Annotated in this window: 53 protein-coding genes, 2 pseudogenes and 1 riboswitch (2 of these 56 cut by a window edge); of the genes and pseudogenes, 34 read left to right on the top strand and 21 right to left on the bottom strand. The window is 55.0% G+C overall.

Features of this window, described 5'->3' with window-relative positions; translation table 11 throughout:
• The 3 genes and pseudogenes from K1V27_RS18290 to K1V27_RS18280 form a co-directional block, all read right to left on the bottom strand.
• Positions 1-316, bottom strand: a pseudogene (locus tag K1V27_RS18290) (V-type ATP synthase subunit A); its annotated part reaches 126 nt to the left of the window's first position; the annotation flags it as partial.
• Positions 313-1,017 carry a DUF2764 domain-containing protein gene (locus K1V27_RS18285; RefSeq protein ID WP_258931501.1) on the bottom strand — a complete coding sequence of 235 codons (705 nt, stop codon included), beginning with the start codon at positions 1,015-1,017 and terminating at the stop codon, positions 313-315. The gene K1V27_RS18285 and the pseudogene K1V27_RS18290, both read right to left, overlap by 4 nt.
• 3 nt (positions 1,018-1,020) lie before the next feature.
• A complete protein-coding gene (locus K1V27_RS18280; protein WP_258931500.1) occupies positions 1,021-1,632 on the bottom strand; it encodes a hypothetical protein in 612 nt (203 codons plus the stop codon).
• Between the two features lie 375 nt (positions 1,633-2,007).
• Between K1V27_RS18280 and K1V27_RS18275 the strand changes: the two genes are divergently transcribed.
• The 8 genes from K1V27_RS18275 to K1V27_RS18240 all read left to right on the top strand — a co-directional run bounded on the left by K1V27_RS18275 (position 2,008) and on the right by K1V27_RS18240 (position 9,023).
• Complete coding sequence (locus K1V27_RS18275; RefSeq protein ID WP_258931499.1) at positions 2,008-4,179, top strand: PAS domain-containing protein; 2,172 nt, start codon at positions 2,008-2,010, stop codon at positions 4,177-4,179.
• Positions 4,180-4,246: 67 nt separating this feature from the next.
• Positions 4,247-4,879: a response regulator gene (locus tag K1V27_RS18270; protein WP_258931498.1), complete on the top strand. Its 633-nt coding sequence runs from the start codon at positions 4,247-4,249 to the stop codon at positions 4,877-4,879.
• Between the two features lie 368 nt (positions 4,880-5,247).
• Positions 5,248-6,015, top strand: a complete 768-nt coding sequence (tatC, locus tag K1V27_RS18265) for a twin-arginine translocase subunit TatC (protein WP_258931497.1) — start codon at positions 5,248-5,250, stop codon at positions 6,013-6,015.
• 17 nt (positions 6,016-6,032) lie between these two features.
• Positions 6,033-7,109, top strand: a complete 1,077-nt coding sequence (locus K1V27_RS18260) for a calcium/sodium antiporter (protein ID WP_258931496.1) — start codon at positions 6,033-6,035, stop codon at positions 7,107-7,109.
• Between the two features lie 260 nt (positions 7,110-7,369).
• On the top strand, positions 7,370-7,756 hold the full coding sequence (locus tag K1V27_RS18255; protein ID WP_258931495.1) for a response regulator transcription factor: 387 nt from the start codon (positions 7,370-7,372) through the stop codon (positions 7,754-7,756).
• A gap of 35 nt (positions 7,757-7,791) precedes the next feature.
• Positions 7,792-7,956 (top strand): hypothetical protein, encoded by a 165-nt coding sequence (locus K1V27_RS18250; RefSeq protein WP_258931494.1) that lies wholly within the window; start codon positions 7,792-7,794, stop codon positions 7,954-7,956.
• Between the two features lie 172 nt (positions 7,957-8,128).
• Entirely contained in the window at positions 8,129-8,734 is a 606-nt protein-coding gene (locus K1V27_RS18245; protein WP_258931493.1) for a transposase, read from the top strand.
• A 10-nt stretch (positions 8,735-8,744) separates the two neighbouring features.
• Positions 8,745-9,023, top strand: a complete 279-nt coding sequence (locus K1V27_RS18240) for a hypothetical protein (protein WP_258931492.1) — start codon at positions 8,745-8,747, stop codon at positions 9,021-9,023.
• A gap of 630 nt (positions 9,024-9,653) precedes the next feature.
• Here the strand turns inward: K1V27_RS18240 and K1V27_RS18235 are convergent.
• From K1V27_RS18235 to K1V27_RS23190, 5 genes are all read right to left on the bottom strand, one after another.
• Positions 9,654-9,893: a hypothetical protein gene (locus K1V27_RS18235; RefSeq protein ID WP_258931491.1), complete on the bottom strand. Its 240-nt coding sequence runs from the start codon at positions 9,891-9,893 to the stop codon at positions 9,654-9,656.
• Positions 9,890-10,087 (bottom strand): type II toxin-antitoxin system HicA family toxin, encoded by a 198-nt coding sequence (locus K1V27_RS18230; RefSeq protein WP_258931490.1) that lies wholly within the window; start codon positions 10,085-10,087, stop codon positions 9,890-9,892. Before K1V27_RS18230 ends, K1V27_RS18235 begins: the two co-directional genes overlap by 4 nt.
• Positions 10,088-10,117: 30 nt before the next feature.
• Positions 10,118-10,351 carry a hypothetical protein gene (locus K1V27_RS18225; protein WP_258931489.1) on the bottom strand — a complete coding sequence of 78 codons (234 nt, stop codon included), beginning with the start codon at positions 10,349-10,351 and terminating at the stop codon, positions 10,118-10,120.
• Between the two features lie 393 nt (positions 10,352-10,744).
• Positions 10,745-10,882 carry a hypothetical protein gene (locus K1V27_RS23195; protein WP_435051677.1) on the bottom strand — a complete coding sequence of 46 codons (138 nt, stop codon included), beginning with the start codon at positions 10,880-10,882 and terminating at the stop codon, positions 10,745-10,747.
• A 10-nt stretch (positions 10,883-10,892) separates the two neighbouring features.
• Positions 10,893-11,183, bottom strand: a complete 291-nt coding sequence (locus K1V27_RS23190; RefSeq protein WP_435051679.1) for a site-specific integrase — start codon at positions 11,181-11,183, stop codon at positions 10,893-10,895.
• Positions 11,184-11,501: 318 nt separating this feature from the next.
• Positions 11,502-11,767, top strand: a riboswitch (cobalamin riboswitch).
• Positions 11,768-12,083: 316 nt separating this feature from the next.
• On the opposite strand from K1V27_RS23190, the gene K1V27_RS18220 reads away from it, so the two are divergent.
• Positions 12,084-12,971 carry a sirohydrochlorin cobaltochelatase gene (locus K1V27_RS18220; RefSeq protein WP_258931488.1) on the top strand — a complete coding sequence of 296 codons (888 nt, stop codon included), beginning with the start codon at positions 12,084-12,086 and terminating at the stop codon, positions 12,969-12,971.
• 69 nt (positions 12,972-13,040) lie between these two features.
• Here the strand turns inward: K1V27_RS18220 and K1V27_RS18215 are convergent, their stop codons facing one another.
• Complete coding sequence (locus tag K1V27_RS18215; protein ID WP_258931487.1) at positions 13,041-13,457, bottom strand: hypothetical protein; 417 nt, start codon at positions 13,455-13,457, stop codon at positions 13,041-13,043.
• A gap of 385 nt (positions 13,458-13,842) precedes the next feature.
• Between K1V27_RS18215 and K1V27_RS18210 the strand changes: the two genes are divergently transcribed.
• The 7 genes from K1V27_RS18210 (at position 13,843) to K1V27_RS18180 (ending at position 19,322) form a co-directional block, all read left to right on the top strand.
• Positions 13,843-14,601, top strand: coding sequence for a DUF134 domain-containing protein (locus K1V27_RS18210; RefSeq protein WP_258931486.1), 759 nt, complete (start codon positions 13,843-13,845; stop codon positions 14,599-14,601).
• Complete coding sequence (locus K1V27_RS18205) at positions 14,598-15,479, top strand: ATP-binding protein (protein ID WP_258931485.1); 882 nt, start codon at positions 14,598-14,600, stop codon at positions 15,477-15,479. Before K1V27_RS18210 ends, K1V27_RS18205 begins: the two co-directional genes overlap by 4 nt.
• The gene (locus tag K1V27_RS18200; RefSeq protein ID WP_258931484.1) at positions 15,472-16,344 is read left to right on the top strand and encodes an ATP-binding protein; all 873 of its coding nucleotides are present in this window, start codon (positions 15,472-15,474) and stop codon (positions 16,342-16,344) included. The genes K1V27_RS18205 and K1V27_RS18200 overlap by 8 nt, the downstream gene beginning before the upstream one ends.
• Before the next feature lie 242 nt (positions 16,345-16,586).
• Positions 16,587-16,994, top strand: a complete 408-nt coding sequence (locus K1V27_RS18195; RefSeq protein WP_258931483.1) for a NifB/NifX family molybdenum-iron cluster-binding protein — start codon at positions 16,587-16,589, stop codon at positions 16,992-16,994.
• A gap of 20 nt (positions 16,995-17,014) precedes the next feature.
• Positions 17,015-17,434, top strand: a complete 420-nt coding sequence (locus K1V27_RS18190) for an iron-sulfur cluster assembly scaffold protein (RefSeq protein WP_258931482.1) — start codon at positions 17,015-17,017, stop codon at positions 17,432-17,434.
• Positions 17,435-17,611: 177 nt separating this feature from the next.
• Positions 17,612-17,989, top strand: coding sequence for a DNA-binding transcriptional response regulator (locus K1V27_RS18185; protein WP_258931481.1), 378 nt, complete (start codon positions 17,612-17,614; stop codon positions 17,987-17,989).
• A gap of 106 nt (positions 17,990-18,095) precedes the next feature.
• Positions 18,096-19,322 (top strand): cation diffusion facilitator family transporter, encoded by a 1,227-nt coding sequence (locus K1V27_RS18180; RefSeq protein WP_258931480.1) that lies wholly within the window; start codon positions 18,096-18,098, stop codon positions 19,320-19,322.
• A gap of 45 nt (positions 19,323-19,367) precedes the next feature.
• Here the strand turns inward: K1V27_RS18180 and K1V27_RS18175 are convergent, their stop codons facing one another.
• From K1V27_RS18175 to K1V27_RS18130, 10 genes are all read right to left on the bottom strand, one after another.
• Positions 19,368-20,690, bottom strand: coding sequence for a (Fe-S)-binding protein (locus K1V27_RS18175; protein WP_258931479.1), 1,323 nt, complete (start codon positions 20,688-20,690; stop codon positions 19,368-19,370).
• 89 nt (positions 20,691-20,779) lie between these two features.
• Positions 20,780-22,306, bottom strand: coding sequence for a response regulator (locus K1V27_RS18170; protein WP_258931478.1), 1,527 nt, complete (start codon positions 22,304-22,306; stop codon positions 20,780-20,782).
• A 32-nt stretch (positions 22,307-22,338) separates the two neighbouring features.
• Positions 22,339-23,871, bottom strand: a complete 1,533-nt coding sequence (locus K1V27_RS18165) for a PAS domain S-box protein (RefSeq protein ID WP_258931477.1) — start codon at positions 23,869-23,871, stop codon at positions 22,339-22,341.
• Positions 23,872-24,085: 214 nt separating this feature from the next.
• The gene (locus K1V27_RS18160; protein WP_258931476.1) at positions 24,086-24,475 is read right to left on the bottom strand and encodes a response regulator; all 390 of its coding nucleotides are present in this window, start codon (positions 24,473-24,475) and stop codon (positions 24,086-24,088) included.
• A gap of 102 nt (positions 24,476-24,577) precedes the next feature.
• Complete coding sequence (locus tag K1V27_RS18155; RefSeq protein WP_258931475.1) at positions 24,578-25,504, bottom strand: methylenetetrahydrofolate reductase; 927 nt, start codon at positions 25,502-25,504, stop codon at positions 24,578-24,580.
• On the bottom strand, positions 25,501-26,169 hold the full coding sequence (locus K1V27_RS18150) for a methylenetetrahydrofolate reductase C-terminal domain-containing protein (RefSeq protein WP_258931474.1): 669 nt from the start codon (positions 26,167-26,169) through the stop codon (positions 25,501-25,503). Before K1V27_RS18150 ends, K1V27_RS18155 begins: the two co-directional genes overlap by 4 nt.
• A gap of 27 nt (positions 26,170-26,196) precedes the next feature.
• On the bottom strand, positions 26,197-26,640 hold the full coding sequence (locus tag K1V27_RS18145; protein ID WP_258931473.1) for a hydrogenase iron-sulfur subunit: 444 nt from the start codon (positions 26,638-26,640) through the stop codon (positions 26,197-26,199).
• A complete protein-coding gene (locus tag K1V27_RS18140; protein ID WP_258931472.1) occupies positions 26,640-29,672 on the bottom strand; it encodes an FAD-dependent oxidoreductase in 3,033 nt (1,010 codons plus the stop codon). Before K1V27_RS18140 ends, K1V27_RS18145 begins: the two co-directional genes overlap by 1 nt.
• 63 nt (positions 29,673-29,735) lie before the next feature.
• Complete coding sequence (locus K1V27_RS18135; RefSeq protein WP_258931471.1) at positions 29,736-30,608, bottom strand: methylenetetrahydrofolate reductase; 873 nt, start codon at positions 30,606-30,608, stop codon at positions 29,736-29,738.
• Between the two features lie 79 nt (positions 30,609-30,687).
• Entirely contained in the window at positions 30,688-30,957 is a 270-nt protein-coding gene (locus K1V27_RS18130) for a sulfurtransferase TusA family protein (RefSeq protein WP_258931470.1), read from the bottom strand.
• A 222-nt stretch (positions 30,958-31,179) separates the two neighbouring features.
• On the opposite strand from K1V27_RS18130, the gene K1V27_RS18125 reads away from it, so the two are divergent.
• From K1V27_RS18125 to K1V27_RS18055, 15 genes and pseudogenes are all read left to right on the top strand, one after another.
• On the top strand, positions 31,180-32,586 hold the full coding sequence (locus K1V27_RS18125; RefSeq protein ID WP_258931469.1) for a sigma-54 interaction domain-containing protein: 1,407 nt from the start codon (positions 31,180-31,182) through the stop codon (positions 32,584-32,586).
• A 549-nt stretch (positions 32,587-33,135) separates the two neighbouring features.
• On the top strand, positions 33,136-36,213 hold the full coding sequence (locus tag K1V27_RS18120; protein ID WP_258931468.1) for a CoB--CoM heterodisulfide reductase iron-sulfur subunit A family protein: 3,078 nt from the start codon (positions 33,136-33,138) through the stop codon (positions 36,211-36,213).
• Positions 36,214-36,269: 56 nt separating this feature from the next.
• A pseudogene (locus tag K1V27_RS18115) lies at positions 36,270-36,668 on the top strand (hydrogenase iron-sulfur subunit); the annotation flags it as partial.
• Positions 36,669-37,171: 503 nt separating this feature from the next.
• Positions 37,172-40,201 carry an FAD-dependent oxidoreductase gene (locus tag K1V27_RS18110; RefSeq protein ID WP_337833350.1) on the top strand — a complete coding sequence of 1,010 codons (3,030 nt, stop codon included), beginning with the start codon at positions 37,172-37,174 and terminating at the stop codon, positions 40,199-40,201.
• Positions 40,202-40,236: 35 nt separating this feature from the next.
• Positions 40,237-40,503 (top strand): hypothetical protein, encoded by a 267-nt coding sequence (locus K1V27_RS18105; protein ID WP_258931467.1) that lies wholly within the window; start codon positions 40,237-40,239, stop codon positions 40,501-40,503.
• Positions 40,504-40,644: 141 nt separating this feature from the next.
• Positions 40,645-41,700 carry a GAF domain-containing protein gene (locus K1V27_RS18100; protein WP_258931466.1) on the top strand — a complete coding sequence of 352 codons (1,056 nt, stop codon included), beginning with the start codon at positions 40,645-40,647 and terminating at the stop codon, positions 41,698-41,700.
• A gap of 182 nt (positions 41,701-41,882) precedes the next feature.
• On the top strand, positions 41,883-42,524 hold the full coding sequence (locus tag K1V27_RS18095) for a 4Fe-4S dicluster domain-containing protein (RefSeq protein WP_258931465.1): 642 nt from the start codon (positions 41,883-41,885) through the stop codon (positions 42,522-42,524).
• 18 nt (positions 42,525-42,542) lie between these two features.
• Positions 42,543-43,445: a CoB--CoM heterodisulfide reductase iron-sulfur subunit B family protein gene (locus tag K1V27_RS18090; RefSeq protein ID WP_258931464.1), complete on the top strand. Its 903-nt coding sequence runs from the start codon at positions 42,543-42,545 to the stop codon at positions 43,443-43,445.
• Positions 43,446-43,513: 68 nt separating this feature from the next.
• Positions 43,514-45,472 (top strand): CoB--CoM heterodisulfide reductase iron-sulfur subunit A family protein, encoded by a 1,959-nt coding sequence (locus tag K1V27_RS18085; RefSeq protein ID WP_258931463.1) that lies wholly within the window; start codon positions 43,514-43,516, stop codon positions 45,470-45,472.
• 15 nt (positions 45,473-45,487) lie between these two features.
• Positions 45,488-45,949, top strand: coding sequence for a hydrogenase iron-sulfur subunit (locus tag K1V27_RS18080; RefSeq protein ID WP_258931462.1), 462 nt, complete (start codon positions 45,488-45,490; stop codon positions 45,947-45,949).
• A 107-nt stretch (positions 45,950-46,056) separates the two neighbouring features.
• Entirely contained in the window at positions 46,057-47,025 is a 969-nt protein-coding gene (locus K1V27_RS18075) for a 4Fe-4S dicluster domain-containing protein (RefSeq protein ID WP_258931461.1), read from the top strand.
• Positions 47,026-47,076: 51 nt separating this feature from the next.
• Positions 47,077-48,144, top strand: coding sequence for a 4Fe-4S dicluster domain-containing protein (locus K1V27_RS18070; protein WP_258931460.1), 1,068 nt, complete (start codon positions 47,077-47,079; stop codon positions 48,142-48,144).
• Positions 48,128-48,961: an FAD/NAD(P)-binding protein gene (locus K1V27_RS18065; protein ID WP_435051678.1), complete on the top strand. Its 834-nt coding sequence runs from the start codon at positions 48,128-48,130 to the stop codon at positions 48,959-48,961. The genes K1V27_RS18070 and K1V27_RS18065 overlap by 17 nt, the downstream gene beginning before the upstream one ends.
• A 329-nt stretch (positions 48,962-49,290) precedes the next feature.
• Positions 49,291-50,010 (top strand): thioredoxin-dependent peroxiredoxin, encoded by a 720-nt coding sequence (gene prxU, locus K1V27_RS18060; RefSeq protein ID WP_258931458.1) that lies wholly within the window; start codon positions 49,291-49,293, stop codon positions 50,008-50,010.
• A gap of 179 nt (positions 50,011-50,189) precedes the next feature.
• Entirely contained in the window at positions 50,190-51,284 is a 1,095-nt protein-coding gene (locus tag K1V27_RS18055) for a PAS domain-containing sensor histidine kinase (protein WP_258931457.1), read from the top strand.
• A 274-nt stretch (positions 51,285-51,558) separates the two neighbouring features.
• Here K1V27_RS18055 and scpB read toward each other — a convergent pair whose 3' ends face one another.
• A complete protein-coding gene (gene scpB, locus K1V27_RS18050; protein WP_353740618.1) occupies positions 51,559-52,338 on the bottom strand; it encodes a methylmalonyl-CoA decarboxylase in 780 nt (259 codons plus the stop codon).
• Positions 52,339-52,905: 567 nt separating this feature from the next.
• Here scpB and K1V27_RS18045 point away from each other — a divergent pair.
• The gene (locus tag K1V27_RS18045) at positions 52,906-55,806 is read left to right on the top strand and encodes a hybrid sensor histidine kinase/response regulator (protein WP_258931455.1); all 2,901 of its coding nucleotides are present in this window, start codon (positions 52,906-52,908) and stop codon (positions 55,804-55,806) included.
• Positions 55,807-55,826: 20 nt separating this feature from the next.
• Here the strand turns inward: K1V27_RS18045 and K1V27_RS18040 are convergent, their stop codons facing one another.
• Entirely contained in the window at positions 55,827-56,483 is a 657-nt protein-coding gene (locus K1V27_RS18040; protein ID WP_258931454.1) for a NifB/NifX family molybdenum-iron cluster-binding protein, read from the bottom strand.
• A gap of 603 nt (positions 56,484-57,086) precedes the next feature.
• On the opposite strand from K1V27_RS18040, the gene nuoE reads away from it, so the two are divergent.
• Entirely contained in the window at positions 57,087-57,638 is a 552-nt protein-coding gene (gene nuoE, locus K1V27_RS18035; protein WP_258931453.1) for an NADH-quinone oxidoreductase subunit NuoE, read from the top strand.
• Positions 57,622-57,671, top strand: partial view of an NADH-ubiquinone oxidoreductase-F iron-sulfur binding region domain-containing protein gene (locus K1V27_RS18030; protein ID WP_258931452.1) — the start only. Its footprint extends 1,876 nt past the window's final position; only the first 50 of its 1,926 coding nucleotides appear in the window; its start codon is at positions 57,622-57,624; its stop codon lies beyond the right edge, outside the window. The genes nuoE and K1V27_RS18030 overlap by 17 nt, the downstream gene beginning before the upstream one ends.

The raw sequence follows: 57,671 nt of genomic DNA, 5'->3' as shown, positions 1-57,671 counted from the left end.
GAAAGTTGCCGACCGATTGCGCGAGCTCGGGAAGTGGGTTTTGCAGCCCGTCATATATTTTCCCGAGCAACCCGGGACCGAGTTCGAGGGACAACAACTCGTCGGTCACTTCCACCAAGTCACCTATCTTGAGTCCCCTGGTAATTTCGTAGACCTGCATGTCGACGCGGTTTCCTCGAATGCGAATGATCTCGCACATCAGTTTTACCCCGTCGAAGCGGTGACAGTAAGCCACAGCGTTCTGTCGAACAGAACCGTCGACTTCTGCCGTTACCATGTTGCCGTATATTGATGCAATTCGACCAGTTAGGCTCACAGCGCGATAACCTCCTCCAGAATGTCAAGGCCCTGTTGCCGGTCCAGTCGCGCATGCCGGGTCAGAAGGCCCAATTTCAAAAAATATGCGGCCAGTTCATCGATGTTGAATGTATATCTGCGCGATTCTGCCTCGATGAAATCCATCCGCGCCTGATCCAGGATCCTCTCACCCATCATGGGATTGGAGGCGGCTCGCCAGTCAGCGATCAATGGGCGATGGTCATGGGCGTCTATAAATAGATCTTTGCGGCCGGAATCAGCAATGCTGTTGATTCGGACTGACTGCAGTCGGCTGCGCAGCGATTTTTCCCAGGCGGCCCAGCGGCACAGGAGCGAGGACTTCAAAGTTTTGCCCACAGCATCAAAAAAACTGAGAAGTTCCATCCAGAATTCGGTAAGCCACGCGTCTTCTCCGGCTTCCTGCGGGTCTCGCAGAAACAGCTCGAAGAGAGGCGGTGACAAGTTGTGCCCAAAATAGCAAATTGCTGGAATGTCACCGGCATCATGTCCTTCAAGCTTGAGGGTTGCCGCCTGCATGAGTTGCGTTCGAGAATTGAACGCTTCCGCCAGCAACCGGGCATCCGAAACCTTTTCCTGGTCAATGATGCACAGCACTTCAGACTCAGTAATGGGGGGCGTATCCCCAAGGGGAGGCAATGGCGGTAAGAGCGCCAGCAGGTAGTATAGACGGGTGCTCATAAATTATTCGGCTGCCTCGATCTTTGAATTAAGGATCCTTTGCAGTTCAGGCGAAAGCAGGCGTCGAAAAGCTTCTGCCATGGAATCGTCGGAAACTTCGATCACTTCAGATCCAACTTTGGACTTCAGCTGAAATCCAGCTTTGTTGAAGCCGTCAACGAGCTTCATTTGGCTGTGTTCGGATTGGCAGAATTCGTCCACCACCGCTTTGGCAAGAGGCTCGCCGACCGATGGACCCAGCGCCAGTTCCCAATCACTGCCGGTCTTCTGACTCTTGATCACCTCCATGACGGCGGACTTTATCACCTGTTCACAGGAGAGTACCTTGCCGGTCTTCTCTTTGAGCAGGTCTTGGACGATTTGTTCGATTTGCCGCTTTAGCTTCAACATGATGTCGCGCGCCGCAAGTTTCAATTCGGCCTCGGACCGCTGGAACTTCCGGGCGATTTCCTGCTCGGCCTCAGCAAGCATTTTTTGGGCGGAGAGCTTGGCTTCCGTTGTGGTTTGTTCTGCTGTGGCGCGGGCCTCGGCAATGATTTTCTGCGCCTCACTTTGGGCCGCATCAATGCCGTCCTGGCGTAACTGTCGAGCAAATTCCGCTACATCTGTGGCCATCCTTTTGTCTCCTTTCATATCGGTCCTTATGAGACTGCGGTCGGGTGGAACAGCCCCTGCCGCGGCGCCTCATGGTCTTAGCAGCCAAACGACTGAACTTGGATTTAAAATGCCATCCAGGGGTTTCCAAAAATATCGGCAGCGGTCTGATTATTTTGTAGGAATTTAATTTGGGGACCTGACCGTGTTTGTCCTACAGTGGCTGACTCTTGTTGTGTCCGTTTGGTCCGCACAGGTCCAGGACCGGAATGAATGGAATTTTTATTGTTATTTTGAATTGTTGTGGATATTTTCTAGATTGCGGCCAAATACGATTGAGCTTGGTTATGCCGGGACCGGTCTCACTCCTTGCCCTAGAATTGAGGTAATGAAACCATGCGCCTCTTCACCTTTGCGAGTCTGCGCATCAGGCTTTTGGCTCTGATAATGTCGGCAATTTTGCCGGCACTCGGCTGGGCGCTCTACACCGGCTTTGAAGAGCGGCTCATCCAGCGATCCCTGGTGGAAGAAAATGTTTTGCGTCTCACTCGTCTGGCGGCAGGTGATTTGGTGCAGGCCATTGAAGGGGCCCGTCAACTCTTGATTGGCCTGTCGCAGCTCCCGGAAGTGTTTCCCAACAATTCGGCTGTCTGCAGTGCGGTTTTTGCAAATCTGTTGAAGCAGTACCCTTACTACACCAATCTCGGGGTGCTCGACGCGAAAGGAAACCTGTTCTGCAGTGCTCGACCGACGGTGGAGATGGTCAATTTGGCCGACAAGCCTTTCATTGCTGCTGCGCTGCGAACCAACGGGTTCTTGATGAGTGGGTATCAACTGGATGCAATTACGGGGCAAGCCGTCATCAGTTTTGGCTATCCGGTGTATGGTCAAACCCAAAAACTTCAGGCATTGGTATTTACCAATCTCGATTTGGCCTGGTTCAAGCAGTTGGAAGTGGAAGCTCAACTGCCGTTGGAGGCGGCCCTGATCGTCATCGACGCGGAGGGAACCATCCTCGCTCGTTATCCGGACCCCGAGAAGTGGGTGGGACGAAAGCTGCCGGAGAATCGAATCAGTCAGATGGTCCACTCTGAGAGGGAAGAGAGCATGGTCGAGGCCCGGGGCCTGGACAATATCCCGCGCCTGTACGGCATCACGACGGTCCAAGGTGCACCGGGAAACAACTTGTACGTGAGCATCGGGGTTTCCAAGAAGACTGCATTTGCACCGGTGGACCGTGTTTTCATGCGGAACCTCATAGGCATCGCCCTGGTTGGAGCAACGGCGCTGCTTGCGACCTGGTTCGGCGGTGAGATTTTCATCCTGAGGCGGCTTGACGAATTGGTCAGAGCGACCAAACGTCTCGCCAACGGCGATTTAACGGCGCGCATCGGTCCACCTTACGATGGCGACGAAATTGGCATGCTGGCCGATTCCTTTGATGACATGGCCGAATCTCTCGAACAACGAACTGCGGAGCTCAATCGAGCCGAGACGAAGTACCGGACTTTAGTGGAGCAAATACCAATGGTTACTTATGTCACGCCGGTGGATAAGACCGCCGGCACTTTATACATCAGCCCGCAGGTGGAAGCCATCCTCGGCTTTTCTCCAAAAGAATGGTTGGCCGATGCTGAGTTGTGGAGGAGGCAGCTGCATCCCGAGGATCGGGACCGTGTTTTGACAGAAATGCATGGTGATCCGCACACCGCCTGCGTCATCGGGTTTCGGTCTGAATACCGGATGCTTTCCAAAGACAACCGCACCGTTTGGCTTCACGATGAGGCGGTGTTGATGAAAACCGAACAGGAGAATCGTCAGTTTCTTCAGGGTATTTTGATTGACATCAGCGATCAAAAACGCGTTGAACAGCAGTTGAAGATATCCAGTGAGCAAATGCGCGAATTGGCGGCGCACATCGAAGCCATCAGAGAAGAAGAGAGAACGCGCATTGCCCGGGAAATTCATGATGAGCTCGGACAGGCCCTTACGGGGCTCAAAATGGACCTGTCCTGGTTGGACAAGAAAATTGCAGACGGGGGCGGAGGAATACCCTTTGAACGCTTACTGGATAAGACTGCTGCCATGAAAAAGCTGATTGATGAGACCATCCAGGCAGTGCGCAAGATTTCAACCGAGTTGCGGCCCGGAATCCTGGATGACCTCGGGCTGATAGCGGCCATCGAATGGCAAGCCTCGGATTTTCAGGCGCGGACGGGAATTCCGTGCGTGGTCCTGACACAGGTGAATGAGGATCTACCCGTGGACGAAAAGAATTCTTCGGCTGTTTTTCGCATCTTTCAAGAGATTCTGACCAATGTGGCTCGCCATGCCAATGCAAGCCGCATTGACATCAGCCTCAAGGAGGAAGCGCAGCAGCTGGTCTTGAAGGTCCAAGACAACGGCAGAGGGGTGACAGAAAAGGAGAGTTGCAGTGTTAAGTCGCTGGGCATTCTCGGCATGCGGGAGCGGACTCTGCTGCTGGGGGGCGAGTTCTCCATTGTGGGGATTCCATCCCGGGGAACGACGGTGACGGTGAGAATCCCTTTGGGTGTGGCGCCCATGTAGTTGCGGTTCATTGTCCTGCAGAGCTATCGAACCGGATGCGGCTCTTTGCTTTTTACAGGAGATAGACATGCTAAGGCTGCTGGTTGCTGATGACCATGCCATTGTTCGGCAGGGGTTGAAAATGATCCTCAGCGAGGAGTTTTCTCCCTTAGTGTTTGGTGAAGCCCGAAACGGTCAGGAACTCCTTGCTCAACTGGGAAAAGGGCAATGGGACATTGTGGTGCTGGATATCACTATGCCCGGAAGATCGGGGCTGGATGTGTTGAAAGAGGTGAAACAACAGTACCCGAAACTTCCGATCCTGGTCTTGAGCATGCACCCTGAAGACCAGTTCGCAGTTCGCGTGCTCAAAGCCGGCGCGTCCGGATATCTCACCAAAGAGAATGTGCCGGAAGAAGTGGTCAAAGCGATTCGCAAGGTCATTGGCGGCGGCAGATACGTGAGCGCTTCTCTGGCTGAGAAGTTGGCCTTCGACCTGCGAAGTGATGCGGAGAGACCGCTCCACGAAGCACTCTCAGACAGAGAATACCAAGTGATGTGCATGATTGCATCCGGTAAGACGGTGAAGGAAATTGCCGAACAGCTGGTCCTCAGCATAAAGACCATCAGTACCTATCGGGTGCGAATTCTGGAAAAGCTGAACATGAGAACCAACGCGGAACTGACTCACTATGCGGTAAAAAACCGATTGGTTGACTGAGGTTGTTATCGGTCTGCTCAGCATGTTTCTGGCGTTGAGCGTATTCCAAACAGCTGCTGTAGGACAAAATCCGACAGGCTACCGGACAGAATTCCTACGCCAGTATCAGATGGCTCCTGATAGTCTTGACTGCGGCCCCGTGCGATGCTGACTCCGGCAGCTGCTCCGAGAACCCTGGAAGAGATGGATGTGTATAGCTTGCTTGCATTCCAGCGGGGTGTTCGGTGCCGGAAGTGGAGAGCCGGCTGCCATAACCATTCATTTATAGCATGCTTCATTGTGACCGACTTCCCGGTCAGGGGGTTGGTAAAAAGAAGGCTTCAGACCCATCCTGGTTTGAAACGTTCCATGTGAGGACTTCCCATCTGATGAAAAATCATGTGTTGCCGCTTAAGCTGGACCTTGGGGAACTGCGACGAAAGCTGATCATTTGTGTCTGTGCCATCGCTGCAGGTGTGCTGATAGCCTACTGTTTCAAAGAACGTCTATTTGCGGTGCTCATGAAGCCGATGATTGCGGCGTTGCCGCACGGGGGATTCGAAAAACTGCTCTACACCGCCCCTCACGAAGCATTCATGACCTATTTGAAGGTCTCCCTGATCGCCGGCACAGCTTTGGCCATGCCTCTGATTCTGTTTGAACTATGGACGCTTGTGGCGCCGAGTTTATGTCGTCACGAAAGGATATGCGGTTTTCCGCTGCTGCTGTTTTCAACCCTTTTTTATGTGGCCGGGTCGTTGTTTGCCTACTTTTTGGTCTTTCCGCAGGCTTTCAAATTTTTCACTTCTTTTTCCAGCGATCATCTGGCGCCCATGATCAGCATCAGAGAATACCTTTCTTTCTCGGCCCGATTCCTTCTGGCCTTCGGGATCATCTTTGAACTGCCTATTTTCATCTTCTTCCTCACCAAACTGGGCCTCATTGACGCTAAATTCATGAGGAAGCAGCGTCGCTATGCGATCCTCCTCATATTCATAGTGGCGGCGGTGTTGACCCCGACTCCGGACGCTTTCACGCAAACCTTAATGGCTGGTCCCTTGCTTTTGCTCTATGAGATCAGTATATGGATTGCCCATTTTACCACGCGCAAGCACGGCAAGGTTGAGGGGGCAGGTCTGCAGATTTCTTCCGGCTGATAAACAGGATGCCAGTTTTGAGCGGTTCCATTTACCTTCTGTTTGTGAGCGGCCTCCTGCTGCTGATCATTGGCGCCGAAGCGCTGGTGAGAGGTGCGTCAAAGCTGGCGGCAGCCCTGGGGGTTGCCCCTCTCATTGTTGGACTGACGGTGGTCGCCTATGGCACCAGTTCCCCTGAAATGGCGGTGAGTGTTCACTCGAGCCTCATGGACCAGCCCAACCTGGCACTGGGAAATGTGGTTGGGAGCAACATCTTCAACGTCCTTTTCATCCTGGGTGTCTCTGCGGCAATCGCTCCCCTGACGGTTTCGAGCCAACTGGTAAGACTGGACGTCCCCATCATGATCGGCGCATCCGTCCTCACGTGGGTCCTGGCGTTGGATGGGCGAATCGGCAGGCTGGATGGAGTTTTTCTGTTTCTGTGTATTCTGGCCTACACGTATGCTCTGATCCACATTGAACTCACAACAAGACAACAGAGCAATGATCGACCTGAGAGCACTGAGGTCAGGGAATCGAGTTCGCCTTGGCGCATAGGCTGCAATCTGGCGCTGATCGCTTTGGGACTGGTGCTGCTGGTTATCGGCTCGCGCTGGCTGGTGCAAGGCGCCGTCTCCATGGCCCAGGCCTTTAATAACAGTGAACTGGTGATCGGATTGACTGTGGTTGCCGCCGGCACTTCCCTGCCTGAGCTCGCTACTTCGGTGGTTGCCAGTTTGCGAGGCGAGCGCGACATTGCGGTGGGCAACGTCGTGGGCAGCAACATTTTTAACATCCTGGCGGTGCTGGGGCTTTCCAGCGCCGTCGCGGTCAGCGGGATAGAGGTCTCCGCGGCGGCGGAACGCTTCGACATCCCAGTTATGACCGCGGTCTCTGTTGCCTGTCTGCCCATTTTTTTCACCGGCAGCAGGATATCTCAATGGGAAGGGCTCTGCTTTTTTGTCTATTACATAATTTACAGCTGCTACCTGATACTCAATTCAATGCACCATCAGATGCTTCCCCTATTCAGCAGGACAATGCTCGGCTTTGTTATTCCCATTACCGTTCTGACGCTGCTCATCGTTTCCTGGAGAACTTTCAAAGCCCGCTGACAGGTCCTTAATGAACAATATCATCGTTTGCGCTGCTACATGCGATCCGCCAGGCTGATTGCCGCCACCGCAAAGGTGTTGCGATGGGCTTTTCTGTTTGAACAATTCATCATGGACTCTCTCCCTAGTAGGACAAAGGCCGACACCCGCAGGCCGTCTTTTCCGACAGAATAATCAGACGCCCGCCGATTTTTTCGCCCCTCCACGCATGTCATTAATCAGTCGAAAACACGGTTGTTTCTCCTGCAGCAAGTGAGATCATGAAAGTTTTTATAGCAGACGATTCTGCCATTGTACGCGAGCGATTGGGTAGCATGCTTTTCGATTTGCAAGGGGTTGAGATTATCGGATTCGCCGAAAATGCTCAGCTTGCCACCCAAGCCATCCGGGAATTGAGGCCGGATGCGGTGATTCTGGATATCCGCATGCCGGGCGGCAGCGGAATTGACGTTCTGGCGGAAATCAACAAAGCGAGCCAAAAGCCGTTGGTCATTATCTTGACCAACTATCCTTATCCTCAATACCGGCAGCGATGTATGCATTTGGGAGCGGACTTTTTCTTTGATAAGTCGGGGGACTTTGAAAAGGTTTATCAGGTTTTTGAGCAATTGATTTCCACCTCCAACCCAGCAGGTTGTGAGCAATGAGGAAATGGCCACCTAAACACATGAGGAGTCATATCATGTCGTTAAATGCATCCGAACTCATTGGACTGATGATTGTGTGCGTGCCGATGCTTCTCTTTATCATTTACTCAGTGCGCTACAGCAAAAAGAACCCTGGCTCCAGGGAGGAGCCGCCGTATGAAAGGAGTGCTCCCATGAAGGTGTCGAAGGCCAAGAGATGAAATCAAACATCTTGGAAGTGCTGTGGTTGGCTGTCGTATCGGAATAGTTTTGGGGAAGGACCAAACGATGCAGACTTTGACCAGAACAAAGCGGCTTGATCATTTGGCAGGCACCCGAAATGGTCTGGAGGTTTTGGCGAACAATCTCAGATCCATCGATTGGTAGAGAATTTTGATCATTCTGGCCGGTTTTGGACTCTTTCTCTACATTTATTTGATGCCGCCCTGGAGCAGTGCCGTTGACCCAACGGGCAAAGTGTTCGATCTCACTCAGGAGGGAAAGGCGTCCATCGGTCTGTTCTTGCTGGCCGGAGTGTTGTGGGTCTTCGAGGTTTTGCCAATCGGCATCACCAGCATTGTCATTGGTGTGATGCAGGGTCTTTCTGCAATTCGTCCTGCAAAGGAAGCCTTCAAGGACTTCATGGACCCTTCCGTCATGTTCATTTTAGATAATCGGGACGGGCAGCAGGCGCTGGCGGAATATATCCTCCGAAACGCCTTCTCGGAGCAGAAGATTACCTACCTGAAGGACACAGGCAAAGTCCTCTATCGATCGGCGATGACTCACGGGTGCAACAAGAAAAACTTCGAGATCTTCACCGCCGAGGAATTCATCGCCGCCATCACTCAGCATATCCCGGATAAGCATTTTCAGATGGTCAGATACTATGGGTGGTATTCCAGTAGAAGCAGAGGAGACAGAATCAAGAAAGGTGTTTTAAGGCCCGGGGATGAGCCGCCCCAGGGCGAGAACGCCAATGAAGTGATCCCGCTTTGAGCGGGACTTGATGTCTCAGACTACCAGCCTGCGCGCATCCCATCAATCACGCCCATGGCGTGACTGGCGAGACTTGATAAAGAAGATCTACGAGGTGGATCCCTTGACTTGTCCCCGCTGCGGCCATGACATGAAGATCATAAGCCTGATTCACGAACCCGCCGTGATCGAGCGCATCCTCGGCCATCTGGGACTGTGGAAACAGCACCCAGATCTTCATGAGGGAAAAACCAAAACACCTGGCGATGGGCCGGTTGTCATCGAAGATTTCGCCCACGCCTTGGCGTGACCGGTCCGGATATGAAGAGCCCGCCTACAGATACCACTAAACCAGGGCGCTGGACAAATCCCTGACCGGCTACCACAGGAGTAGTCTGCCCGCTAACGCGGTCAAATACCCTCTTTCAACTCCTCCACAAACCAGAAAACGTGCGCGAAACTCGATCTGCGTCGAAATATGCCGATCATGCAACCGCCACGGTGCCACACCGTGGTGCTGTTTGTCATTGCTCACCATGAAATCCGCACAAAAATGGCCTTGACTTGCCCTTGACAGTACCACCAACACCTGCTTTCAAAAAACCTCAAAAAAACGATTTCCTATCACCTATTGTCGCTGCATCGTCTGCCGGGCCGCGGCAAGAACAGAGTCAACAAATTCGCTGTCACCCAATATCCGTTCGTCGCTTTTCAGATGGATTTTCATCTGTCGCAGGGACCGAAGAGCACTCCACCCTGAGGTGCTATGTCAGGGCATCTAAGAGATATTTTTATACCAGATCTCAACTTTCTGCCTATTCTAAAAGGGGCATTTTCAATATCGCCAATATACCAAATTTCGAAGCGTTCCCCAATGGTAGCCGAATCGGAATAGGGCTGCGCAAGCGCCTGCGCTGCGAGGTTCCACTGGAATGACACGTTATGCAACGTTTTGCATCTTATTGGCAAAATCCTGACCCGAAGTTGCCGGTGGGAGTTTCTTTCCATCCTTTTTATAGAGAGCAATCGCTTCCTCCACAATTCGACACAGTTCTGCGAAAACTTCCATCTCATCGTCTCCGTGGCATCCTCCATAGAATAATCCTGGTGAGCTGCCTACGTAGCACTGGTCTTCTTCTGACCACTCAACGATCTTTATATATCTGGCACTGTCTTTCATTTCTTCGATTCCTCTATAGCAAGCCTTACCGCTCGCAACTGGTACTGTTTGGCATCGTCGCCCAGTTGCCCGGATACAGTTACCGGTCTTCTCACTTGTGGGTGGACGACGTTTCGATGACTATCCTTTCCGCCTCGGTCCACAAAACCCGCATTTTCAAGGTCGGTGATCAGATCCCTCACCATTGGTGGCATTGGGACGTCCTTTGGCTCTCCGTCCCATAGTTACCATTCAATACTTGCCGTTCCACCTGATTTTCTTTCTCCGGTTACACGATCCCATGACCTTGCACAAGCGGCGCATTTTCTATAACCTTTTTCCTTGCGCGGCCCTACATGCATACGTGTATCACTAACGATGAATACTTTTTGACATACTGGGCATGTGAAAGCCGCATTGTTTCCTTCCCAATCTTTGTTTTGCTCGAGCCCATTAGGGTCTAGATTCTTGATTGACATGGTGCCTCCTCCCTCGTGCTCCTGTCCTAAATGGGCAAGAAAGCAAAATCGAATAAGTAAGCGGCCCTAATTCAACTGATTATAATCCCCTATAAAATTGGAAATATTAACGCCATCTGTTCCCGATACCAATGTGGAGCATCCAGTTCCTCTGCGGACTATATTGAATTTCATCCAGCCACCTGACTGACTCATCTTGCTGCCATATTCCTCAAAAATTCTCGTTGACGTCCATACTCTTCTCCAATCAGTTTAAGGTAAGGTTCGCTCGGAAGTCAATTTGTAGACCGATACTGCTGGCTTGCGATTTACTACCGGACACTATTTATGGACAAACGGCTGCCTGCGAGGTATCCGGCAAAATCGCCGTCTAGATCGGTTCTATAAAATGTGTCAAAGATCACCCACGGTCGGACCGGGTTGTGATACAAGCTCATCCATAGGGCTGCTTACGCCTTTGCCACCCCTGTTCAATACATGCGTGTAGACCATCGTTATGTTTACATCGCTATGATTCGGAAGCTCCTGCACTGTTCGAATGTCATAGCCGCTCTGCAACAAACGGGTTGCAAACGAATGGCAGCGTGTGAGGGCCTACGGGCTTGTGAATGAGTGTCTTTCTTGCCGCTGCCTTGATGTTTCGCTGCAAAATCCCCTCGCTGCAATGATGCCGCCTATCCAGTCCCGTTCGTGGATCGCCGGAGTGCTTTTGAGCGGGAAATACGTACTGCCGGCCCCATTCTCGATTTGCATTGGGATACTTCCTTTCCAGAAACCGATTGATCTCAACACCTCCCATGTCCAGGGGATGCCGCTTGTCGTGAAACGGAATGTACCGCTTGATCCACTGAATGTAGGCTTCTTCTGTTCGTATGCTCTAGTGGCGCAGTCTGATGGCCGACCGAACCTGGTCGAGAAGCCTTGGTTGTCTTTGTTTACAATTGCCGGGCAAGCAGGAGCCCATTATGCCACCCTCCCGTCTGAAAAAGAAAGGAAGGCCCCGCCGGCCGGTGAGTTATCACGCGAAGCGCGTGACAAAAGGCCGCGCCTGATCGACCCTGCGGACCACGATCCCCGGCCAAAATGAAAATTGCTGAAAAACCGGGGTTGACAGCGGCGACGGTAACCGGTACTGTGAGCACACTGCAAATTGTTGCTGACAGATCAGGTGCTGTTGAGCTTAAAAGGGAATCCCGTGCAATTCGGGAACGGTCCCGCCGCTGTAAACGGGGACGAAATCCGCTCACGCCACTGTCATGACGCAGCTCGGAAAACAGCAGTCAGCTGCCGGAAGGAACACCCTACGACGACTCTCATCCGGTTGGTGATGTCTCGATTCCGATCGCGGTCGACGGGAAGGCGCGGAAAGTAGCAAGATCCGTAAGTCAGAAGACCTGCCTGATGCTGTTTGGGGAGTCGGTGCGAGGAACTGTCCGGCGAACCGAACAAGGAACAAGTGAACCAGGGTGCAATCCTTAGGGCCAAAGGCTCTAGGGATTTTTTTTTGGGAGGGAGCCAACGCACCAGACTGCTTGCCGAGGCAGATCGATCCCTCTCCTCATCGCATTTTCATAACCTCTTTCCACCTGGGAGCGTTCATGCTTCCAGGTGCCCGCTTTTTAAGGATTAAGGAAATGTGGCTGCCGCTTGGCCGGGCTCGGTGTGCTGCTCTGAATGCCCGCGGCAGGGTGTACCGCGCAATGAGTCATAACTTTTGCACAGGGAGGGAAACATGAAAACAATGAAATGGATGGTTGGTCTGTTGGTGCTTGTCGGCATCCTGGCTCTGTCGATCCATTCCTTTGCCACCCATGGGGATAGGCCCGCCACGAACAAGGCCATTGTCCTGGCGGCTTTCGGCACCACCGTGCCCGAGGCACAAAAGGCCCTGGACCATATCGATTCGCTGGCCAAACAAGCGTTCCCCCAGGTGGAAATCCGCTGGGCCTACACCTCGAAGATCGTCAGAAACAAACTGGCCAAACAGGGCAAAGTCATCGATTCTCCCGAAACGGCTCTTTCCCGGCTGATGGACGAGGGCTACACGCATGTGGCCGTGCTGCCGCTGCACACCATCCCGGGCGCGGAATTCCACGAGCTGTACCACAACGTTCGTCTCTTCGGGCAGATGGCGGGCGGTTTTCAACAGGTCGCGGTGGCCCTTCCGCTGCTCTCCTCACACCAGGACATGGTGCAGGTGGCAAAGGCCATGCTGCACCATGTTCCGGCCCAAAGAACAGCGGATGAGGCCGTGGTGCTCATGGGGCACGGCAGTGAGCATCATCCGTCCGATGCCATATACCCGGCCATGAATCAAGTTTTTCAGGAAATGGATCCCAATGTTTTTGTCGGCACGGTCGAGGGGTACCCCGCCATCGATGACCTGCTGCCGAAGCTGCGCGCAAGGGAGGTCAAAAAGGTGTACCTGATGCCGCTCATGGCCGTTGCCGGAGACCATGCCCGCAATGACATGGCGGGACCCGATGCCGACAGCTGGAAATCGATCCTGGAAAAGAACGGCTACACCTGCGAGAGCATCCTCCAGGGAACCGGCGAATATCCCCGGGTGGTGCAGGTATGGCTGGACCATTTGCACACTGCCTATACACAGCTGCAGTAACCCTTTCAGAACAAATTGCTTGACGCAACCGCGTACCCTTGGGCGGCGCCCGGCTGACCCCGGTCTGGTCTATGCCGTCCTCTCAGGGCATGCCGACCGCAAAGCTCCCTCTGTCCCTCGAGAGAGAGGGAGCCCCCGGACGGCCTGCGGGCCGCAGGATCCAAAGTCAGCGGCGGGACCCTCGACCACCGCCGGCGTCATCCCCACCCGCAGCAAGCCCCTGTTGCCTCTTCCGGCCCCCCATTGGACATCTTCAAAAGCGTCCATGGCCGTGACAAAATGCTTGATCTCCGCTATCTCGTTCAATTGATCGAGTGCTGCTCCGGGATTGTGTCCATCCACCATCATGCCCTTACCGGATTTGTGTCCATGCGCCTCCCTTCTGCCGGGTAAAAAGCGAGATTCTCCGTGCAGGAGCTCATAGGTGAAGGTGGGGACATTCTTCTTTTCACCGGCACAACTTTTTTCCTCCGAACCCAACCGCATGCCGTCCTCCATTTGTTTGGCGTTGTGAGGAAAATTCCTGGAACCGATGCCAAAGGCGGCAAAAAAGGTGCGAGGGCGCCAATGGTGATAACAAATTTACAGGGGCGGATCCGCTGCCCGGGAACAATCTTCACCCGGGGGCGCGATGCGAGGGTCGCATACGCCGTTGGCAGGCCGGGGAGAACCCCACAGGCGAAACGCCGGCGGGGGATTCCATTCGGTTGGCGCTGCCGCCGGACATATGGCTGGGGGGTAGCAAGCAGGGAGGGGGCGGCGCATTCCTGAGGCATTGCCATTTTTTGGCATTCATTTTGCTCTATGGGCTTGACGTTGTGTTGACCCGGCATTATAGTTTCGCTCAAATGAGCAAAACGAAGGAGCCGCCGTGGCAAGACCGCGTAAATGCCGCCGCATACGGAATAACCCGCGGGTGACCTATTTCAAACCGCAGGGCATTTCCGTCCGAAAACCGGGCGAGGTGTGCCTCACCCATGAGGGACACGAAGCCATTCGCCTGGCGGATTTACAGGGGATGAACCAGGAGGAAGCCGCTCTACTCATGGGAGTTTCCCGCCATACCTTCGGCCGGGTTCTGGCTGAAGCCAGGCGAGTGGTGGCGGAGGCCTTGATCGAGGGTTTGACCCTGCGCATTCAGGGGGGCGACTATATCATTGCCGGCTGCTGCAATGGCGTTGTCGAGCGACCAGGCTGCAGGTGGAAGGGTGCCTTTTCAAAAGATCAACTCAAATGGAAACGAGCGACGAGTGAGGAGATGACTATGAGCAAGATTGCGATAACCAGCGAAGGCCCAACCCTGGACGATAAGGTAGACCCCCGCTTCGGCCGGGCTGCGGGATTTGTGGTGGTGGACCTGGAAACCATGGAAACCCGCTACATCGACAACGGACAATCGCAGGTACTGGCTCAGGGTGCCGGGATTCAAGCCGCGCAACTGATCGCCAGGTCCGGCGTCGACTGTCTATTAACCGGTTACGTGGGCCCCAAGGCTTTTCAGGCGCTGACGGCCGCCGGCATCAAAATCGGGCAAAACCTTGAAGGTCTGACCGTACGGCAGGCGGTGGAGCGCTTCCAAAGGGGTGAGGTGGAAATGGCCGAGCAAGCCAACCGGGAGGGTGGGCGATGATCGTCTCTGTGGCAAGCGGCAAGGGCGGAACCGGCAAGACCACCGTGAGCGCCTCACTGACAACCATCTGGGGGAGGCCGATTGTGGCCGTCGACCTGGACGTGGAAGAGCCCAATCTGCATCTCTTTTTGCACCCCGCAATGGAAGGAAACGAGACAGCCTACATCAAGATCCCCGTGGTCGATGAGTCCAAGTGCACCTATTGCGGCGCCTGCTCGGATCTCTGCCAGTTCAAGGCCATCAGTGTGGTCAATCAATTGGTCATGACTTTTCCGGAAATGTGCCACGGGTGTGGAGGGTGCATGGCGATCTGCCCGGAGAAAGCGATTTCCGAGGGCAGACGGGAATTGGGTGAAATCAGCTGGGGCAGTGCCGGCAGCGCAGGGTTCCTGATGGGCCGGCTGCGTGTCGGCGAAGCCATGAGCCCCCCGCTGATGCGGCAGGTCAAAGCCAGGCTCAATGCCATGGCGGCAGGGGGTTCGCGCGACGTCATCATCGATGCGCCTCCAGGGGTCAGTTGCCCGGCGGTGAATGCGGTGATCGACAGTGATGTGATCATCCTGGTCACGGAACCCACCCCGTTTGGCCTGTATGATTTTCAGCTGGCCTGGGAGGCATTTTGTCCCCTGGGAAAGCCCATGGGGGCCGTCGTGAACCGAGCCGGAGTCGGCAACGATCAAATTTATCACTTCTGTCAGGACAAGGGCCTGCCGATTCTGGCGCAGATCCCGTTTGACCGCGCCATTGCAGAAGCCTATGCACGCGGCAGGATCATAACGGAAGTTTCCAGCGACATAGAGCGTATCTTCATTGATCTCAAGGAAGGCATTCGCCACCTGGCAGAGCGCCGCAGTTCCAAGGAGGCGGCCCATGCGTGAAGTGGTCATCATCAGCGGCAAGGGTGGTACGGGCAAGACTTCGCTCACCGGGGCCTTCGCCCATCTGGCAGCGAAAAAAGTCATCTGCGATCTGGATGTGGACGCTCCCGATTTGCATTTGCTGCTGCGTCCCGCCCATCAACGGGAGGAAGAATTCTGGTCGGGTTATGAGGCCAAAATCGACCCCGAACTGTGCGAGCGGTGCGGCACTTGTGCGGCCATGTGTCGGTTCGGGGCAATCCACGAGAACGACAGCGGCTTCCGGGTGGATCCACTGCGCTGCGAGGGATGCAAGGTGTGCGTAGCATTCTGCCCTGCCGATGCCATTGAGTTTCCGCAGAAACATTGTGGAAACTGGTACGTGTCGTCGACTCGCATGGGCCCAATGGTGCATGCCCAGTTGTTCCCCGGTGAAGAAAATTCGGGAAGGCTGGTCATGGTTCTCAAGCAACAGGCGCGAGAACTGGCCGAGAGCCGTGACCTTGATCTGGTGCTGTGCGACGGGGCACCGGGCATCGGCTGTCCGGTGATCAGTTCGCTTTCGGGAACCGATTTGGCGGTAGCGGTTACCGAACCCACCCCTTCGGGGAGGCACGACCTGGAGCGCGTGGCCGATCTATGCAGGCACTTCAAGGTAGGCTTTGCGGTCATCATCAACAAGTGTGACCTCAACCCCGAGGAAAGCAAACGAATTGAAGCGTTTTGCCGGGACAAGGACTATCCTGTGCTGGCAAGTTTGCCACATGACAGGATTGTCACTGAAGCCATGGTTCAGACGCTGGTCGTCACGGAGCTGCCCGAAAGCGAATTCAGCCGGGAGCTCGGACGCGCATGGGAGCAGATTGAAGCGTTGCTGGGCAGGTAGTCGCAATCCCGCAGCCTCAGGCGCGTTTCCTTTCACAAACCCAGTGGCTCCACTGCTCTCTGGATAAGGGGGGGGGCCTGATGGAAACGTGCCGCTAGGTATTCTCAAGGCGGGTGGGTGCCCCTGCAGGGGGCAGAGCCACCCAAGGTCTCTGAGGGCATCCTCAGGAAGATTGACAACCCGTGTGCGGAAGGCGGCTTCCGCACACGGAATCAAGACACCATGTTTACAAGGAGAGTCTCATGAACAGTACAGTTGTTGCTATTCCCTCGACCCATCCGGGCGGTCTCGAATCGGCACTGGGCGCTCATTTCGGCCACTGCGACGTGTATACACTGGTGGAAGTGGCGGAAGGAAAAGTACAGACGGTTCGTACATTGCCCAACGTGCCCCATGAACAGGGAGGCTGCATGGCCCCGGTAAACCACCTGGCGCAAAATGGCGTCCAGATCCTCATTGCCGGCGGCATGGGAATGCGACCTCTGATGGGGTTCAATCAGGTGGGCATCAATGTTTTCTACGGCGGTGGTCTGCAGACTGTCGGAGAAGCTGTCGAGGCCTTTCTGCAGGGAAGTTTGCAGCGCTTTTCCAGCGAATTCACTTGCGGCGGCGGTGGAGGAGGACATCCACAGATGGGCGCCCGGTTCTGATTTGACAAGGAGAAGCTGACGTGTCCATTGATGACTTGCTGCTGCCGGATCAGGCCAGTGAGCAGTTCCATTGGTTTGCCAGGCATCCCAAAAACATTGGTTCCATGCCCGATCCCAGTGCCAGGGGCAGCGCCGTCGGCCAGTGTGGAGACGCCATCGAGGTTCACCTGCGCATTGAAAACGGAACGATTGCCGATATCCGAGTGATCCCCTACGGCTGTATTTATACACTGGTGTGTGCGAGCGCCATGAGCGAACTGGCCAAAGGACGGGAGTTGGAGCGGGCCCTCGAACTGGAACCGGATGATGTGGTTGCGGCGGTCGGCGGTTTGCCCGAAGACCATGTACACTGTGCCAGGCTTGCGGTGAACACTCTGGGCGAGGCCATTGCCGATTACTACCGACGGGAATCCAGTTGCGGGTCCAATGGTTCCGCCTGAGATGTCAATACCGGGCGTTATCGTTACCGCAGGCTGAGGTTGTTCGCACCAAACCAGACAGCGCACGAAGCGGCACGAAGGGAAAACGATTCGATGAATCCCTCCTCTTCGTGCCCTGCGCGGTGCTGGCCACGACCAAGGTTCTATAAACAATGCCAGATGACAGTAGGAGACGACATGTTGCACATTCTGCTCGCCACCACCCGACTTGCAGCGGAACATCCCTTTGTCGCAGCGCTCACGGCCGCCCCTCAGGTGCGCCTCACGCGCACCGCGTCAGCCGCCGAGGTGCTGAAAGCGGTGCGTCAATCCGCCCCCCATCTCATCATTCTGGATCACCAACTGCCCGATGGCGATCCCCTTGAGCTGGTAGCAAAAATTTTAACGCTGAACGCCATGATCAATAGCGCCGTGGTGAGCCCGCTTTCCGACGAAGAGTTTCATGAGGCAAGTGAAGGGTTGGGCATTCTTGCCCGCTTGCCGCTGGATCCCGGCAAAGACGATGCCGTTGAGCTGGTGGGCCGATTGCGCAGGATCCTGGGCCTGGCAAGCTGACAGCGATTGCCGCGCGGTCGCAGGCTTGAAACCCGTCACAAGCACGCCGACCTGACCTCGGTTTTCCTTTTCCAACACGGCTCTTTGCTCCCCAAGGACATCACGGATGCCGCACAGGCAAGATGAAACCAAACAAGTGCAGCGGGTAGGCTTCTATTCTTTTCTGGTCAACCTCGCTCTCACTTGTCTGAAGGCGATGCTTGCCTGTCTATCCGGCAGCCTGCCGGTTGTGGCCTCTGCGGTCGATTCGGCAGCGGATTCGGCGGCCTCGCTTGCCCTCTGGGCAGGGTTGAAGCTGTCCACCCGCAAAAGCGAAAGATTCCCCTACGGACTGTATAAGATCGAGAATGTCATCCAGGTGTTTGTGGCATTTCTCATTTTTTTGATTGGCTACGAAATCGTTCGAGAAATCATTACCGCTCCTGCCGGGACACCCAATGTGACCCTGACGGTGGTCATCGGCATGGGGATCAGCGTCCTGATTCCTTGGGTGTTTGGCTGGTACACCATGTGGATTGGCCGCCGTACCGGCTCGCCTGCCCTGATCGCCGACGGCCGTCATCGCCAGGCCGACGTGCTCTCCACAGCAGTGGTACTGGCCGCGGTGGCAGCCCATTATTCAGGGTTACACATCAATTACCATGGCATCACCATTGACCGAATCGCGGCAGGATTGGTGGTGATTTTTATCGCCTTCGCCGGCCTCGAGTTGCTGGTCAATGGCATGCGCGTGCTGCTGGACGTGTCCATCGACCCCGCAACCCTCGACGAGGTGCGGCGACTCATCGAGTCGCAACCAGCGGTGGTGGAGGTTCGCTTTCTGGTCGGGCGCAACGCGGGACGGTTTCGCTTCCTGGAGGGGGATGTGGTGCTGCGCGTCGAGGACCTGGAAATGGCCCATGCCATCAGCGAACGGATTGAGGCGGGTATTCGCAAAAAAGTCCCCAATATCGATCGGATATTGATCCACTACGAACCCCGGTCAAAATTCTCGTTGACCATCGCGATTCCGATGGAATCCGACAGAGAAACCATCTCCCGGCATTTTGGGGAAGCCCATCTATTTTACATAGCCTCCCTGCGCAACAAGGATTTCCGGGTATTGGAGGAACGATTCATTGCCAACCCATATCGGGAAAAGGAAAAAGGCAAGGGAATTGCGGTAGGCCACTGGCTCATCGACCAGGGAGTCGATCGCCTGTACATCCCCAGGAGCCTGGAAGGCAAAGGCCCGGCCTACGTCCTGTCCAATGCCGGGGTGGAAACCGAGCTGTTGCGCGCTCACACCCTGGCAGAATTCTGGAAGGGAAAAGGCCGGGCCTCCGATCATTGAAAATAAATGCCGCCCGCAGCAGCACATGCAGCGGGCAACCACCGCCTAATATTCCATTTCGGTGTCAACACCCAGTCGCTCCCACTGGCTCTGGGCTTCGGCTTCAGCCTTTTCGATTTCCTCCTCGGACCAGGGTTCGAGAATCAGTGTATCGGCCACCAGTTCCCAGATGTATTTCACCTCATACTTATAATCGGGATAAAATTTTGGAACGCGCTTCATCAGCTGATCGTGGCAGTTGGAGCAGCCCACCACCAGGACATTGGCGCCGCTTTTCTTGATCGAGTTGTATTTTTCCCGACCATGGTAGGCGGCCTCTTCCTCATAGGGGCCGGGCCACATGCCGCCGCCCGCGCCGCAACAATGCCCGTTGGCTCGGGTGGGCTCCACGTCCACAAACTCATCGACGCACTGCTGAATGATCCAGCGCGGTTCATCGTAGAACCCTTTGCCGAAATGCCGCTCCAGCTCTCTGCCGTGCTTACAGGAGTCATGCCAGGTAAAAATCTTGCCTTCGTTGACGCTCTTGTCGAGTTTGATCCGCCCCGATTGGATCAGCTCCATAAGATACTCATAGAGATAAATGGCGTTGATCTTGCTGTCCGGGTTTTCCGCGACGCAATATTTCATGCCCACACGGCATCCATAGGAACCGCCGCCGCAGTCGGGCATGATCATGCGCTTGATGTTAAACTTCTTGACAAAGTCGATCTTGCGCTGAGCGAAGGTCTTGATGTAATCGTAGTTGCCGGTAAACAATCCCCAGTCTACCGATTCCCAGTTTTCCGACGGAATCGTCCAGTTTTCCTTGGCGGCGTAGAATATCTTCCACCACCACTTCATGTCCTCGTTGTCGGCAAACACTTCCTTGGAATTGGGGAAGAACAGAATGTCGGCGTCCTGCTTATCAATGGGCACATAAAAGCCGGGGCAATCCTCATCCGCCATTTCCACCCCCATGTCATACATCAGGAACAGATAATCTTCCTTGGGGATGGCCATGTTGTTGCCGGTGTTGAAGCAGTTCTCGGCACCCTTGTGCAGAATTCCCGGCACCTTATCCCTCGGTCTGAGGTGCTTCATATGGAGCATGATATAGGGAATGTCGATATTCATCGGGCATGCGTGGGCGCAGCGTCCGCACCCGGTACAGACCCAGGGGAACTTGGATTGGACGACTTCGTCCACCAGGCCGAGGTGCAACATGCGCAACACTTTTCTGGTATCCCAGCCCTCCATACCCGGTGTGCCGGTGACGGGACATCCATTGGTACAGGTTCCGCAGGTCATGCAGAGATTCAAATCCAACTTGGAAAGGTGTTCTTTAACCGGCGCCGGTAATGCTTGAGGTACGATTGCTGGCTGCATAAAACTCTCCTCTGAAATTTGGGAAACCACGAAATCAAGGTGAAACAAGCTGCCGTACCGGTTTTTCCCTCGTTTTCGCGTTTTCGTAATTAGGACTTTGAAACACATGCGGCGCATGGCACCGCCGCTGATGACTCTTGTGCTATTACACACGGAATGTAAACGCGGAAAATCGACCCTGTGCCCGGCTCGCTTTCCACCTGAACCATTCCGTTATGAGCATCCATGATGCTTTTTACGATGGACAGGCCCAGACCTGTCCCCGTTATGAACCTGGTCTTCTCGTTCTTAATTCGATAGAAGGGAGTGAAGATTTTCTGCTGGTCCTCCTTGGCAATTCCCAAACCGGTATCGGCAACATCGACGCGCACATAATCGCCTGCCTTCTCCGCGGAAAGGGTGATGCTTCCCCCCGCCGGTGTGTACTTGATGGCGTTGACCACCAGATTGGACAGGACTTCTTCCATGTTGCGCCTGTTGGCCACAACGGGCAGTGCTTGGGGGATGTTGCCCAACCTGAGTGCAACGCCGCCGGCCTCGGCTTTTTTCCCATGGAACTCCACCTGACCCACAATAATTGAGGTCAAATCGAACTGTTCTCTCTCCTGACTGATCAAACCCGATTCGATCCTGGCAAGATCCAGCAATTCCGAAGAGAGGCTGACCAGATCGTTGACCTTACCGGAGACTCTCTCCAGTATTTCTTTTTGTTTGTCCGAGACCTCGCCCGCCAGCCCATCGAGTACCACCTGCAGCTGCATCAAAACGGAATTCAACGGGCCTCTCACCTCGTGGGCCACCATGGAAACGAAATCCGACCTGATTTGATCCATGCGCTTCATGGCGGTGATGTCCTGCAGCAAGGTGATCGTCCCGATGTTGCGGCCGGCCCGGTCCCGAAAGGGAATACAGCGGGCGCTGAGGATGCAGTCGGGGCGACCGTTGCCGTTTTCCGGCGCGATTTCGTCCACCAGTTCCACAAATTCATCACTTGACATGGCCAACGCCTGCTCGATCATCGCCTGCAGTTTCTCGTATCGGGCGACCTGCACCACGTTATGGCCTACCGCCGTTTCTCCCTGGTAGCCAACCATTTTAAGGAACGCCGGGTTGGCGAGCACAATCTCTTTTTTGGCGTCAGTCGCCATGACTCCGTCGCTGAGACGGTTGATGAGAACCCGCATACGCGATTTTTCATTGGCGATGTCCTTGAGTGCCCTGGTGTATTCGAGTGCTTTGGTCACCAGCATTCTCAGCTGATCGGGCGTGAACGGTTTGGGTATGAAATCAAAAGCTCCCTTTTTCATCGCCTCGATGCTGTGCTCGAGCGTAGCGTACCCGCTTATGACGATAATGACCGTATCGGGATGCAGGCTCTTGACACGCGACAGCACGTCAAATCCCGACAGGCTTGGCATCATGAGGTCCAACAGAATGATGTCGAAATGCCGGTCCTCAATCATTTTCAGACCGGTCTCGCCACATTCTGCAGTGAGGACTTCAAAGCCTTCCTGTGTCAGGACCTTGCGGCAGCCGCTGCGAATCCGTTCTTCGTCATCCACCACCAGGATGGTCGGCAGGTTGTTGTTATTGTGTGTTGCTTGCTGTTGTTCCATTAGCGTAGGTTCACTCCTTCCCGCTCACATCCTCACATCAACAGATCGCTTGCCGCTTCATTCTCGGAGTCCTGCTGCAACTGGAACGAGGGAAGTTCGACCAGAAACGTAGTTCCTTTGCTGCCCGTTTCTTTCACGGAAATGTTGCCATCGTTTTCCTTGATGATCCCGTAGACGGTGCTGAGCCCCAGGCCGGTGCCTTTGCCCGGCTCCTTGGTGGTGAAGAATGGATCGAAAATGCGCGACAAGTTCTCCAGGGCGATGCCGCAGCCGGTATCGGCGACTTCCAGGTAGACTTTTTGCGCCTGTTTATCGCGGTAGGTCCTGAAGGTCAGGGTCCCCTGCCGGTTCATGGCGTCCACCGCGTTGATGACCAGATTGATGATCACCTGACTCATCTGATTCTTGTCTACCTGCACCAACATCATTTCATCCGACAGCTCCTTGACCACGTCAATTTGAATGAACAGCCGCTGGTCGCGTATCAGGTTGAGGCTGTAGTCGAGGAGTGAGTTGATGTGGATGACTTCGGTCTGCTTGTCGGTCTGGCGACTGTAGGTCAGCAGGTTCTTAACGATTTCCGCACAGCGTTGAGCATCCTCGATGATGTTTTTCAACTCCTGCTTTTTGGCCGGATCGGTATCCATCGATTCCATGAGCATATTGGCGTAGAGCAGGATACCCGTCAGGGGATTGTTGATTTCATGCGCCACACCGGCGGCAAGCTGTCCGAGCGAGGCCATTTTTTCCGAGTGGGCGACCCGTGCCAGCATGTGTGTCATGCGTTCCTCATCCGCCAGCTTGGGCCGTAGATCATTGAATATGCCCATGGTTGCTACTTCTTCCCCGCCTTCATAAATGATGGCGGCGGTCAGTTCTATCGGGATTTCCTCACCCCGGGCGTTGATGAAGTTAACTCGTGTAGAGAGCAGTTTCCCCACTCCCCCGAAGTCTTCACTGCGCAACCGCTTCATGATTTCCCTGGCCATCCCTTCAGGGTACAAATCGAGCACCGTCAGGGCTTTCCCCGATTGTCTCATGCAATACCCGGTGAGCTCCTCGGCGGCCTTGTTCATGATCAGGATCTTGCCTTGCCGGTCCGCGGCAACGATGCCGCTCGTGGAGCTCTGGATCAGTTTCGAAGTGAACTCCCTGATCCCGGACAACTCTTTTTCGAGAGCCTTCACTTCAGTGACATCGCGAATGCTCTCAATGATATAGCGGACTTCCCCCCGATCGTCTAAAATCGGAGAAAATACCCGGTCTTCCCACTTCTCCTCACCCGTTGGCGTAGTGACCCTCCTCAGAATGGAGTGGCCTCTGTTTTTGTCGAGCACCTCCGGCAGAGGGCAGTTTTCATAGGGGCAGGTATCCTTCGACTGGTAGAAAAAGTCATGACAGGTTCGCCCCAGGATTTGCTCTTTCCCAATACCGTATTTTTTCAGAAAGTTTTCATTGGCGCTCACAATGACGCGGTTGGGTTTCAAAATCAAAGCCGGCAATGACAGGGAATCAAAAACCCTGGCACGCCACTCCATTTCTTCGGAATTATTTTTTAAGTCCACGGATATGTTCAATTATAATCGAATCAAGCGATTATCAAACGATGTTCCAGAGCTCGTCCGACCACACCCACTTCGGTTCATTCGAATGCGGACCCGCCCCCGCAAATCCGCCCAGGCAGCGGCGCAACCAATCCCGCCCGGTTGCCGCCGCCGTCATGGACGTGCTTGGTTTACGGAAAGCCAGGACCAGACTTTGCCGGCACCCGCCTCCGCCTCAGCGTGCCAGATTGTCCTTGACGATTTCCATGAGCTTGTCCAGGTCCACCGGCTTGGGAATGTAGTCGTCAGCCAGCGTGGTTTTCCCGGAAAGGTGCGTGTAGCTTGTCGTCTGGACGTTGTCTGCCACGGCGGTCAGCAGCACTACAGCGATGTCCTTGTAGGCCGGATCTTTCTTCAGTTCGTCACACACCTGATAGCCGTCTTTATTGGGCATCATGACATCCAAGATCACCAGATCCGGTCTGTCCTGCTTGATCTTCTCCCAGGCCTCAACGCCGTCGTAAGCCTTTGAGGTGCGGAAATTGAGGCTGTTCAATTTCATGGAAACGGCCTCGACCACACCCGGGTCATCGTCCACTACTAAGATGTGTTGCTGATTACTCATGGTAGTCTCCTTTCAAGACAACTCCTGTCACCTGTTTATTCATGTCTTAAGGCTTATGCGACAAGGCCGGCCCGGAGCGGTTTCAGCCCGGGCCGCATTGCGTCAGTTCACCGAGGGGCGTGGCAGCAGCCCTGCCTTCTCAACAATTTCAGGAACCTTCTGCTCCCATTCTATGGCCATGATATGGAACCCGTGAACCCCTTTGATCTCCTTGCATTGCTCGATGGTTTCGACGCAGATCTTGATCCCTTCTTCCGCCTGCTTTTCCTTGGGAACCCCGGCGATGCGCTTGACCAGCTCATCGGGTACATCCATGCCGGGTACCTTGTTTTTCATGTAGCGTGCCATGCCGGCTGATTTCATCGGGGTGATGCCGGCCAGGATGTACACCTGCCGATCAAGGCCTCGATCGCGCACACCCTCCATCCACTTGGCAAATTTATCCACGTTGTAGATGCACTGGGTTTGAATGAAATCAACTCCGGCTTTGGCTTTCTTGGCCAGTCTGGCAACTCTCAGCTCAAACGGGTCGGCAAACGGATTGGCGGCGGCTCCAATGAACATCTTCGGTGGACCGTCGATGCTCTCTCCCCCCTGGAATTTCCCCTCATCGCGCATCGTTTTCACCATTTCGATGAACTGCACGGAATCGATGTCGTGGACATTGGCAGCCATGGGATGGTCGCCGAAGCGCGGATGGTCGCCGGACAGGCAAAGCATGTTGTCAATATTGTGGGAATAGGCCCCCAAAATGTCACTTTGCATGGATAGCCGGTTGCGGTCCCGGGTGACCATCTGCAGAATCGGATTCAACCCCATCTGTCTGAGGAGTATACAGGCCGCCAGGCTGCTCATCCTGACCATTGCTGTTTGGTTGTCGGTGACGTTGACGGCATCGACGCAGCCCCTGAGCAGTTCCGCCTTCTCCTTGACTTTGTTTGGCAATGCGCCGCGCGGGGGTCCGCATTCAGAAGTTACCGCCAAGTGCCCTGCAGCCAAGATCTTTTCAAGAATGCTATCCGTCTTCATGATGCCAAATCCTCTCTTATGATTTTGCGCGGTCCGCCACCGCGTCCTGTGCGCCAGTCTTTCGCAGCGATGTTTTCCTCATACAGATCCACCTTGCCCAACGCTTTCAAACGATCCCAGATGAGCTGCCAGGCACAATCCACGCTGGAATCGATCTCACACTTGCCGTTGGTGGAACCGCCACAGGGACCATTGAACAATTGCTTGGAGCAGCGTGCGATGGGACAAACCCCGCCGGTTATTCCCAGCACACAGTCGCCGCAGCCCGCACAGCGTTCAGCCCACACCCCCTGACTCTCGGATGCTCCCATGAACTTGGTGTTGACTGCAGGGAATACCGGTTTTTCTTTATAGCGCCGGGCAATCTCCTGTACGCCGCAGCCGCAGGCCATGGACAACACCGCATCCACCTGGTTGATGTGCGGAGCCAGCTCTTCCACGTATTCGGGATCGCACTGCCGCTCCAGGGTCAACTCCTTGACTTCGAAGGGCTTGTTTTCTTTCATGAAATGCATCTGCAATGCAGACGAGAGCAGTCCCACCTCTTTTCTGCCACCGGCGGCACACACCGTCACGCATTCGTTGCAGCCAACCAGCAGAATACGTCCGAAGGGTTTCATGCACTCCGTCAATTCTTCCATAGGCTTTCGTTCCGCTGTAATCATCTTAACTAACTCCCTCGTCTTTTCAGCTTAGCCGACCGCTTGCCTGACTTGCGCAAACGCCGATGTTTTGACTGGATTGGGCCCCAATTTGCGAATCCTCTCGGTGAATTCAGAAGCCACCTCTGCAAATTTCTCCCCCATTCCTGCAGACATGGAGAACATCTCCACGCGCTCCTTCTCGATGCCGATCTCATCCAGCAGCTTCTTAACGGCTTCCACATGGCGGGCCGCTCGAATGTTGCCGGTTTTGAAATGGCAGTCACCGTCCAGACAACCCGCCACATACACTCCGTCGGCCCCCTTTTCCAAAGCCTTCATCATATGTATGGCATCGACCTTTCCAGAACAGGGCACCCGAATGATCTTGACGTTTGGCGGGTAGCCGAGTCTTTTGCTGCCTGCCATGTCTGCCGCTGTATACGCGCAGTAATGGCAGCAGAAAGCTACGATTACCGGTTCAAAGTTTTGCATCACACCATCCTTTCCAAAAGTCCGTCCAATTTGGCTAATATCTGATCGTCCTCGTATTGCATGAGCTGGATCGCTTTGGCCGGGCATTCTGAAGCACAGGTCCCGCACCCGTGGCATTTGGCGGGGTCGATTTCCGAATAGCCCTCGGCATTGATGAAGGGCACATCAAACGGGCAGGCGCGCACACAGATCAGACAGGAAGCGCATTTGTCCCTGTCCACCGTGGCCACCACCGCACCCAGATTGATAGTGTCGCGTGCCAGGAAGGTTTGCGCGCGACCCGCCGCCGCCTTTGCCTGGGCTACGCTTTCGCGGATGGAGCGGGGCGAATGCGCCGTACCCGCCACAAAAAATCCGGGAATCGGCAGGTCGACCGGTCGCAGCTTGATGTGGTCTTCCAGGAAGTAATCATCCTGAGTGCGCGGCAGGCGGAAAATGGTTCCCAGGTCCTCCGTGGACTCTTCATCGGCTATGAAGCCGGTGCTGAGGGCCAGACAGTCGGCGGGAAGCTGAATCTCCCGACCCACGATGGGGTCCCTAAAGGAGACCGTGACCCCTTTACCGTTCGCCTTCACCGCAGGCTTGCTTTCCAGGCCATAATTGACAAAGATCACCCCACGTTCACGTGCCTTTCGATAGTAGTCTTCTTCAAACCCCGGTGTGCGCATGTCGCGGTACAAAACATACACCCTGGCCTGCGGATTGATATCGAGGATGCGCAGGGCGTTCTTTATGGCGGCCTGACAGCACACTCTGGAACAGTTCGGATTTTCCGGCACGCGCGAGCCAACGCACTGGATCATCGCCACATTGTTCCAGGACTGCACCTTGTCCGCCCGGTCCTCCAAAAGATTATCCAGATCGCGCTGGGTCATGACCGCCTCATGTTCATCCAGCAGATATTCGCGCGGTCGATTGGCCAACGCGCCGGTGGCGAGAATGGTGATGCCGTGGCGGATGGGGCGGTAAAACATCTGCGGGCCGAACTGTACACCGGTGCGGAACGCTCCGGCCATGCCCGTATGGTCGACGATCAAAGATTGTGTGAGTACCTGGATCTGATCATGGCTTTCGGTACGCTCGATCAATCCCTTTACATACGCCTGGACGTCCTCCCCCTCGAGGGTCTTGCGAATGTTGCGCGCATTGCCTCCGAGCTGCCCCGAGCGCTCCACCAGGTACACGCGGAAGCCCATGTCGGCAAGACTCAGGGAAGCTTCCATGCCCGTGACACCGCCGCCGACCACCAGAACGTCCTTGTTCATGGGCAGCGTATGATCGGCCAGAGGATGAGCCAGGCGCACCGAAAACACCGCCATCTTCAAGAGCTCTTTGGCCTTTTGGGCGGCCACATCGGGCTGCGACGCATGCACCCATGTGTCCTGGTCGCGCAGGTTGGCGATTTCCATCAAATATTTATTCAACCCGGCTTTGCGCAAGGTATCTTGAAACAGCATCTCGTGAGTTCTCGGCGAGCATGCGCCAAACACCACACGGTTCAACCCCTTGTCCCCGATGCGCTGCCGGATGACCCCCAGCGATTCCTTGCTGCACCCGTGACCGATCGCTTCCGCAAAAGCGACGTTGGGCAGCGATGCGGCAAAATCGACCAGCTTTGGCACGTCCACCACACCACCAATGTCAAGGCCGCAATCACAGATGAAAACGCCTATCTTGGGATCTTCTCCCAGGACACTGCGCTCGGGCGGCAGTTCCTCTTCGCTTTTGGCAACAATGCGCAACGGATTCAAATCGCCGCCCGCGCTGCAGGCCGCGGCGCTGGCCTGGATCATGGTTTCCGGAATGTCTTTGGGTGACTCGAACAGGCCACAGACATAAATTCCCGGCTTGGACGTGGCTACCGGATCAAAGCTGCGGGTCCGGGCAAAACCGTGCTCGTTCAGATCGATTCCCAATCTGCCGGCGAGCTCCCGCAATTCCGGCGTGATGCGAAAACCGGTAGTCAAAACCACCATGTCGTACACTTCGCTCCGGGCCTGGCCCCCGTCTTCCGGCAGAAAGGCGATCTCGAGGTTGCCGCTGCCGTTCTCCGAGACAACACTGTGCGGCCGACTGCGCACCAGGCGCACCCCAAATTCGTTTTTGGCGCGCTGGTAGTAGAGCTCGTAGTCCTTGCCGAAGGTCCTCATATCCATGTAGAAAATCGTGGTTTCAATGGCATCGCTGAAGCGCTCGCGGGTAACAATGGCTTCTTTCAGGGCGTACATGCAGCAGGCACTGGAACAATAGGCGACACAGCCCTCCTGCACGCCGCGCGAACCCACGCATTGAATCCAGGCTATTTTCTGCGGCGCCTTCCCGTCCGAGGGCCGCAGCAACTGACCGTTGGTGGGCCCGGTGGCCGAAAGAATCCGCTCGTATTCCATACTGGTCACCACATTGGGGTGAACCCCGTAGCCGTAGGTGTCGAGCACCGTCGGATCAAATAATTCCGCTCCGGGAGCCAGAATAATCGACCCCGCCGAGAGCTTCCGTACCGTTTCGGTCTCGTTGAGATCGATGGCACCCGTCGGGCACGATTTGACCAGTGCATCGACGTCCTCGCAGCGCTCCAGATCAATGGAAAAAGCGTACGGAGTGGCCTGCGGATAACGCATACAGGTGGGGGCCCGATGGTCCAGCCCGGGGGTGAACCGCACCGCCTCGGGAAACTTCTCATGGCACTGACCACAGGCGGTACATTTGTCCATATCAATGTAGCGCGGCTTAGTGGTCAACGTGGCGGTAAAGTCGCCCGCCTCTCCGTCCAGCCGGGAGACTTCCGTCATGGTTAACAGTTCGATGTGCAGCTTTCTTCCACTCTCGGAAAGATGCGGCGAGAGGGTGCACAAGTCGCAGTTGTTTGTGGGAAACGTCCTGTCGAGGCGAGTCATGAGTCCGCCAATGGAATAGGCTTTGTCGATGAGCACCACATCCCGACCTGACTCTGCCAAATCCAAGGCAGAACGGATGCCGCCCATACCGCCGCCGACTACCAGCACCTTATTGTTCGTCTGTGTCTTCTCTTGCATGTCTATCCTGATCTTCCTGTTAAGGTTGGAGTAACAAAACGGATGAGTTCCCTCTAACCGACATCAAAGCCCTGCCAGGTCCAGGATGGCCGGGAGCCTGTGCTCCCACCCCAGTGTCACCAGCCGCACGCCCTGCACCGATTCCTTGATGGCCGAAATGGCTTCTGCAGCTATGCGCACGCATTCCATTTCGCGGTCCGAGGCCTTGCGAATGCGCTGGATGATCTCTTCGGTCATGCCCGCGGCAGGCTCATTGGTGGCAATGTAGCGGGCAACACCGACTGATTTGATGAGGAATACGGTGGGAATAACGGGAATTCCCAATTGCCTGGTCTGTTCAGCAAACGGGACGAACCGCTGCAGGTCGAAGACCGGCGGGGTGACCACAAACTCGGCCCCGGCTTTGACCTTTCTCCCGGTAAGCTCCAGTTCCTGCTCAAACCCCTTTTCATCCCGCCATGGGGCCATGGTACAACCGGTGGTGAACTGCGGTGCCCCGTTGAGCTCAATGCCGGACAGGTCACTGCCCGCCTCCAGGGTGCGGATTGCACCCAGCAACTCCAATTCGCTCAAATCGTTCACCGGCTTGGCATTGTGATGGTCGGCATTTTTCATGTCTTCCCCGCACACCACCACGATGTTTTGAATACCCAGTGCATAGGCCGCCAGCAGATCGCCCTGCAGGGCCATTCTGTTCCGATCCCGGCAATACACGTGGATAATGGACTCAAGCCCCAGTTGATGCATGAGCACCCCTCCTGCCAGTGCGCTCATCCTCATCACCCCGTTGTCCATGTCTGGCACAATAACTGCATCAACTCGCCCTTTGATGCGGCGCGCATCGGCGACGAATTGCGAGGTATCCACCCCTTTGGGGGTGTTCATCTCTGCCAGAACTACAAATTCACCCGACGAAAGCCTTTTCTGAAAACTCATGCGGTTCCTTTTCCTTGTGAAAGTTGTCTTAAACCAAAGCGGATGTTCTTAACTGAGAGTCACCATGCTGGATTTGGGTTCACGGCCAAAAATGTCTGATTTTCTTCAACTGGATCCGATAGCAATCGGTTTTTTCATTAAACTCCATATCAAGCAGCTCGCACGACGAAGGTGGCAAAACCTTGAACAGATCGGTGCGAGTATCCGGATCGTATGCAATGATCTCAAGGATCTGATCGGTTTTCATTTCTCTCAGCACTTGGGTCATCTTGAGGAGGGCGAGAGGAGTAATGGTCTCTTTAAAATCGAGTACGTAATCGGCCTTATGTTTAAAACCTGTCGGATTCAAATCTCGGACTCCTTCGTTTTAGTTCGCAGGTGGGTTATCGCAAAGTTAATGCCAAGCACAAGGGAATTGGAATATTTATTGTATGTACTCTACCAATGTTAAATAGATTTGGTGAATAACATTAATATTTATTGGGCGATGTTAAGCAAAATGATCAAGGAATTGTTAAAATGTTAATGTTTTAACTTTAACATTTATTAAAATTTGAACATGAGGCATTCAATGTTTGAGCAGGATCTTGACAGGTATTGGAAAACGGTAGTGAGCACCATGCAGGACGGCATCATGATCGTCGACACCGGAGGATCTATCATCTCGGTCAACAAAGCGTTTGAAAACATCACCGGATATTCCCACGAGGAATTGATCGGACAGAAGTGTGCCATTCTGGGATGCAGCATCTATGAAGCGACCCGGGAGAGAAGCGGAAATCACTGGTGCACGCTGTTCAAGACCGGCTCCCTCGAGGTCCGCCGCTGCACCCTCACGCGCAAAGACGGCTCCATCGTTCATGTGCTCAAAAACGCCTCGCCCCTGGAGGACAGCAAGGGACAGATCATCGGCGCCGTTGAATCGATTGCGGATATCACCGAAGTAGTGGAAAAGGACAAACAAATTGCGGCTTTTCGACGCGAATTGAGATCCGAGGATACCTTTCACGGCATCATCGGAGGCTCTGCGCCCATGCGCCAGGTATTCGATTTGATTGAAAATGCGGCGCAGTCGGATGCCCCCGTCATTATTTTAGGGGAGAGCGGGACCGGCAAGGAACTGGTAGCGCGCGCCATCCATCTGCTGGGAGAGAGGAAAACGGGACCCTATGTCAAAGTCAACTGCGCCGCACTCACCGAAACCCTGCTGGAGAGCGAGCTGTTCGGACACGTGAAAGGGGCCTACACGGGCGCCTACAAGGGCCGTGAAGGGCGCTTCGAACTGGCTCAGGACGGCGATATTTTTCTCGATGAAATCGGTGACGTGCCGCTTTCCACCCAGGTCAAGCTGCTGCGTGTGCTGGAGGAGAAAGTGATCGAGCGGGTAGGTGACAACCAGCCGATACCCGTGGATGTGCGCATCATTTCCGCCACCAACCGCAACCTGGTCAACCTGGTGGAAAAAGGCAGTTTTCGCAAGGACCTCTATTTTCGTATCAATGTCATTCCCATACAGTTGCCGCCCCTGCGCGAGCGTGTAGAAGACATCCCACTGCTGGCCGAAGCGTTTTTCCGCAAGCTCTGCCTCAAGAGTGACAAGAATATCGAAGGCATCAGCAACAATGCCATGGAAATTCTCATGAAATATTCCTGGCCCGGCAATGTCAGGGAACTCAAGAGTGCTTTCGAATATGCCTTTGTGACCTGCCACTCGGGGTCTATTCAATCGTATCACCTGCCGCCTGACATTCTAAAGGATAAACGCGCACTGAAATCGGTCCAGGTTCCGCGCATCAGCAAGGAAGAAATGAAAAAGCGGCAGCTCATTGATGCTCTGGCCAAAGCCAAGGGCAACCAATCCGTCGCCGCCGAAATTCTGGGAGTATCCAGGGTCACCGTTTGGAACCGCATGAAGCGCTACGGAATTCGCTATCAGAAGAAGATCGACTCGGTCCTCACCGCCGATTCCAAGATTTGACCGGAGCAGGCGGAAAAGCCCACGACCGACCGTAGAGCAATGCGATTCAACCCGTTCGCCCGCGGACCTGTCCGGCATCCGTTCGCGGGCATTTTCACGCCGACGCCCAGCCGGCATGCCACGGCGCGACACCGAATCCAACAAATTTTAACACTGGCCCTTCCAGGCCCTGGCTTAAATTCCATCAATACCACCTCGGGTCCTATCCAACCTCAATTTTCCAGATACCTCTTATGACCATGCAATCATTACCATTTTTACAGCAATAAAGGATTCCACAGGGACTCTGCGGGGCGATCTTCACCGGCCGAGAGAGAGGCTTGGTCTGTTCCTTGCAAATTCCATCCGTTTGACTCGATCAACAAGCCTTCATCGCTGAACAGTGAATCGCTCTCACTGCGAGGAGCACGGCTTGGGAATTTCCCGGCGGCGCTGCCGCATGATCCGCCAGCGCGGAACGGTTCACGGAGTCGTATGGGTTGCATGCAGAATGCGGTCTATTGCGGAAGCTCAAATTCGCTGCTTTAAGTTGTGTAGAGGAGAAGTTTTATGAATCAAGCCCCCCCCACCCTTCAGGGTTCAACCGGTGCAGTCATGGTCGTAGGCGGAGGGATCGCCGGAACTCAGGCTGCGCTCGACCTGGCCAATTCAGGATTCTATGTCTATCTCGTGGAAAAGGCCTCCTCCATCGGCGGAGTGATGGCACAGCTCGACAAAACGTTTCCGACCAACGACTGCTCCATGTGTATCCTTTCCCCCAAATTGGTGGAGGCCGGTCGCCATTTGAACATCCAACTGATGACCATGTGTGACGTGCGTGCGGTTGAAGGTGAAGCCGGCCGCTTTACCGTCACCGTGCACGAACGGCCCCGTTACGTGGACATGGACAAATGCATCGCCTGCGGCGTTTGCGCGGAAAAGTGCCCGCGCAAGGTCAAGGATGAATTCAACGAGCAGCTGAATTCCCGCAAAGCGGCTTACCTCATGTACCCCCAGGCGGTCCCCTTGAAATATCTCATCGATGAAGAAAACTGCATCTACTTTGAGAAGGGCAAATGTCGAGCCTGCGAAAAATTTTGTCCGGCCGGCGCCATTGACCTGAAGCAGACGGCCAAGACTCACCAGATGGAAGTGGGCTCGGTCATTTTGGCTCCCGGTTTCAAGGCTTTTGACCCACAGGGTTACGATACCTATGGCTACGGCCTCTATCCCAACGTCATCACCAGCATGCAGTTCGAGCGCATCCTGAGCGCCTCCGGTCCCTACGAAGGCCATTTGGAACGTCCCTCGGATCGCCGGCCCTGCCGGAAGATCGCCTGGCTGCAGTGCATCGGATCACGCGACCTGCATCGCGGCATGCATCATTACTGCTCAGGGGTTTGCTGCACCTATGCCATCAAAGAGGCGGTCATTGCCAAGGAACATTCCAAGGGCGAGCTGGATACCGCCATATTCTTCATGGACATGCGCACCTACGGCAAGGACTTCGAACGTTACTACGATCGTGCCCGGGGTGACACGGGAGTTCGTTTTGTTCGCTCGCGCGTGCACAGCGTCGAACGGGCGGCACCGGACTCCGATGACCTGAGCATCATCTACGCCGATGAGGATGGAAGACTGCAGAGTGAGGTTTTTGATCTGGTGGTGCTGTCGGTGGGCCTCGAAACCGACAGGGAAATGCGGGAATTGGCGGACCGATTGCAGATTCGATTGAATGACAGCGGGTTTGCGGAGACGCCGAGCTTTGCGCCGGTGGCCACTTCCCGGCCGGGTATCTTTGCCTGTGGTGCCTTTGCCGGCCCCAAGGACATTCCCCAGTCGGTCATCGAGGCATCGGCCGCTGCAGCCGGTTCCGCCGCATTGCTCAGCGATTCGCGGGCATCCTTGACCAGGGAGAAGGTCTATCCTCCGGAGGAACCCGCCATCCATGCGAAACCACGTATCGGCGTTTTTGTCTGCCATTGCGGCATCAACATAGGCAGTGTGGTCGATGTTCCAGCGGTGCGCGACTACGCCAAGACGCTGCCCGATGTGGCCTATGTCGCCGACAACATGTTCACGTGCAGCCAGGATACCCAACAGCTCATTCGCCAGGCTATCCAAGAACATCAGCTCAACCGGGTCGTGGTGGCCGCCTGCACCCCTCGAACACACGAGCCCCTTTTCCAGGAAACCATTCGCGAAGCCGGTTTGAACCGCTATCTTTTCGAAATGGCGAATATCCGCGATCAGGATTCCTGGGTGCACCAGGCAGAACCCGAGAAGGCCACCGCAAAAGCCATGGATCAGGTGCGCATGGCCGTCGCCAAGGTGGCATTGCTGGAGCCCATCGAGCGTTTTCACATTGAGTTGAATCGATCAGCCCTGGTGATCGGCGGCGGCGTTGCCGGCATGAATGCCGCCTTGAATCTCGCCGATCAGGGCTTTCACACCTTCCTGGTGGAGCGGCGGGAGCAGTTGGGAGGGAACGCTCGCGTCATCAAAACCAGCTGGAAAGGCGAGGACGTGCAGGCCTATCTTTCCCTGTTGCGCAGTCGAATAGTGCAACACGAGCGCATCGAGGTTGTAACGGGGACCGAGATCGAGGCCAGCAAGGGTTTTGTCGGGCAGTTCATCACCACCGTCAACAGCGGAGGCCAACAACGCCAACTGCACCACGGGGTGGTTATTCTGGCAACCGGTGCCGAAGCCTCTGAACCACGGGAGTACCTGTACGGTGTCAGCGATCGAGTGCAGCGCTGGCATGATCTTGAACAGCTTTTTGAGCGGGAGCCCGAGCGTTTGGAAAAGACCGAGGCCGTCGGTTTCATCCTGTGCGTGGGCTCACGTGAACCCGCCCGCCCCTACTGCTCAAAAATTTGCTGCACCGCCTCGATCCGGCAGGCGGTGGAGCTCAAAGAGCGCAAACCGGAATTGGACATCTACGTCTTCTATCGCGACATTCGCACCTATGGTTTGCGCGAAGATCTTTTCAAACAGGCACGCCAACTGGGAGTGCTGTTTGTTCGCTACTCACCCGATGAAAAACCTTCGGTGGCAGCGGCCGCCAACGATGACGGACGACTGCTTGTCACCGCTCGCGACCATATTCTGCAACGGCCTCTGCAAATCCGGCTGGATTACCTGGTGTTGGCCACCGCCATCGAGCCGCGGGACGCCAAAGCCCTGGCGAGCATCTTCAAAGTGCCCCTCAACGAGGACCAGTTTTTCCTGGAGGCCCACATGAAGCTTCGGCCGGTGGATTTTGCCACGGACGGCATATTCGTGTGTGGGCTCGCACACTATCCCAAGCCTCTCGACGAGTCCATCGCCCAGGCACAGGCGGCAGCGGCGCGCGCGGGCCTGGTGCTGTCGCAGGCGCATATCGAGGCCGAGCCCATTGTTTCCGTCGTCAACCCGGACTTGTGCACGGGCTGCGGTTTGTGTGAAAAGTCCTGCCCCTTCGGGGCCATCCAGCGTCATGAAGTTCCCGGCAGGGGATTGGTTGCCGAAAGCATTCCCGCCTCATGTAAAGGTTGCGGCGTGTGCGCGGCGGCGTGCCCGCACAAGGCGATCGATATCATGCACTTTAGAAATCAGCAGATCGTCGCCACCATTCGGGCCGGAGGGGAAAAGCTGCGAGCTTGAGGACCTACACGCGCATCATCGATGAAAATGACCCATCTAGTGAAGGAGCTACGCATATGACCAGCGAAACGTTTGAACCCAAAATGCTTGCCTTTCTATGCAACTGGTGTTCGTACGCCGGCGCGGATCTTGCCGGAGTATCGCGCTTTCAATACCCGCCGACGGTGCGAGTCATCCGCACCCTTTGTTCCGGAAGGGTTGATCCGCTGCACATCATAGAAGGGCTGAAAAGCGGCTTCGACAGCGTGCTGGTGTTCGGGTGACACCTGGGAGACTGCCATTACCTGGAAGGTAATTACTACGCGGCAAAACGTATCGAAGTCATCAAGCAACTTTTTCAACTCTCTGGAATCGGTGACGAGAGGGTCCAGATACGGTGGGTCAGTGCTGCCGAAGGGCAAATCTTTGCCGACTATGTGACCGAACTGACGGAACTGGTTCACGGCCTCGGGCCTTTCGATCCCGATCAATTCCACATGCAGCTCTGCGCCATCGCGGCAGCGCTCGATGCGCCGCGGCTCCGCTGGCTCCTGGGAATCGATCGACAGCTCACCACAAAGGAAAATGTGTATCACGAAAAAATTGACGAACAGGAATATCAGCAGATTCTCACATCAGCGGTAGAGATGGAGTATCAGCGGGCGATGATCCTGGAAGCACTCAAGGGCGGCCCCCGCTCAGTCAGAGAAATCGCGATGCTGACGCGGCTGCCCGTTCACACCGTGTCGATTCGTTTGGGCGACTTGGAAAAAAAGGGCAAGGCAGACCTTTCCAGTTACGAAGGGACGACCCCCAAGTTCGCCGGAGTTGCCTGAAAGATCGACCGCCAATCCGCGGCGCCGGGCCGGGATGTTTCAAATCGCAGTGAGGAGCCTGCCCGGCAACGGATTGGAGAAGACACGACATTGAACGATCTCCACCACAAGTTCACGCGACTATTCAAAACATCACATTCGAGTTGCGAAGGGATAGAGGAATGATGACACAACTTGCGAATACTCAGAAAATTGGTTCGGTAATGGTCGTTGGAGCCGGCATAGCCGGCATGCAGGCGGCTTTAGACCTGGCGGACTCGGGTTATTATGTCCATCTGGTCGATCGGTCTCCCTGTATCGGCGGGCTTATGGCCCAACTGGACAAGACCTTTCCCACCAACGACTGTGCCATGTGAATTATCTCGCCCAAACTGGTCGAGGTCGGCCGGCACTTGAATATCAATATCGTCACCAACACGGAACTGGAAACCGTTGAAGGTGAGGCAGGCAACTTTACCGCCAGGCTGGTCAACTATCCGCGCTACATCGATGCGGACAAATGCACGGGCTGCGGCCAATGTGCCGAAGCCTGCCCGGTGGTGGCAGTGAATGAGTTCAATTGTGGTCTCGATTGCCGAACGGCGTCTTGCATCAAGTACGCCCAGGCCGTGCCGCTGGTTTATACCATTGACCGCGCATCCTGCATCGGGTGCGGCATTTGCGAAACGGTGTGTTTGGCTAAAGCCATCCGCTACGACGACCAACCCAAGCGCATGGAGCTCAATGTTGGGGCCGTCATTCTGTCCACGGGCGATGAAGTGTTCGATCCAACCCGGTTTGACACCTACCACTATGCCACCCTGCCAAACGTGGTGACAAGCCTTGAATTCGAGCGCATACTCAGCGCATCGGGACCCTATCGGGGCCGGCTCATGCGCCCCTACGACCGCGAAGAACCGGCCAAAATCGCCTGGCTGCAATGCGTCGGTTCGCGTGATTTGAACCAGAGTGACAATCCATACTGCTCGTCGGTGTGCTGCATGTACGCCATCAAGGAAGCGGTCATAGCCAAAGAGCATGCGCGTGAGTCGCTGGACGCCGCGGTCTTTTACATGGACATACGTTCCTACGGGAAAGATTTCGAACGTTACTACGAACGCGCCAAGGAACACGGCATCCGCTTTATCCGCTCGCGGGTCCATTCTGCCCTGCCCAGCGGTGACGGGGACGTCGAGCTGCAATACGTGGACGAAAAAGGTCGGCTCCAGTCAGAAATCTTCAATATGGTGGTGTTGTCCGTCGGATTTCAGGTCAGCCGGGAAACCATGGAGCTCGCAGGGCGCTTGGGAGTGGATCTGGATGCACACCATTTCGTGAAAACCAAGAGCTTCACTCCCGTTGCCACATCCCGACCGGGCATCTATGTATGCGGCTCCATCCAGGGACCCAAAGATATTCCCCAGTCGGTCATGGAAGCCTCGGCTGCAGCTGCGGCCACCGGAGTGTTATTGACCGACAGTCGATGGACCCAGACCAGGCAAAAGCAATTGCCGGATGAAACCAATGTGCGCGGCGACCGTCCGCGTATCGGGGTGTTTGTGTGCCACTGCGGTATCAATATCAGCGGCATGGTGAACGTTCCCGAAGTGCGTGACTACGCCAGAGCTCTGCCCTTCGTCGTATACGTGGAAGACAATCTCTATACCTGTTCTCAGGACACCCAGGTCAAGATGGCGCAGGTCATCCAGGAGCAAGGGATCAATCGGGTGGTTGTAGCCGCCTGCACCCCGCGCACCCACGAGCCCCTTTTTCAAGAAACGCTGCTCAACGCAGGAATCAACAAGTACCTGTTCGAGATGGCCAACATCCGCAACCAGGATTCCTGGGTTCACAACGATCCTCACGCGGCCACGGAAAAAGCCAAGGATCTGGTGCGCATGGCGGTCTCCAAGGCCGCCCTGCTGGAGCCTTTGAGAGACACGGAACTGGACCTCAACCCAAAGACTTTGGTGCTCGGCGGGGGCGTAGCCGGAATGACGGCGGCAAAGGCTCTGGCCGACCAGGGTTACGCGGTGGACCTGGTGGAAAAAACGACGCAGCTGGGAGGTCAGGCCAAGTCCCTTTACAAGACCTGGAAGGGAGAAAGCATTCAGGACTACACGCATCGGTTGGTCAGAGAGGTGGAGCAACATCCCCTCATCGATGTCCATAAGTCAACCGAACTGCTTAAAGTCGACGGGTTCGTCGGCAACTTCACGTCAGAGTTCAGTAATGGGACGGGTGAACGTTTCAGCCTGCAGCACGGCATAACCATCGTGGCAACCGGTGCGCATGAGCTCAAACCGAACGAGTATCTCTACGGCAAGGACCCGAGAGTCATCACCTCCCTTGAAATCGACAAGCTTTTTATCCAAAACGATCCCAAGCTGCAGCAGATAGCTTCGGCGGTATTCGTCCAGTGCGTGGGCTCACGGGAACCGCATCGCCCATACTGCAGCCGGGTTTGCTGTACCCACAGTGTGGAAAGCGCACTGGATCTTAAGCGACGCAATCCCGCCATGGACGTGTTTGTCCTTTACCGTGACATACGCACCTACGGAGAACGCGAGGACCTCTACACGGAAGCACGCAGACAAGGGGTTATCTTCATCCGCTATGACCTCGACGCCAAACCCAGCGTGAGCGTCAACGGGGAAAGGTTGCAGGTACTGACCCGTGACCCCATCCTGGACAGACCTGTCGCCATAACGGCCGACCTGATCGTGCTCGCCTCCGCTATTGAACCGTCGGACAACGAAAATCTTGCCCGGTTTTTCAAGGTTCCCATCAATGAAGACGGCTTTTTTATGGAGGCGCATGCCAAGCTGAAGCCCGTCGAATTCGCCACCGAGGGCGTGTTTTTGTGCGGGCTTGCCCACTATCCCAAATCGGTCGACGAGAGCATTTCTCAGGCCCTTGCAGCGGCGTCGCGGGCCACCTGTCTGCTGGCCAAAGCACGCGTTTCGGTAAGCGGAATGGTGGCCGAGACCAACCCGGCACTCTGCAGTGAATGTGGAACCTGTGTCAGCATCTGTCCCTACTCGGCTCCCTACTTCAACGAGCGGGGCAAGGCACAGATCAATGCGGCACTGTGTAAAGGCTGCGGATTGTGCACCGCCAGTTGCAGATCCGGCGCCATCCGTTTGCAGGGATTCGATGATGCGCAGATTTTTGCCATGATCGAAAGTGTTTAACGATCCTCTGCTTGCACAAACTGAAGGAGGAAACCATGCACACACACATGGATCGAACCATTTTTCATTTGCGCGCGAGTGTGCCGGCAACGTCCCTTTACCTTCTTATTTGTTCTCTTTTGGACGAGGGGCAGACACCGACACTTAAACGAACCAAGGAACTCTGGAACGGCAGCGAAGAAGAATTTCAGGCAGCCATCCAGGAGCTCACCCAGCGGGGCATTCTGGTACCGCCGCGGCCAATGGCCAACGGCAGGCCGGCGCATCTGGATCTTACCAGCAACTGGCGCCGCATGGTCTGACAGGTCCGGCATCCCCTGCACGGATCCTTTAGGGAACCGCCGGCGTGAGGCATGGCAGTTCCCTCTCTATCGTTTGCAGAATGCCACTATTCGAGGTGATCCAGGAAAACGCGCAATTGTAGGATAAGGAGAAAAAGCCGAATGTGTTCCATAGATTACCTGACTCCATTCGTGGAGGTTGGGCGAGCCCTGTGCGATGGCGCCGACACCTACAGCGTGATGAATCTCATTGCGCGTCGCATCACCGAGACATTGCAGCTTAAGGGGTGCCTGATCAAGATGCTCGACCCGCATGCGGATCGCCTGGAGTTGCTCTCGAGCTACGGGTTGAGTGAAAATTTTTTGTTCAGGGAACCCGAAAGTTCGCCTGATACCCTGTGTTTCAGGATACCGGAAGATATCTGTTGTCTACCCAGTCTCAAGGACGCCGAGTTCACACCGGAACGTGAAGCCATGCTCATCGAGGGGATTCGCTCGGTTGCCGCCGTCCCCATCGAAGTGAACCAGAAGTCCCTCGCGTTGGTGGTGCTGTGTGCTCCGGAACCGCGCGAATTCACCAGGACCGAGCTGAGCTTCGCCGAGGCGCTGGCCGGCCGCGGCATTCTCGCCTTCAACGCGCGCCGTAACATGGATCAAACCATCGAGCGTGAGCGCGAATATTTGAAGAGCTTTCAGGATATCAGCAGCACCATCAATGCCACCTTGAACATTAACAAAGTGCTGGAATTTGTGGTGCAAAAGGTCGCGCAGCTGTTGGGTGGAAAAGGCTGCACCGTGCGTCTGCTGGATCCCAAGACGCAAAAGCTCTACCTGGCGCAATCCTTTGGCCTCAGCCAGGAGTTTCTGAACAAGGGGCCCGTGGACGCACAAAAAAGTATCGCCGAAAACATGGCGGGGAAAATCGTGGTCATCGACGATGTGCTCACCGACCCTCGCCTGCAATATCAGGCCGAAGTCATTGAGGAAGGCATTCGCAGGATACTTTCCATCCCGCTTGTCGTGCGCAGCAAGGTTATTGGTGTTCTGCGGCTGTTCACCGCCGACCGTCCGCCTTTCACCAACCGCGAGATACAGTTCGCCAACGCGGTCGCTCAGCAGTGCGCCTTTGCCATTGAGAATGCACGTATTTATCAGAAGCTCAAGTATGAATATCAGCAGCTGCTGATCGACTTCGACTACAACGGCAGCAGTCACTGAGCAAACGGCGCATGGCGGCATCTGCCGGATCCCGGGAAAGCGGCCCCGGGCTCCAGGGTGGATCGAGGTACGAAACCCGGCAAAGCAACCGCCGGGGCAAATAAACGCAAGGCGCGTGACTCAGCCCAGCCTGCGCCAAAAGACACTCTCACAAGTGATGCAATCGAGGACATAGAGCGGTAATGGAACGAATCCACACGTTAGCCATTCAACAAACCTGCGACATCGGATTTATCAGCAAAGTGGAAGAGGCCAGCGGGCAGCACATCAGCAAATGCTACCAGTGCGGCAATTGCACGGCCAGCTGCGCATACACCCATGTCTATGACTACCCTGTCAACCAGATCATGCGCCTCGTTCAGTTGGGACAAAAAAAAGCCGTGCTCCAGTCCCGTTCCATTTGGCTGTGCGCCACATGCCAGGCTTGCACCACGCGTTGCCCCAACAACCTCGATGTGGCCCGGATCATGGAAACTCTCCGTATCATGTCCCGACAGGAAAACATGGTGGCGGAAAGGGACATTGAGCTTTTCTATCATGAGTTTTTGGAGTCCATCAAAGCATTCGGCAGGGTGTTCGAAACCGGCCTCCTGCCAATGTTCAGCCTGAAGGCCGGGAAGCCTTTCACCGATATGGACCTCGCGCCTCGAGTTCTCAAGAAAGGCAAATTGGCCTTCTTGCCTCAGCGCATCAAAGGACGGAAGCAGGTAGCCGCGATTTTTCACAGGTTTGAAGCTCATCAGCTCAAGCGCACTGAGGAACTGCGGCAGGCAGGGTTGACGCAGCCTGTGGAAGGCGACAGCCACCCCGACGAATGCGAATAAGCAAAGAGAAACCAGCACATGAAACGACGTATAGCATACTATCAGGGATGCTCGCTGGAAGGTTTGGCGATTGAATACGACACTTCAACCCGGGCGGTCTGCGAGGCTCTCGATGTAGAACTGGTGGAAATTCCCGATTGGAGCTGCTGCGGTTCCACACCGGCCCATTCCCACGATGCGCTGCTGTCGGCAGTGCTGGCTGGGCGCAACCTGGCCATCGCCGAGTCGACCGGTTGCGAGCTTGCCATGACACCCTGTCCGGGCTGCCTTAAGTCCCTCAAAGGGGCGTTGCAGGCATTTCACAACCAGAGCGAGCGGGACGTCTTCCTGGAGATTTTGGCAATGCCCTTTACGGGGCACATTAAAGCCATATCCATCTTGCAACTGCTCTATGAAATCATTGGGGTCGACGAGATCTCCCGGCGTGTGATCCGTCCCCTGAACGATCTTGTATTGGCGCCCTATTACGGCTGCCTGCTGTCGAGGCCGGCGCAGTTTGCCGAGTTTGACGACCCGGAAAATCCCATTTCCATGGATGAGCTGCTCGTTGGGGCGGGAGCGAAACTGGTCGATTTTCCCTACAAGACGGAATGCTGCGGCGCTACCTACGGGGTCACACGCAACCAGATCGTCGCTCGACTTACAGGGCGAATCCTCGACATGGCGGCAGGTCTTGGCGCACAAGCCATCGTCGTGGCCTGTCCCTTGTGCCAGCAGAATCTCGATCTGCGCCAATCGCAGGTGAACCGCTACTGGAAGCGCCGTTTTGATATACCGGTCGTGTATATCACGCAGCTGCTCGGATTGGCTCTCGGCCTTGAACCCGAACAGCTCGCTTGGGATAAATTGTTTGTTGAGCCGGATTGGCCCCTGACGGCACCGGCGGTTGAACGTGATCACTTGGAAAAAGCTCAAAGCTGAGGGCTCAAAGGGCTTCCCGCTTCGGCCTTCAGCTTTGAACTTCGAGCACCTGCCAACAGGATAATTTTATGCGCATTGGGGTTTTTGTCTGTCAATGTGGAACCAACATCGCCAGCACAGTGGAAACCGAGGCAGTGGCGCGGGAGGCTCTTCAGCATCCTGACGTGGTGTACGCCACCAGCTACATGTACACCTGCTCTGAGCCCGGGCAACAGCAAATTCAGCGCGCCATCCAGGAAGAAAATCTGCAGGGCGTGGTGGTGGCGGCCTGTTCGCCGCGGATGCATGAACCTACGTTTCGCCGGGCAGTGGAAAAAGCCGGCCTGAATCGATTCATGTTTGAGATGGCAAACATCCGCGAACATGTCTCGTGGATCAGCAATGACCGCCAAGCCAATACCAGGAAGGCCGCCGAACTGGTCCACATGGCGGTTGCCAAACTGCGCTTCAATCATCCGCTGTCCCCTTCCAGGGTTGCCATCAACAAAAGAGTTCTGGTGATCGGCGGTGGCGTGGCTGGAATCCAGGCGGCACTGGACTGTGCCGAAGGGGGACTGGAAGTGGTTTTGGTGGAGCGCCAGCCCTCCATCGGCGGCAAGATGGCAAAACTGGACAAGACGTTTCCGACCATAGACTGCTCTTCATGCATCCTTGGACCCAAAATGGTCGACGTGGCGCAGAAGGAAAACATTCGTCTCTACGCCTGTAGCGAGGTGGAATCGGTTGCCGGCTATATCGGCAATTTTTCCGTTCAAATCAGGAGAAAAGCCACCTGTGTCGATTGGAACCTGTGCACTGGCTGTGGACTTTGCATGGAAAAGTGCCCGGCCAAAAAGGTCCCGGACCATTTCAACGAGGACCTTGGAAATACACGTGCCATCGGCATCCCCTTTCCCCAGGCCATCCCCAAGAAGGCCACCATTGATAAGGAGCACTGCCGCCAGTTCACCCGGGGAAAGTGCGGCGTCTGCAAGAAGATCTGCCCGGTCGGTGCCATCGACTATGAGATGGAGGATGAATTCATCAGCGAGGATTTCGGGGCCATCATTGTGGCCACCGGTTTCGATCTGTTTGATCATTCCTCCTATGGAGAATACGGTGGGGGACGGTTCCCCGATGTCATCAGCGGTCTGCAATATGAGCGTATCCTGAGCGCTTCGGGCCCGTTTGGGGGTCACATCCAGCGTCCATCGGACGGCAGGCAGCCGAGGAATATCGTGTTCATCGCCTGTGTGGGCTCGCGCGATGCCTCCGTCGACCGGCCTTATTGCTCCGGCGTCTGCTGCATGTACATTGCCAAACAGGCCATTTTGACCCGCGATCACCTGCCTGACTCCAACTGCTACGTGTTCTACATGGACATCCGTTCGCCCGGCAAGAATTACGACGAGTTTGTCCGTCGTGCGCAGGAAGAGTACGGCGTGAACTATATTCGCGGTCGGGTTGGCAAAATCTACCCGAAAAACAATCATTTGATCGTCCAGGGAGCGGATACATTGCTGGGTGCCCAGGTGGAAGTGGAAGCGGATCTGGTAGTGCTTGCAACGGGGGTCGAGGCCTCCGCCGGAGCGAGGGAACTGGCTGAAAAATTGCGCATTTCCTACGATCAGTACGGCTTTTACATGGAGAGCCATCCCAAGCTGCGGCCGGTGGAAACCAACACGGCGGGGGTGTACCTGGCGGGGGTTTGCCAGGGCCCCAAGGACATTCCTTCCTCGGTGGCGCAGGGCAGCGCCGCCGCCGCCAAGGTACAGGCACTCTTTTCACGCGATACCATAGAAACCAGCCCGCAGGTGGCCCTGGTCAATGAACGCGCATGTGTCGCCTGCGGCAAGTGCATCCAGGTCTGTCCGTTCGGCGCCATTCAGTGGAAGGAACTGCGTGGTGGAATCCAAAAAGCCGAGGTGCTGCCCAGTGTTTGCCAGGGGTGCGGCCTGTGCAACGCCACTTGTCCACCCAAAGCCGTTCAATTGCAGCACTGCACCGACAACCAGATTCTCGCCGAAATCGATGTGCTGTGTGCCTAGAGAGGACCTATTCATATGACGCAATCACACGATAACCCCGCTCACAAGCAGGCCCTGACCATCGTCGGGTTTCTCTGTAACTGGTGCTCCTATGGAGGAGCGGATACGGCCGGGGTGTGTCGCTTCAAGCAACCAACGGATCTGCGCATCATCCGTGTTCCCTGCACGGGACGCATGGATCCCCTGTTCATTGCCCGGTCGCTTATTCTGGGTGCGGATGGCGTGCTGGTTTCCGGCTGTCATCCCAAGGATTGCCACTATGCCGTGGGAAACCTGTATGCACGGCGGCGGTTGGAAGTCCTGAAACGTATGCTGCCGTTTATGGGAATCGATGGGGACAGGTTTCGCTACACATGGGTTTCAGCGTCCGAAGGACAGCGCTGGCAACAAGTGGTGACCGAATTTTCCGAACAGATTCGATCCCTCGGTCCCAATCCCGGAGTAACCGGAAAATCGGCAGCCGCTGCAACAGCTTAAACAAAAACATAGCGGACAGGCTTGGCAGGATGCCTGCGTAGCATTTTGTCAGCGGCAGACCGGCAAACCAAACTGCACATTGGATCAAAGAGACGCAAGGAAGCATCGTGAATTCAGACCTTCGTTCGGAACTGCACAAAAAAGCAGAGCAGGCATGGCCTGATCTGGAGCTGTTGATCGGCTGGCAAGCCGGCTACGATGACCTGCACACAACCCCGGTATTCATTCGGGATTCTGCGGAAATCTCCAAGCTCATCTGGAATCCGTGGTGTACCCAGAATCTCGCCGTATATGTGGCAAAGCACTTTGCTGCAAGCAGCGGCAAGGACGACAAGAAAATCGGCGTCTGTGTGAAAGGCTGCGACAGCCGTTCACTGATCGCCCTCCTGCAGGAAAACCTGGTGGCACGAGAGCGGTTTTATATCATTGGGATGCCGTGCAAGGGAATTGTGGACCTGCGAAAATTACACGCTCTGTCCGGTGCGGCCAGGATTTTGTCGGTGCAGGTCAATGCCGAGCAGGTAGCATTGAAAAGCGCGGCCGGAGTACTACACTTTCCCCTGGATGAGGTTCTTATGCGCAAGTGCCGGCGCTGTCGCTATCCCAATCCACTCATCCACGATGTCCTCGTCGGCGACCCGCTGACCCCGAGAACCGACGCTCATGAAGCCTATAACGATGTCGCCGCCATCGAGCGTCTCTCCCTGCAGGAACGACTCGCTTTCTGGCAGGGCGAACTGGATCGATGTCTGCGCTGCTATGCCTGCCGCAACGCGTGCCCCCTTTGTGTCTGCCAGGATCGCTGTATTGCGGAAACGCGCGACCCCAAATGGCTCACCCAGTATATGCATTTGCCGGAGAAGTTCATGTTTCATTTTATCCATGCCCTGCATTTGGCCGGTCGCTGCACCGAATGCGGTGAGTGTGAAAGAGTGTGCCCCATGGAGATTCCCGTCGCCCTGATCAAGGAGGCATTGAATAAGATCACCCTGGAATTGCTTGACTTCGAAGCCGGCCTCGATCCCCAAAGAGTGCCCCCGCTGCTGACCTTCGACGCCGGCGAGACGGGGATCTGACAGAGGAATCATCTTGTCGACCTAACCTGTAAGAATTTGAAGGACGTTCGAGTGGACACCGCAATCAAGTTCATTGCTTTTGATCAACTGAATTCAGCTCTGGACAGAATTTCTGAGCAACTCGATGTCTGGGTTCCTGTTGCATCCAAGGACCAGAAAAGGGTGATCCAATTTGCACCCTATCGACCCGGCATGACACTGGTGCTGGACCATCAGACCACTTTGGGCCCCAAACAAGTGGTGCTGCCCCAGGTGGAAGCCCTGTTTCGCTTTGACTACCGAAAAAGTGCGGATGAACCTTCGCGGCAGAAGGTGCAACTGGAGGACCCGCACCCGCCGGCGCCAACGCTTATTTTTGGCGCTCGCCCCTGTGACGTGAAGGGCTTTCTGGTTCTGGATCAGGTCTTTTCTGCGGGACCGTTTGTGGACGGAATATACGCCGCCCGGCGCGAACAGACGCTGTTTGCCACGATGGTTTGTGGGCAGCAGGATTCCGCCTGCTTTTGCTCCTCCGTGGGCAGCGGCCCGACCGACAGGACGGGCAGCGATCTGTGGATCACTCCCATCGCCGCTGGCTACGTAGTGGAAGCACTCAGCGACCGGGCGCATCCCGTTATGGCATGGCTGCAGGAAGCGGCTACCGAGCTGCACGTGGCCGCCGCCGGAAAAGTCCAGGAAGAAGCGGCCAGGCAACAAGTGGGCAATCTGGCGGTCGATCAATGCCAACAGCATTTCCTGCAGCGCTTTGCCGACACGAACTACTGGCAGGAAGTGGCCGGACAGTGTCTCAGCTGCGGAATCTGCACCTTTGTGTGCCCCACCTGTTACTGCTTCAGCATCACCGATGAGATGAAAGACAAACACGGCGAGCGCATACGTTCCTGGGACTCCTGCATGTTTTTCACCTACACCCTGGAAGCAAGTGGCCATAATCCGCGCCCCAGCCGCCTGGAGCGCTACCGGAACAGAGTGGGTCACAAATTCAGCTACTTTCCCGAGAAATATCAAGGTTTGATCGCCTGCTGCGGATGCGGACGATGCATTCGCAACTGTCCCGTCTCCATTGATATCCGCAAGGCAGTACAAAACCTGCAAGGACAAAATCATGCATGCTCATAACCCCTATCGTCCCGACCTGGCAAGCATTCGCGAGGTCGTCCAGGAAACCGCCAATATCAAGACTCTACGTGTTGTCTTCGAGGACGAGTCAGTGATGCACAACTTCAGCTTCCGCCCGGGACAAGTGGCGCAGCTTTCGGTGTTCGGGGTGGGCGAATCCACCTTTGTCATCAATTCACCGCCGACTCGCAGGGAATACCTGCAATTCAGTGTGATGCGGGTGGGCGAGGTGACTCAGCGGATTCACCAGTTGAATGCCGGCGACCAGGTTGGAGTGCGCGCTCCGCTGGGCAACGGTTTTGACTATGAAAACATGCAGGGCAAAGACATCCTGTTCATCGGCGGCGGCATCGGGATGGCTCCACTGCGCACGCTGCTTCTGTTCATGCTGGATAAGCGGGAAGATTATGGCGACATCATGGTCATCTATGGAGCCAGAACGCCGCACGACCTTTGCTATCAGTATGAATTCGACCAATGGCAAAAGGCAAACGTCAACCTGGTGCTGACCGTTGACAACGAATTTCCTGGCTGGAAAGAGAGGGTGGGGTTTGTGCCGACCGTGCTCTCGGAAGAGTCACCCAGCCCGCATAATCGCGTCGCCATCGTGTGTGGTCCGCCGATCATGATCAAGTTTGTGCTGTTCGGATTGAAAGAACAGGGATTCGAGGACTCCCAGATCATCACAACCCTCGAAAGGCGTATGAAATGCGGGGTTGGAATTTGCGGCCGGTGCAATATCGGAGCAAAATACGTCTGCGTCGACGGTCCTGTGTTCTCTCGTCAACAGCTGAGTGAAATGGTCAACGAACTGTAACGGGCAGGTTCGGCTGAATGCTGTCGGCTGCGGCCGGCACGCCCGTCCGGCAGGCCCGGGTCGACGCATCACCGAGGCCCGATTCCGTTTCCAACAAACCCGGCCATGGGAACAATCTGCCCCTGAAAGTTGTGGCTGGAAGGGTTGTTTTGCCCCCAGTGATCATGGTGACGATCTATTTTTCGTCCTATTGAGGATGGATTTTATGAACACCGGATTTTATTTTGGTTGGAGCGAGTTTTGCTTGATTAAACTCTCCGTTGCGGAAGTTGGTTTGCTCGAAGACCCGCACAGCATCACCATCCCATCAGAAAAGAAAGGAGCCGAATATGGGAGAGGAAATGGAGGTCGGTTGCGCACGCCCTACCGGGGGTCCGGTTGGGGAGACAAGCAACACACTAACTGCACAAGAAACTACGCCGGTCAAGGAGGTCAAGTCCATGATACAAGTCGGAAAAAAAGCACCTGATTTTGTAGCGCCCGCTTATCATCAGGGCAAATTCACCTCGGTAAAGCTGTCGGAATACCTTGGAAAGTGGGTGCTCCTGTGCTTCTATCCCGGTGATTTCACTTTTGTTTGAGCGACGGAAATTTCGGCAGTTGCCGAAAAATACTCAGAATTCCAGAAACTTGGTGTGGAAATCCTGTCAATGAGCATCGACAGTGTGTTCGTGCACAAGATGTGGAATGACAATGAACTGTCCAAGATGGTCAAGGGTGGAGTTCCATTTCCCATGCTCTCTGATGCGGGTGGAAAGGTCGGAAAAGTATTCGGTATATTTGACGAAGAAGCCGGCGTCGAGACACGCGGCAGGTTCATCATAGATCCCGAGGGGGTGGTGCAGGGCTACGAAGTTCTGACGCCTCCGGTGGGAAGGAACATTCAGGAAAGCATGCGTCAGGTACAGGCCTTCCAGCATGTGCGCGAAACCAAGGGCAAAGAGGCAACGCCTTCCGGTTGGAGGCCGGGAAAACCGACTCTCAAACCGGGACCCGAGCTGGTGGGAAAGGTTTGGGAAGTGTGGAAAACCCACATGGCATTCGACTGATTCCAAACCGATGGGGGACTCCGAAGAGAACACCCTCACAATTCCCCAATTGGCACAATTCTTGTTTATCCCTTGAACGGGATCCATATCCCCATTCCTGTATCGGAAATACCGCGATTTCCCCTGCCATCGGGTGACGTCGCGGTGTTTCCACCCAACCCGTATACGAGGCCGCACCAGTGTCGACGGACAGTGCTACCGAAACTCAGAGGAAGAGCGACCTATCCTTCTGCTATTTCGTCATAGACAGCCTGCCGTTGGCCATTGTCGCGGTGGATCCTGATCTGCGCATCACGCGATTCAACGCTTGGGCACAAGAAATCACCGGTCATTCCGAAAAGCAGGCCATTGGCCGGTACTGCGGCGATGTGTTGCAGGGGGGAATGTGCAGCCGTGACTGCCCCTTGCGCACCGTCATCAGCCGTCAGGAGCCCATTATCCGCATTGAAACGACCATACGCCGCCGGGGCGGCAACGCCATTCCCGTAGAAATGAACACTGCCGGACTGTTCGACCAAAGCGGCAATCTTATCGGCGCCGTAGAAGCCTTTCAGGATATCTCCAAGAAAAAAGCCCAGGAACGGGAAAAGTCCAATCTCATCTCCATGTTTGCCCACGACATGAATTCTTCACTGACCGGGATTCATGGACTTGGATTGCGGCTTCTCAAGACTGAAGATCTCAACCAGGAAAAACCGCGTAAATTCATCGAAGTCCTCACCAAGGAGGCAAGCAAGCTGGAGTTTCTGGTCAAGGATTTTCTCGAATTTTCACGTTTGCAGACTGGCAAGCTGAATTTAACCTTTGACGCCACCTTTCTGGACAAGGAACTCTATGAACTGTTCAGTATTTATGAACCCAAAGCAGCCGCCATGGGGATCCTGCTCACCCTCGAGAGTGCCGCCAGCCTGCCGGTGATTGAAGCGGATGCCAATCGCCTGCGCAGAGTCTTCGCAAACCTTTTGAGCAACGCTCTCAAGTTTTCACGACAGGGCGGTAAAGTGGCCATCACCGTTGAGGAAAGCGACGGAGAGGTGATGGTCACGGTCCGGGACGACGGAATAGGCATAGACCCCGAGGAACTGCCATACATTTTTGATATTTTCCATCGCGGAAGGGACGCCGAAAAAAAAGAGGGCTACGGCGTAGGTTTGGCCATCGTGAAGGCCATAGTGGAAGGCCACGGAGGGCGCGTTCTGGTTGCCAGTGAACCGGGTAAGGGATCGACCTTCACGGTTTTTTTGCCAAAAATCCGGAAACTGGGTGAAGAGTAGCACCAGTGATGCGGCATTGGCCCGTTTAATGCTTAACCCGTATGTTCTTCTCCTTCTTGATTGGTTTCTAGCGGACAGGCGAGACGGAAACTTAGGCAGCCAGGTGCCTGTTCACCATCAACCGAAGGAGATGGTGAGGGAGTGAATCTCTCTCCCCTCACTCCCTCACCCCCACCTCGCCGGTTGTATTCAAGTGCCGACTGCGCATTGTTTTCAGCTGGATGCGGTGGCGAATTTTTCTCGCGGCAAAAGTGCATTCCCACCCGCTCACTTCTCATTCTCCCTTAAACTGCGGACGGCGCTTTTCGTGAAACGCCAAAATTCCCTCGCAGTAATCTTTACTGTCATAAACACAGCGGCGAATCGCACCAATCTTTTCATAGGTTTCCGCGTCCATGGGATGCCCCTTGGAAAGCAGGCGAAATTCTTCTTTCAACGCGCGAATGGCCAAAGGGGAATTGCCCACGATTTTTTCCGCCAGCCCCCGGGTGAACGATTCCAGTTTGTCGGATTCAACCAGGTGATTCAAAATGCCTAGGTTGAGCGCTTCCGAAGCGTTCATGGGAGCCGCCGTGAAGAACATTTCTTTGGCTTTATTCAACCCGAGCACATTAATGAAATGAATCATCCCGGAAGGATTGTAGGGAATACCGATTTTCGCCGGCGTCATGGCAAAGGTGGCCGTCTCGCAGCCAATCACAATGTCGCAGGTGAGGACCAGATCACAGGCACCTCCCCATACCCCGCCTTCAATCATGGCAATAACCGGGTCCGGGTAGTCTTGAACGCGGCGCAGCAGCTGTTCAAACGGGCTGTTATAAGGCAGAGGGTCGCGACCCGGCCTGGGCAGCTCATGCACGTCATGACCTGCGCTCCAAACCTTGCTTCCGGCAGAAGCGCGCAGAATAATGACGCGCATTTTCGATCGCTCGAACGTGTCGAGCGCGGCAAAAAAATCTTCGATGAGCGCATGACTCAGGCAGTTCCTTTTTTGCGGATTATTCATGGTTAATGTGCCGATTTGCTGCGTCATTTCAGTCAGCACCAGAGCCATCATGTCCTCCTTGTTATTTCCTTTGAACCATTGCAAAAAGCTTTCACCCCAATCGGGCGGATTCGCCCCCAACAGCAGGTCGTTCCGATGCAATACGGTTTGGAACCGAATTCTCATGCCCGATTAAGCAGTTGCCTTGGACATCACAAATTCTTGCATAAAAACGAGTTCTTGGATATGTTCCAAAACAACCTGACATTGGCAGTTTATCGTTATTTTGGAAAGGGCTTTGTTCTTATCGGCGTTCTTTCCCTGGTAATCTTTGACTTTGGCTCCCTTAGAGCTGATAGCGGCAGACACTTGACCCCGTGGGTGGGGCTCAGTGTTTAAAATAGAGTAATTTCAGGATATTGGGTTCCATTCCCCCCGGAAGGGAGCGGGAGTCTCGTCCGAGTGCCGCGGAGTCGTGTGTGGAAACTGTCAGCCTTTGATGGCTGCCGGCCTGGAAAGACGTAGATGAGGATGCAAGACCTGGATCCAATTGCTCTTGCGAGCAACGTGATCTCTTCCAGTATATGCTGATCAGACTGTCGCATGTGATTTGAGACCGACTTGGGAAAGCACCCCATGAAGTACAGGAATCCGCTTGCCGTATTGGTGTTGCTCTTTGCTCTGTTTGGATATCTGTTGCATTCAGCCTACCTTGAAGTCAAGCAACAGACTATCGATCAAGTCAATTCTCAGCAACTGTTGCTGGCGAAACAGGCGGCCAAAAGCATCGAAGATTTTTTTGATCATTACGTCCGGGTCATGACCAGTCTCGCCGGCATGGACAGCATCATTGATATGGACGAACGAAGTAAAGAATTGATGAAGGTTTTTTACCACACCCACACCTCCGACATCAAGTCCATCACTCGCTTGGATGAAAACGGCAAAGTCATTTACGCTTACCCTCCGCTTCCAAGCATTTTGGCCGCTGACTTATCCCACCAGGAACATGTGCAAAAGATAATGAGAACACACCAACCGGTGGTCAGTGACGTTTTCCGCAGCGTGCAGGGATTCGCAAGCGTAGCCTTACACGTACCGGTCTTTGAGCAAGACATCTACCGGGGGTCTCTGGGAATACTTATTCCTTTCGACTACCTGGCAAAGGACTACCTGGCGGCAATCAAGATCGCTGAGAGTGGCTATGCCTGGATGGTAAGCCGGCAGGGCGTGGAGCTCTACTGTCCGGTGCCGGGGCACATCGGCAAAACGGTTTTCGAAAACTGCCGGGACTTCCCCTCCATTCTCGCCATGGCCCGGGAAATGCTGCAGGGCAAGCAGGGAGTGACTTGGTACACGTTCGACAAAATAAAAGGGCAGGACATTGAGCCGGCCAAAAAGCTCGCCGCTTATCTACCGGTGCGACTTCCGGGAACCTTTTGGTCGATCGTGGTCGCTACCCCGGAAGACGAAGTACTGGCTACCATTCGTGGATTTAGGAACAAATTGCTGCTCATCACCGGCCTCATGCTGATCGTCGTCGTTTCTCTGTCCTACTATTTCAGCCGGGCTTTTCTCATCATGCGAGAAGTGGCGAAAAGAAGGCAGGTAGAGGAAAATCTGCGGCAGAGTGAAGAGAAATATCGCACACTCGTCGACAATTCTCCCATAGGAATCTATAGAACCACGCCGGGAGAAACGGGCGCATATTTATCGGCCAATCCCGCTTTGCTCAAAATGTTAGGTTTTGAATCCTTTGAAGACCTTCAGCAAACCACTCCCGCTCAGCAATATATCCATCCAGCGGAGCGCAGACAATTTTCAGAAAGACTTTTAGCCGCAGGCAACCTCAGGGCGGAACACCGTTTGAAGAAAAAAGACGGAACCCCCATTTGGGGCTCCATTACCGCCAGGGTGATCAAAGGAGAGGATGGTGAATGCGTCTACTTTGATTGTACGATGGAAGACACAACGGATCGCAAACTGGCCGAAAAGGCTCTTGTGGAGAGCGAAGCGAAGTATCGGGCGATTGTCGAGGATCAGACGGAGCTGGTTTCGCGCTTCCTTCCCGATGGAACCCTCACTTTTGTCAATCAAGCTTATTGCAGGTTTTTCGAGGAAAACGCAGCAGAGTTGGTTGGACAAAAATTCTGGCATCATGTGCCGGCCGCAGACCAGGAAATGTTCAGGCAATATTTGAGCGGTTTCAGCCCGCAAAAGTCAGTCAACACCATCGAACACCGGGTCGTTAACCGGCGGGGAGAAATATTCTGGCAACAGTGGAATGACAGGGCCATCTTCAATGAGGAAGGTGACATTATCGAATTCCAGGCGGTCGGGCGCGACATCACCGAGCGCAAGGTGGCGGAGCAGGAAAAACAGAAACTGGAAGCCGAACTGCGCCACGCCCAAAAAATGGAAGCCATCGGTACGCTTGCAGGAGGCATAGCCCATGAATTCAACAATATCCTCGGAATCATTCTGGGCAACGCGGAACTGGCGGCGGACGATATTCCCCAATGGAATCCGGCCAAGCTCAATCTGGATCAGATCAAAACAGCCAGTTTGCGCGCCAAAGACATTGTACAGCAGTTGCTCACATTCAGCCGCAAACGGGAAGAAAACCGACGGCCGATCGACCTTGTTTTGGTGGTCGAAGAAGCCGTGAAATTTCTGCGCTCTTCTATTCCCACAAGCATTGAAATCCGCTCCAACATAAGCAACGAAGAGTGCATCATCACTGCCGATCCAACTCAGATTCAGCAGATCATGATCAATTTGTCCACCAATGCAGCTCATGCCATGGAGGACCGAGGGGGGATTCTGCAATTTTCGCTGCAAAAGTCAACGTTGAGCGAGGCGAATGGGGAAAACGAGCCCAAGCTGGATGCGGGCCGGTATGTCGTGCTTGAAGTGAGCGATACGGGCGGTGGAATCCCCGCAGCAGTGGTGAATCGAATTTTTGATCCTTATTTCACCACCAAAGAAGCGGGCAAGGGAGTTGGGATGGGGCTCGCCGTGGTCCATGGTATCGTTCAGAGCCACGGCGGACATATTCTGGTGGAGAGCGGCCGGGAAGCGGGCACAAAGTTCAAACTCTTCTTCCCTGCCACAGATGCGGCAATGGATCCTGCCGAGGAACAGCACGAAGATATCCCCAGAGGGACAGAGAGGATCCTTTTTGTCGACGATGATGAGTCACTCGCGCAGTTGGGCACTCTGCAATTAGAAAGCCTTGGGTATCACGTGACGGCACAGACGAACCCTCAGAAGGCGCTCGAAATGTTCCGTTCGAACCCCGACCGGTTTGACTTGATCATCACCGATATGACCATGCCCGGCATGACGGGTGATCGCCTCATTGCAGAAATCCTCGGCATCCGTCCCAATTTGCCCGCCATTTTGTGCACCGGCTTCAGCGAACGGATCGACGAAGAAAGGGCCCTCATGCTGGGTGCCCGGGAATACGCTTTGAAACCGGTCGGCAGAAAACAGCTGGCGATGATCATCCGTAAGGTCCTCGATGGCATCCAATAGAGAACAAAGAAACGGCAGAATCACTTTTCCTGTATCTGGTCAATGCGCTGCCGAATTCTGCTGAGCTCATCGGCCAGCATGTCGGCCCGCTGTTTGAGCCAAGCCAGCTCATCCTGATCGCTCTGCCCCGCACCCCTGGCGGACCATGGCTCGGTGTCCCAGTTGCGAAACACCGGCGCCCCACCTGCAGATCCTCCCTGCCTCATGCCCATCCCTCTGCCGCCACAACCACCCAATCGTCCTCCCTTCATTCCCCGGCCGCCGCCGCCCATTCCCCGGCCGGCCCCCGTGCCCATTCCGCGCCCCTGTTGAGGCCCTCTCCTACTACTGGAGGCTGCTCCAGCATAGGCATCCTTTGCAAAGTCACCCGCCTTGAATCGCTTTAAGGCATCGGCAACCTTTCCGCTTACCCCGGTCACCATTTGCACACCTGCAGCGGACAACACCTGATCGGCTTTCGGTCCGATTCGGCCGGTAATCACGGCTTTTGCCCCTCGATCACAAATGAGTTGTGCCGTGCTGATGCCCGCCCCGCTTGACGCTTCCAGGTTGGGATTGTCGATTGCCTCGAACTCCATGGTCTCGGGATCCGCCAGGATAAAATGCCGGCTTCTTCCGAAGCGGGGATCAATTTCACTGTCTAATGTTGGCTCCATTGCTGATACGGCGATTTTCATGCTGTTCCCTCTTTCAATGGTGTAAATTCAACAGACTCCGCTCGACATTGATAGCGAATTACATTCGTTTTACACTGACGAGAAAAGGCAAGATACATGCCAGCGGTCAATCACCGTATATTCCGCCGAGAAATCATCCATCACCCCGCGCTTACCATGCAAGTAATGGATTTTACGTTAATAAAATCTAATTGTGAAGGGTTCGTCCATCTGCTCTTCGGGCAGTTTTCCCTGCCCGGCATGCGACATCTCTTCTGCCGCCGGAACATCGGATAATCAGTCCCATCCGGGCAATTTGGAATCAAACTGTTCCATGGGGTAATCTGCAGGATGCATAATGTTCCGCCCAATCGCTGACAAGGGATGAATTGCTTCATTATTGTAGCAGCAAGGGCAACCCACCAGCACCGCCTATGCGGCATGAGTTTTGCTCTCGTATGAGGGGCGAAAAGGAGGATTGCAATGAGCGGGAAACAGGAAAAATGGGCGTGCGCCCACTGCGGTAATGCTGATGCGGTTGCTTTCGAAGGGAAAGCCTCCATGTCGAACACAGCGGCTCCGTCATCTTGTGCAGCAACTGGAACCTAACGAGGAGGAAAACCCATGAATATGAATCACTCAAGAGCTGATCCATGGATTGCAGAAGAGGAAGCGATGCTTGAGGAGCTGGCCTCAAGCATCTCCGTTTATGACAGCCACAGAAACAATCTCATCCCCATGCTGCAGGCGATTCAAAAGGACCACGGCTACCTGTCGGCAAGCGCCATGGAGATGGTGGCCGGGCATCTGGACATCTCACCGAGCGAAGTTTATGGGGTTGCCAGCTTCTACAACCAATTCCGTTTTCACCCGCCGGGGAAACACCGGATCAAGGTATGCCTCGGCACCGCCTGCCACGTGGTGGGAGGCGACATCATCCTGGAAAACTTCGAGCGCAAACTGGGCATCAAAGACGGTGAGACGACTGCCGATCGGGAGTTCAGCATCGAGCGAGTCGCCTGTGTGGGCTGTTGCGCGCTCGCTCCTGTCGCCGTCGTGGACGAAGTGGTTGAGGCGCATATTGCGCCGAGTCGAGTGGAGGGGATTCTTTTCAACTTTGAGCTAGAGAGAGACCAACGAGATAAGGAAGCACAAGACAGTGAATCTGCATCTTGAAAAGTCGCCCCAGGAACGTTTTGCAGCGCTGCT

The organism is Desulfoferrobacter suflitae (genome assembly GCF_022603395.1).
In the GTDB taxonomy this organism is placed as follows: domain Bacteria; phylum Desulfobacterota; class Syntrophobacteria; order Syntrophobacterales; family Syntrophobacteraceae; genus Desulfoferrobacter; species Desulfoferrobacter suflitae.
This window is presented reverse-complemented; position numbering and strand designations above follow the sequence as displayed.

Excerpts from the sequence above, each read along its gene's own strand:
- K1V27_RS18285 (WP_258931501.1), bottom strand. The coding sequence starts at position 1,017 with ATGAGCACCCGTCTATACTACCTGCTGGCGCTCTTACCGCCATTGCCT.
- K1V27_RS18280 (WP_258931500.1), bottom strand. The coding sequence starts at position 1,632 with ATGGCCACAGATGTAGCGGAATTTGCTCGACAGTTACGCCAGGACGGC.
- K1V27_RS18275 (WP_258931499.1), top strand. The coding sequence starts at position 2,008 with ATGCGCCTCTTCACCTTTGCGAGTCTGCGCATCAGGCTTTTGGCTCTG.
- K1V27_RS18270 (WP_258931498.1), top strand. The coding sequence starts at position 4,247 with ATGCTAAGGCTGCTGGTTGCTGATGACCATGCCATTGTTCGGCAGGGG.
- tatC (WP_258931497.1), top strand. The coding sequence starts at position 5,248 with ATGAAAAATCATGTGTTGCCGCTTAAGCTGGACCTTGGGGAACTGCGA.
- K1V27_RS18255 (WP_258931495.1), top strand. The coding sequence starts at position 7,370 with ATGAAAGTTTTTATAGCAGACGATTCTGCCATTGTACGCGAGCGATTG.
- K1V27_RS18250 (WP_258931494.1), top strand. The coding sequence starts at position 7,792 with ATGTCGTTAAATGCATCCGAACTCATTGGACTGATGATTGTGTGCGTG.
- K1V27_RS18240 (WP_258931492.1), top strand. The coding sequence starts at position 8,745 with ATGTCTCAGACTACCAGCCTGCGCGCATCCCATCAATCACGCCCATGG.
- K1V27_RS18235 (WP_258931491.1), bottom strand. The coding sequence starts at position 9,893 with ATGAAAGACAGTGCCAGATATATAAAGATCGTTGAGTGGTCAGAAGAA.
- K1V27_RS18230 (WP_258931490.1), bottom strand. The coding sequence starts at position 10,087 with ATGCCACCAATGGTGAGGGATCTGATCACCGACCTTGAAAATGCGGGT.
- K1V27_RS18225 (WP_258931489.1), bottom strand. The coding sequence starts at position 10,351 with ATGTCAATCAAGAATCTAGACCCTAATGGGCTCGAGCAAAACAAAGAT.
- K1V27_RS18220 (WP_258931488.1), top strand. The coding sequence starts at position 12,084 with ATGAAAACAATGAAATGGATGGTTGGTCTGTTGGTGCTTGTCGGCATC.
- K1V27_RS18215 (WP_258931487.1), bottom strand. The coding sequence starts at position 13,457 with ATGCGGTTGGGTTCGGAGGAAAAAAGTTGTGCCGGTGAAAAGAAGAAT.
- K1V27_RS18205 (WP_258931485.1), top strand. The coding sequence starts at position 14,598 with ATGATCGTCTCTGTGGCAAGCGGCAAGGGCGGAACCGGCAAGACCACC.
- K1V27_RS18200 (WP_258931484.1), top strand. The coding sequence starts at position 15,472 with ATGCGTGAAGTGGTCATCATCAGCGGCAAGGGTGGTACGGGCAAGACT.
- K1V27_RS18195 (WP_258931483.1), top strand. The coding sequence starts at position 16,587 with ATGAACAGTACAGTTGTTGCTATTCCCTCGACCCATCCGGGCGGTCTC.
- K1V27_RS18185 (WP_258931481.1), top strand. The coding sequence starts at position 17,612 with ATGTTGCACATTCTGCTCGCCACCACCCGACTTGCAGCGGAACATCCC.
- K1V27_RS18180 (WP_258931480.1), top strand. The coding sequence starts at position 18,096 with ATGCCGCACAGGCAAGATGAAACCAAACAAGTGCAGCGGGTAGGCTTC.
- K1V27_RS18175 (WP_258931479.1), bottom strand. The coding sequence starts at position 20,690 with ATGCAGCCAGCAATCGTACCTCAAGCATTACCGGCGCCGGTTAAAGAA.
- K1V27_RS18170 (WP_258931478.1), bottom strand. The coding sequence starts at position 22,306 with ATGGAACAACAGCAAGCAACACACAATAACAACAACCTGCCGACCATC.
- K1V27_RS18160 (WP_258931476.1), bottom strand. The coding sequence starts at position 24,475 with ATGAGTAATCAGCAACACATCTTAGTAGTGGACGATGACCCGGGTGTG.
- K1V27_RS18155 (WP_258931475.1), bottom strand. The coding sequence starts at position 25,504 with ATGAAGACGGATAGCATTCTTGAAAAGATCTTGGCTGCAGGGCACTTG.
- K1V27_RS18150 (WP_258931474.1), bottom strand. The coding sequence starts at position 26,169 with ATGATTACAGCGGAACGAAAGCCTATGGAAGAATTGACGGAGTGCATG.
- K1V27_RS18145 (WP_258931473.1), bottom strand. The coding sequence starts at position 26,640 with ATGCAAAACTTTGAACCGGTAATCGTAGCTTTCTGCTGCCATTACTGC.
- K1V27_RS18140 (WP_258931472.1), bottom strand. The coding sequence starts at position 29,672 with ATGCAAGAGAAGACACAGACGAACAATAAGGTGCTGGTAGTCGGCGGC.
- K1V27_RS18135 (WP_258931471.1), bottom strand. The coding sequence starts at position 30,608 with ATGAGTTTTCAGAAAAGGCTTTCGTCGGGTGAATTTGTAGTTCTGGCA.
- K1V27_RS18125 (WP_258931469.1), top strand. The coding sequence starts at position 31,180 with ATGTTTGAGCAGGATCTTGACAGGTATTGGAAAACGGTAGTGAGCACC.
- K1V27_RS18120 (WP_258931468.1), top strand. The coding sequence starts at position 33,136 with ATGAATCAAGCCCCCCCCACCCTTCAGGGTTCAACCGGTGCAGTCATG.
- K1V27_RS18105 (WP_258931467.1), top strand. The coding sequence starts at position 40,237 with ATGCACACACACATGGATCGAACCATTTTTCATTTGCGCGCGAGTGTG.
- K1V27_RS18100 (WP_258931466.1), top strand. The coding sequence starts at position 40,645 with ATGTGTTCCATAGATTACCTGACTCCATTCGTGGAGGTTGGGCGAGCC.
- K1V27_RS18095 (WP_258931465.1), top strand. The coding sequence starts at position 41,883 with ATGGAACGAATCCACACGTTAGCCATTCAACAAACCTGCGACATCGGA.
- K1V27_RS18090 (WP_258931464.1), top strand. The coding sequence starts at position 42,543 with ATGAAACGACGTATAGCATACTATCAGGGATGCTCGCTGGAAGGTTTG.
- K1V27_RS18085 (WP_258931463.1), top strand. The coding sequence starts at position 43,514 with ATGCGCATTGGGGTTTTTGTCTGTCAATGTGGAACCAACATCGCCAGC.
- K1V27_RS18080 (WP_258931462.1), top strand. The coding sequence starts at position 45,488 with ATGACGCAATCACACGATAACCCCGCTCACAAGCAGGCCCTGACCATC.
- scpB (WP_353740618.1), bottom strand. The coding sequence starts at position 52,338 with ATGGCTCTGGTGCTGACTGAAATGACGCAGCAAATCGGCACATTAACC.
- K1V27_RS18045 (WP_258931455.1), top strand. The coding sequence starts at position 52,906 with ATGAAGTACAGGAATCCGCTTGCCGTATTGGTGTTGCTCTTTGCTCTG.
- K1V27_RS18040 (WP_258931454.1), bottom strand. The coding sequence starts at position 56,483 with ATGAAAATCGCCGTATCAGCAATGGAGCCAACATTAGACAGTGAAATT.
- nuoE (WP_258931453.1), top strand. The coding sequence starts at position 57,087 with ATGAATATGAATCACTCAAGAGCTGATCCATGGATTGCAGAAGAGGAA.